The sequence below is a fragment of the Vibrio sp. YYF0003 genome (assembly GCF_036350715.1).
Classification (GTDB): Bacteria; Pseudomonadota; Gammaproteobacteria; order Enterobacterales; family Vibrionaceae; genus Vibrio; species Vibrio natriegens.
The window spans coordinates 1-57671 of record NZ_JAZDWA010000011.1 but is presented as its reverse complement, the minus strand read 5'-3'; the positions used below and the strand labels follow the sequence as shown (position 1 = coordinate 57671).

The window sequence follows — 57671 nt, the reverse complement described above, 5'->3', positions numbered from 1 at the left end:
CTTGCCAATCCAGAAGTTTACGCAGCCAGGTAATCTTTTCATCGTACCCGCTACGTGCGCTCGCGCCTTCTTTGTACTTCCAGTGTGCGGCAACACCGAGCTCCGATTCCTCATGCATTTGCTTGGTTCGGATCTGGATCTCGATGGTCTTCCCTTCAGGGCCAAGAATCACGGTATGGATGGACTGATACCCGTTTGGTTTTGGGTTCGCGACGTAGTCATCAAACTCACTTGGCAAATGCTTATATTTGGTGTGCACAACCCCTAACGCGGCATAACAATCTTGCAGTTTATCGGCGATAATACGCACCGCTCTGACGTCAAATAACTCATCAAACGCCAGACTCTTCTTCTGCATTTTTCGCCAGATACTGTAAATGTGCTTTGGTCGCCCACTCACTTCAGCATTAATGCCACAAGCTTTCATCTCTTCTGTGAGGTCTTCAACAAAGTCTTTGATGTACTGCTCACGAACAATACGACGCTCAGATAACTGCTTCGCGATTTGTTTGTAAGTTTCTGGCTGCTGGTAGCGGAATGCGTAATCTTCGATTTCCCACTTGAGCTGACCGATACCAAGACGGTTCGCTAATGGCGCATAAATGTTGGCACACTCTTTTGCCGCAGCACGACGGACTTCGTCAGGCGCTTTCTTAACTTCAATCAGGTTACAAATGCGTTCTGCCAGCTTGATAACAACGCAGCGGAAATCATCCACCATGGCAAGCAGCATGCGACGCACGTTATCTACCTGAGACGACGCAGCGCCCCCTTCCATGGTGACATTAAGTTGACCGATGGCGGCCATCTCTTCAACGCCATCTATCAGCTTTATGATTTCTTTACTGTATTTTTCTTCCAGCAGTTCTCTCTTGAAAGCACCACTTGAAACCAATGGGAACAGTTGTGCTGCCACTAAGGTAGCTTTATCCATAGACAAGGTGATCAGAATCTCGATCATTTCTCGTCCACGCCACAGCAATAATTCCGCTTGCTCGTGATCTGCCAAAATATTTTGGCAATCTCTGTACACTTCAATTAAGCGGGATGCTGTGTTTTTCTCTTGCCCCAGGCTAGCCACCCAATGCTCGAGTTCAAACTGTTCGTTTTGATTTAAATGCGCGCTTCTTACCGCAACCATCTCATCGTCCTAATTATTATATTCGTGTGGTTTGACTAACACCGTCCAGATTAGTTCTTTCGCCAGCATAGAGTGCTGACTTTTTGACCCCACCACAAGTAAAGGGCCAACGCCCTATTGCTAGGACTTTTCAAACAAGGCCATGGATTCTAAATGGCTGGTATGCGGGAACATATCGAGCATACCTAGTTTGGTTAATTTGTAGCCTTGTTCAATTAAGCTCTGACTGTCCCTTGCAAGGGTAGCAGGATTACAAGAAACATAAACCACGCGCTGAGCCCCAAGAGCGGAAACTTGATCGATGATCCCGCTCGCTCCGGCACGCGCTGGATCAAGCAGTACTTTATCAAACTTCTCTGCCGCCCAAACCTGACCGTCAAAATCCTGCTCTAGGTTAGCGTGATAAAATTGTGCGTTGTTGATTTGGTTCAAGGATGCATTATTTGTCGCTTTTTCTACCATTTCGGCGACCCCCTCTATACCCACAACGTGTTTCGCCAACTTAGCGATTGGCAAGCTAAAGTTACCCAGCCCACAGAACAAATCTAACACTCGATCGCTGTCTTGCGGGTCTAACCACTGGATGGCCTGAGCCACCATTTTTTGGTTTACCGCTTGGTTGACCTGAATAAAGTTATTTGGCGTGAAAGGTACCTTCACACCATTTTCCTGATAAAACGGTATCTCGCCTGAAATTAAATCAAGCTGATCAGTTTGCGGCATCAGGTACAGCGTGGCGTTAAGACGCTCAGCAAGCTTAACCAAAGCCTCAACTTCCTGTTGAGTCAGATTACTCATGTGGCGCAGCGTAATACAAGGTCCGTTATCGCCTAAGACCAGCTCAACATGACCAAGTTGATCGGGCTTTTTAAATTGTTTTAGCTCTGCGTAAATTTCCGGAAGCAAAACGTTCAGCTGTGGAGCTAACACTGGACAATCGGTCACCTGAGCAATCTGTTTACTTTGCTTTTTTCGAAAACCAAAGTGCAGTTGGCGCGTTTTTTTATCCACAAACAGACTTACGCGTGCTCGACGTCGATAGCCAAGCTGCTCGCCTAATACTGGCGCATCAAGTTCGATATCACTGCCTGCAAATTTTCGCATTAGCTGACGCAGTGTCTGCTGTTTGTGCGTCAATTGTTGGTCATATTCCAAGTGCTGTAAATCACAGCCCCCACACTCATGGTAATGCGGACAGAATGGTTCAGCACGAGTGTCACTTGGCTGCAAAATTTTGATCAGCTTACCGCGGGCAAACTTACTTTTCTCTTCCACCAGCTGTGTCACCACTTCCTCACCTGGCAGCGCTCCATCAATAAATAGAGGCTTTTTCTTTAGGTAAGCGATACCCGCGCCATGATGATCCAAACGTTCAACGTGCACCTGCTGGTGACGAGTGTTGAGTTGGGTTTTCTTTTTCGGTTGAAAGATGCGTGCCATGCTCTGTGCCTGATTTGTGTCTAATTGCCCTACGGCTTCACTATTCTTGATTGCAGCCGTTGTGTGATTCGAGTGACTTGATTATGCTTACCGTTTATTCGGTGACGTCACTTCTTTACTCAAGGCATTATCGTGCGCTTGAGAAATAATGCGTTATTTTCCCATATCCAGACTCCGATGTAATTAGATAACATGACCAGATATGGCTTACGAGCACGTGTAATTACACTGACTCTCGCTCCCACTCTCATTATTGGCTTATTACTGAGCGGCTTTTTCTCATTTAACCGCTATCAGGATCTTGAGAAACAAGTTATCACCACAGGTAATAGCATCATCGAACCGCTAGCGATTGCCAGTGAATCTCACCTACTGACAGAAAGCCGTGAAGCAGTCCGACGCCTTATCAGCTACGCTCACCGCAAAAACTCGAAACTGGTTCGAAGCATTGCCGTCTTCGATGCCCATCATGAACTGTTTGTAACCTCAAACTTCCACCCTAATTTCGAAGCGTTGATGTTTCCGAAAGATAAGCCTATCCCACAGTTGGGAAATTCGGAAATCTACGATAATTATCTGATTTTGCGTGTGCCTATTTTATCTGAAGGACATTACCTGACGGATCTTTCTAATAAAAGCCAAGCGACCAAAGCCATCGGCTATATTGCTGTGGAGCTGGATCTCTCATCTCTGCGTCTTCAGCAATATCAGGAAGTCTTCTCAGCCTTTTTGGTACTGATTTTAGGCCTCGGTCTTGCCAGCGTATTCGCCTCTCGTTTAATGCATGATGTGACTCAGCCGATCACACACATGAAAAACGTTGTGGACCGTATTCGACGCGGTCACCTGGATGTTCGTATCGAAGGAAAAATGCACGGTGAGCTTGATCAGCTAAAAAATGGTATCAACGCCATGGCCGTCTCACTTTCGGAATACCACGTCGAGATGCAACACAGTATCGATCAGGCTACCTCTGATCTGCGTGAAACATTAGAACAGCTGGAAATCCAGAACGTTGAGTTAGACATCGCGAAGAAACGTGCTCAAGAAGCCGCACGTGTGAAATCAGAGTTCCTGGCCAATATGTCGCACGAACTGCGTACCCCGCTGAACGGCGTGATTGGCTTTACGCGTCAGATGCTCAAAACGCAACTTTCGAATAGTCAGACGGATTACCTGCAAACGATCGAAAAATCGGCAAACAACCTGCTGAACATTATTAACGATATCCTAGACTTTTCTAAACTGGAAGCGGGTAAGCTGGCTCTGGAAAACATCCCGTTTGATTTCCGTGAAAGTCTGGAAGAAGTCGTCAACCTTCAAGCTACTAGTGCGCATGAGAAAGGGCTGGAAATCACGCTCAAAGTCGATCCTAAAATTCCACCAGGCTTGGTTGGTGACCCTCTGCGTATTCAGCAAATTCTTACTAACCTAGTTGGTAACTCGATCAAGTTTACTGAGCGCGGCAACATTGATATCAGTGTGGAAATGCGTTCCCAGTCTGGCGATTCGGTCGAATTGCAATTTATGGTTCGTGATACCGGTATCGGTATTTCAGAACGTCAACAAGCGCAGCTCTTCCAGGCATTTAGCCAAGCCGATGCCAGCATCTCACGCCGTTATGGTGGTACAGGTCTTGGTCTGGTCATTACCCAGAAACTGGTTAGCCAGATGGGGGGAGAAATCAGCCTGACCAGCCGCTTGCACCAAGGCTCTACGTTCTGGTTTACCCTGCGCCTCAACTCGACAGAAATGCCTATGAGCGATCTGATCGAGATTGAACTGCTTACTGGCAAACAGCTGTTATTGGTGGAACCAAACATGCAGGCAGCATCAGTAACGCAACAGATCCTAAGCCAGGAAGGCATCTTAGTCACTTATCGCTCCTCGTTGCCTGAAGCAAATGAGCACTACGATTACGTGTTACTCAATTTGGCTGCAAACCAGACTTACGATGAGCAATCGGTTGAAGCCTGGATAGAACAAGCGAAGCAAATGGCACCAAGCGTGATCATGGGGACGCCAAGTACTGAGCTTGCGCTGGCAGACCAGATTATGAAGGAACATCAAATCCAGTGTTTGACCAAGCCTTTGTCCCGACGTCGATTACTCCAAAGTCTGATCAGCGAACATGTTGAATCGCCTCAGCCACTGAAAGCGCCGATTAAGACGGTAGAAGAAGAACGTTTACCACTGCACGTTCTCGCTGTTGACGATAACCCCGCCAACCTGAAGCTTATATCGGCTTTGCTGAAAGAGCGCGTTGAAACGGTAACCGCATGCAGTAACGGTCAACAAGCCGTGAATCTGGCGACCGAGAAAAAGTACGACATGATATTCATGGACATCCAAATGCCACATATGGATGGGGTGACCGCCTGTAAACATATCAAGCAGATTGAGCTCAACAAAGATACGCCAGTCATTGCGGTAACCGCACATGCGATGGCAGGTGAGCGTGACCGTCTACTCGCCGCGGGTATGGATGATTACCTCACCAAACCAATAGAAGAGCATGTGCTGCAACAGGTTTTGGTTCACTGGAACCCAAATGCTTGTGCGGAAAGCTTCAGAAAAGTCACACCTTCGTATGTTGATGAACAAGAAGGTGAAGCACTAAATGCAACAGAAAAGGCTCACCAAGATGTCATTATCGATTGGCAAGCCGCGTTGAAACAGAGTGCGAATAAAGAAGACTTAGCCAAAGATATGCTGCGCATGTTAATCGACTTTATCCCAGAAGTGGATGATGTGGTTGCTCAAGCTCTAGAAGAAGAAAACTTTGCCCGTGAAGAGCTTATTCATGTCATTCACAAGCTGCACGGCAGTAGCTCGTATTGCGGCGTGCCAAGGTTAAAATCATTGTGTGCGACGCTGGAGCAAGCACTTCGCTCAGGCGCTGAACTTGACGACATTGAGCCGGAAATGTTTGAGCTACAGGATGAAATGATTAAGGTCACGACGACGGCTAAGCTCTATCTAGAGCAGTAAATGTCCGCTGACTAAAACGACAAAGCCAGAGCAGATGCTCTGGCTTTTTGCTATTTGGTTTCTTTACAAGAAATTCAGACGATTCAGGACTCTAAAATCACGGTCGCAACAGCGTAGTGTCTCTCGTCAGAGATCGAAAGGTGAACATGGTTCACCCCCAATTTTTGAGCTATTTGCTGCGCCGTACCAGACAAGGAAATTACCGGTTTCCCCAGTTCATCGTTAGTCACGCAAAAGTCGTGAAAGGTCACTCCTTTTGCAATGCCGGTTCCCAGCGCTTTCGATGCCGCTTCTTTGGCTGCAAAACGTTTGGCAAGATAACGCCCTTTTTGCTTTAGCTGTGAAAACTTAAGAATCTCTTCTTCACAAAGAATGCGCTGAGCAAATGACTCGCCAGTGCGATCCAGCGCTTTTTCAATGCGCTCAATTTCCGCGATGTCGGTACCTAAACCTAAAATAGCCATTCGTATGCCTGATTACTTACGAGCTTCGATCATCACAGCTTTCATATCAGCAACCGCTTTCTCTAAGCCATCGAAGACAGCACGGCCAATGATCGAGTGACCAATGTTCAGTTCGTAGATTTCTGGCAACGCTGCAATAGGGGCAACGTTATGGTAAGTCAATCCATGGCCCGCATTAACGATGATACCCAAATCGTCAGCATAGCTTGCACCAGCTGCAATTTTTTTCAGTTCCGCTTGCTGCTCTTCCTCAGTTGTCGCATCAGCATAGTGACCAGTGTGAAGTTCAATATAAGGCGCGCCACATTGCTTTGCTGCATCAATCTGTTGACGGTCTGCATCGATAAACAGAGAAACTTTAATACCCGCTTCGGTTAGTTTCTCCGTTGCCGCCTTCACTTTAGCCAGTTGACCAACCACATCCAGGCCACCTTCTGTCGTCAGCTCTTCACGTTTTTCCGGTACTAGACAAACGAACTCAGGTTTGGTTTTCAGAGCAATCTCAACCATTTCATCGGTTACAGCCATCTCTAGGTTCATGCGCGTCTGGATAGTTTCACGCAGAATACGTACATCACGGTCCAAAATATGTCGGCGGTCTTCACGCAAGTGAATCGTGATACCATCAGCACCCGCTCGTTCTGCAATTTCAGCAGCATGAACAGGATCCGGATATTTTGTACCACGTGCATTACGTAAAGTAGCAATATGATCGATATTAACGCCTAAATAGATTGAGCTCATTTTCCATTACTCCGTGCTCTGGGTGTGTGAATAAACAATTCACGACTTTTTAAAGGTTTGCCGCCAAGATACGGCTTTAAGGCTATACGTGTAAAGCGTTTTGCCGCTTTTAACTGCTCTTTAGTGACAAAGCGCCGCTCACTGATTGCAATCAATTCATTACCTAAAAATGTCAGGTTGTCTCGCCTCACTGAAGCAATAAATCCCTTCTGCTCACGATAACGGTAAGTCATGTTCGCTTCGACAGGTTCACCTGTCCCTGCACAGTGCATAAAGTCGACGCCATACCCCATCGTAGAAAGCAAGGCCAGTTCAAATCGTCGCAGTGCTGGCTCAGGATTATCGCACTGAGCAAGTTCGGTTAATGCATGCAGATAATCGTGAAACAAGGCTGGCATTGGCACTTCTGCCATCAATACACGTCCAATCAATTCATTAACGTACATAGCAGAGTAAAGGTTAATACCTGTTAAGGGTAAGCCAAGGCTGATAGGTTCGGCCTGTCTTAAGGTTTTCATTGACCCTTTGCCTGACCATTTTAGTAACAGTGGAGTGAATGGCTGTAGCGCCCCTTTTAGGTTCGAACGTTTACTACGCGCGCCTTTGGCCATCAATGTGATGCGGCCATACTCCTCACTGAACACATCAAGTATCAAGCTCGATTCACTGTAAGGTCTTCGGTGCAAAACAAAGCAGCGTTGTAAGCCTTCAGAGGACTGGTTACTCATCTATATCGGTGTGCCTAATCGTCTAATTACTGAGTAATAAAAAATAAGGAGCCAAGCGGCTCCTTATTCTAATCGATGTTGGAGCGAAGTGGCTTCGCTTCAAGTTTATATATCGTCGATGTAACCCAGTGAGCGCAGCGCACGTTCGTCGTCAGCCCAACCAGATTTCACTTTAACCCAAGTTTCGAGATAAACCTTACGACCAAACAACTCTTCCATATCCAGGCGAGCTTCACGGCCGATGGTTTTGATCTTCTCGCCACCTTTACCGATCACCATTTTCTTCTGGCCGCTACGTTCAACCAGAATCAGTGCATTGATATGGAAGCCATCGGTTTCCGGGTTGTAGTCAAAACGTTCAATTTCAACCGTCACTGAGTAAGGAAGTTCCTCACCAGTGAAACGCATCAGCTTCTCACGAACAATTTCAGATGCCATAAAGCGCTGTGAACGGTCTGTCACGTACTCTTCTGGGAAGTGATGCGTCGCTACTGGTAAGTGGTCGCGTACATGTTTACGCAGTACATCGATGTTCTTGCCTTGCTTCGCTGAGATTGGCACAACGTCGACAAAGTCCATTTTCTTAGACATGTCCGCCATGTGCATCATCACTTCATTGCGATCTTGTACGTTGTCGACTTTATTGACACACAGCACAACAGGGAAGTTCGATTTCTGCAACTTCGTCAGTACCATCTCGTCGTCTTTAGTCCAATGGGTACCATCGACTAAGAAGAACACCAAGTTCACATCACTCAACGAAGAGTTTGCCGCGCGGTTCATCAAACGGTTGATTGCACGCTTTTCTTCAATATGAAGTCCAGGTGTATCGACGTAAATCGCCTGATAGTCACCGTCAGTGTCCACACCCATAATACGGTGACGTGTGGTTTGCGGCTTGCGAGAGGTAATCGAAATCTTCTGACCCAAGATTTTGTTTAAAAGGGTCGATTTACCTACATTTGGACGACCAACAATGGCGATAAAGCCGCAGTGCTGGTTTTCTGGTGAACTCGTTTCACCATGTGATGCAAAGTATGCATCGATATCGAATTCGTTATCAGCCATTAGTTAATTGCTCAAGTGCTGTTTCCGCTGCCGCCTGTTCTGCCTTGCGGCGGCTGGTGCCTTTACCGATTACAGGTTTATCCACACCTGCGACTTCACACTCAACCGTAAATTCTTGGTTGTGCGCTTCACCTTTAATATTAGTCACTGTGTAAACAGGCAGTGGTTTTCTTCTGCCTTGCAGGAACTCTTGGAGGCGAGTTTTTGGGTCTTTTTGTGATACACCAGGCTTAATGGCTTCAAGGCGAGACTTGTACCAGCTCAGTACAATGCCACGCACTGCTTCAATATCACTATCTAGGTAAATTGCACCAATAATGGCTTCCACCGCATCGGCTAGAATAGAGTCACGGCGAAAGCCACCACTCTTCAATTCACCTGGACCTAATTTTAAATAATCTCCTAGATCGAATTCACGACCCAGTTCCGCCAATGTGTGTCCGCGAACCAAAGTAGCACGCATACGGCTCATGTCACCTTCGTTCACTTTTGGGAAACGATGGTACAGATCATCAGCGATGACAAAACTTAAAATTGAATCGCCCAGAAACTCAAGACGTTCGTTATGCTTACTGTTGGCGCTGCGGTGAGTCAGCGCCAAGTTGATAAGCTCGGCATCTTTAAACTGGTAGCCGAGCTTACGCTCTAGTTTATCAATTGGAGAATTCATACTCTCTCGACATTAATGTTTATTTCTCTATATAGTTGAAGTTGCAGCTAGGCGACAAATAAATTCAGCCCTATGAGCATAGATGTACTATGTAACTAGGGGGGATTTATGCAGTCAACAACGCTGCGACTTCAAATATGACGAGAAGTTAGTGAATACCACCGATGCGGTTAAAACGCACACCAGTTGGAATCCATGAAGGTAGAACGCTATCTGCGCCACGCTCAAACTCGAAGCTGATCCAAATGGCAACAGCTTTGCCGACTAGGTTTGCTTCAGGAACAAAGCCCCAGTAACGGCTGTCTGCACTGTTGTCACGGTTATCACCCATCACAAAGTACTGACCTTGTGGTACAACCCATTCTGTTGTTCCGCTACGTGGGAAGTACTGCTCCACATGATTGCGAACAATTGGGTTAACCAAAATATTGTGCTCAACGTTACCCAGTTTTTCATCCAACTGGATCATCGGGATACCATTTGAGCTAAATTGACTCTCTTCGACATTACTCAGTTTAACTGGCTTACAGCTCGATTCACCTTTGCTTTGAATACAAATCTGCTTGTCGTTTGAGTAACGTACGATATCCCCCGGTAGACCAACCACACGCTTGATGTAATCAATGCTAGGGTGAGGAGGATATTTAAACACGACGATATCGCCACGTTCTGGTTTGCCTGTTTCTACCAGCTCAGTGCGCCATACGGGATCTTTCAGACCGTAGGCATACTTTTCTACCAGGATGAAATCCCCAACCAGCAAAGTAGGCATCATTGAGCCAGACGGGATTTGAAACGGTTCATAGATAAAAGAACGTAATACGAGTACAAACGCGATCACAGGGAAAATAGAGACGCTGTTTTCAACCCACCAAGGCTGGCGTTCTACTTTTTGCAGGGTGACTGCATCTAAGCCGTTAGCTGTTTGCGCTTCGATCTCCGCGACTTTTGCCTGACGTTTCTTTGCAAACACCAGTTTTTCCAAAAGCCAAACTACACCAGTTACCAAGGTCACGATAACCAGAATCAGTGAGAATGTATTCGCCATTAAATTCCCTTATCTAAAAATGCGAAAGTGAAAGAGCGCTAACTCTTTCACTTGATTTAAGTTCTAACGTCTTATGACCAACAAGAATGGAACAAAGTTCAATTCTAGTCTTTACCTACGTGAAGAATCGCCAGGAACGCTTCTTGAGGCAGTTCGACGTTACCGATCTGCTTCATACGCTTCTTACCTTCTTTCTGTTTCTTCAGAAGTTTCTTCTTACGGCTCACGTCACCACCGTAACATTTCGCGATAACGTTCTTACGTAGCTGTTTAACCGTCGAACGCGCGATGATGTGGTTACCGATAGCCGCCTGAATCGCGATATCAAACATCTGACGAGGGATGAACTCTTTCATCTTTTCAACCAACTGACGACCACGAGTCTGAGACTGATCTTTGTGTGTGATCATCGCTAGAGCGTCAACCGTGTCACCGTTCAGAAGTACGTCTACGCGAACCATGTTCGACGCTTCAAAGCGCTGGAAGTTGTAATCCAGAGAAGCATAACCGCGAGAAGTCGATTTCAGACGGTCGAAGAAGTCGAGAACCACTTCTGCCATTGGAATATCGTAAGTCACGGCTACTTGGTTACCGTGATAAACCATATCCACCTGAGCACCACGTTTTTCAACACACAGTGTGATAACGTTACCTAGGTATTCAGACGGTACTAGGATATTACAACGTGCGATTGGCTCGCGGATTTCTTCGATGTCGTTTACCGCAGGCAGTTTCGCTGGGCTATCGACATACAGCAAATCACCATCGGTTTTCTCTACTTCGTAGACTACCGTAGGCGCAGTTGTAATTAGGTCTAGATCGTATTCACGCTCTAAACGTTCTTGGATGATTTCCATGTGCAGCATGCCAAGGAAACCACAACGGAAACCAAAGCCCAAAGCTGCAGAGTTTTCTGGCTCGTAGAATAGTGACGCATCATTCAGGCTTAATTTACCTAACGCATCACGGAAGTTTTCGTAATCATCCGATGATACAGGGAACAAACCAGCGTATACCTGAGGTTTTACTTTCTTAAAGCCTGGTAGTGGTTTGTCACTGCCGTTTTTCGCCAGTGTCAGCGTATCACCTACTGGCGCGCCAAGGATGTCTTTAATACCACAAACAACCCAGCCTACTTCGCCAGTATTTAGAACCTCAGTGTCCACTTGCTTAGGTGTGAAGATACCCAAACGGTCTACACCCCAAGATTGACCTGTGCTCATTACTTTGATCTTGTCGTTCTTCTTCAGTGAACCATTTTTGATTCGCACTAAAGATACTACGCCAAGGTAGTTATCAAACCATGAGTCGATGATCAGCGCTTGTAGCGGTGCGTCTGGATCACCTTCTGGTGCTGGAATCGCTGATACGATGTTTTCTAGTACGTCTTCAACACCCAAGCCTGTTTTCGCAGAACAGCGGGTCGCTTCCATCGCATCGATACCAACGATTTCTTCAATTTCTTCTGCTACACGTTCAGGATCTGCAGCTGGAAGATCGATCTTGTTTAGGATTGGCACAACTTCCAGATCCATTTCGATCGCGGTGTAACAGTTCGCTAGCGTTTGCGCTTCTACACCCTGGCCAGCATCAACCACCAATAGCGCACCTTCACAAGCGGCTAGAGAGCGTGATACTTCGTATGCAAAGTCTACGTGTCCCGGAGTATCGATGAAGTTTAGCTGGTATGTTTCACCGTCTTTAGCGGTGTAGTTTAGCGTCACACTCTGAGATTTAATGGTGATACCACGCTCACGTTCAAGATCCATTGAATCCAGAACCTGTGCGGCCATTTCACGATCGCTCAATCCTCCACAAACTTGGATTAAACGGTCTGATAGGGTCGACTTACCATGGTCGATGTGGGCGATAATCGAAAAGTTACGAATGTGCTTCATAGATTTAGGCTGACTAACTCTTTACAAAATAGGGACAGTAAGAAAGCCATCATCTGATGGCATTTCAATCAAGTTGGCAGATTCTACCGAATTTCGTTAGCGGGCGCACGTAATTTAAAGTACATAAACCCAAGTGACTGAAAGGGGGCGGGGTCAGAGCTTACTGGATCGGCTCTCCAAGCACTCGAACTAACGTAACTTGGCGCTGCGATTCATCTTCAAGTGGCTTGGATACACGCTTCGCTAACCAAACGCCACCAGCAGCAAATAGTGCTGAAGAGAGAATAATTACGCCTTCACCACCTGCGATGAGAGGAGCAAACAGTAGATGGCCGAAAAGTGCACCGAGTATCAGACCAAACAGTGGCAGCAGGTACACCGCCATCGCCGATTTAATTAAACTGGATTCAGGGAAACCAATTTCGACGACTTGTCCGACTTGCACGGCTTTTTCTGTGCGTAAATGCCAGGAAAGGCTTTTGTTACCAATGGCTTTCGTGACCACACCAGTGCCACAACTTTTTTGAGACGAGCAGCTGCTGCAACTGGTTTGCTGCTCGCAGCTCAGGTCAATTTCATATCGCTTACCGTGACGCTCAACCCCTGTCACAGTCGCTAGCGCAGTCATCATCGCACGTTACTCATGTTTACTGATTATTGGTTACTTTAAATGTAACAGATTGAGCTATACGTTGCGCGGTTGCAGGAGGAATATCGCCTACGACGGAGATTTCATAATCGCCATTTACGTAGCTGTGCAGCGTTCTGCGACCTTGGCGTACAAGCTGACCTTTCAATGAGTGCTCATCTTTACTCGCTACATAAACCGAGAAATTAAATAACCCATCGGAATACATTTGGCTTTCTACCATTTGATCACTGACCGCCATACGGTAGCGATTGAGCTCATTAGCCTCAAAACCATCTGGTATCCAACCGACAACCCAGTCGCTGGTGCTTACCTCACCTTTAGGCATGGTAAGAACAGCAGGTAACTGAACATCTTCTAAGCCACTCATTAGCTCAGCAATTTTAGTATTCACTGTGTATGAAATCGTACGGTATTGCTCTAGTACTTCGCCATCGCGATCAACAAGATCAGCTCGCAGTGGAAGCTTGCTCTTTTCATCAACCCAAAGGATATATGAATAGCGTAAGCCATCTTTCGGTACGATACGCAACACCTGAGTAGCAACACCGGCTTCACGAGCTCGACCAACCTGAACATAGTCATAATAGCGATTCAGTTCATCAATGTTGGTATTTAGCATTGGGATGGTCGGTGCAACCATTTTTCCAGATTCTATCGTGAAAGGCTCTGCACCTGTTTCGATGTAGCTGACTTCACTACCACGGAGAATGACTTCACGCACAGGGCCGCTGAGATAAATAAGGTGGGCGTATTGCTCTTCACCGTGAGTCGCGTGGCGGTACAGTAAAGGTTCAATACTGTTCTTTTTGATGAGGATATAAGAGAGCTCGTAGCTTAAATTCTTACTTGCCTCGCTCATTTGATGCAATAAAGCCTCCGCTGGTTTGTCACCAGCAAAGGCTTGTGAAGACATCATACTGAACAGAGCGCAAGCGCTGATCAGGAATTTATTCATTCAACATCCGGAGTCAGAGTCGCATCTTGCTGAGATGCATCACTGTTAATTCTTAACTGTAATTCGTAGTCTCGCAGCATAGCATGAACACGTTTACGTTGCTCCTGCATATTTGCTTCACCCATAGAACGCTCTACGGATTCACGAGTTAAACTCACAGGTTCTGCGCTACCCGCGAATGGAACGGTTTGCAATACAGGCAACTGTTCAGCTTGAGGTACCGTAGAATCACTTCCACCGTACTGCTGTACACCTAAGATGACGACTAGCGATACACACGCAGCAACGGCAACTTGTCCAAATTGAGTCAACCAACTTGGTAGCTGACGTTTGGCTTTTTGCGGTTCTGGTTGCGACTCTTTAGGTGCATCCGTAATTGAAATCACGTTGGCACTATGTGAATCGACAGCACGATGCACTGGTTCATCTTCTAACGCTAACGCCACGCTTTCAGCAATATTCCACTCTGGTTTTGCTGGCGCTTCGCCTCGCATCACATCACCAATCAGGTGATAATTCTGCCAAGCTTTACGGCTCTCTTGATCTTGCCCTAATTCTTGAATTAAAGCCTTATCGATCAATTCTCCATCCATGAGAGCTGAAAGTTTTTCTTTGTCAGCCATTGTTTTCACCATAGTTATTACTTGTACTAGCGTTGCAAAAGAGGTTTGATTTTCTTTTCCACCGCTTCACGAGCACGGAAGATACGTGAGCGTACCGTTCCTACCGGGCAATCCATTACTTCAGCAATTTCCTCATAGCTCAAGCCGTCAAGCTCTCGCAACGTCATTGCTGTTTTTAAATCTTCAGGTAAGGCTTCGATTGCACTGAACACTACCCGTTGCAGTTCTTTGGACAACGTTAAGTTCTCAGGGTTCGAAATTTCTTTAAGTGCACTACCTGTTTCGTAAAATTCAGCATCTTCAGCATCAACATCTGTCGCTGGGGGTCTTCGCCCTTGGGCCACAATGTGATTTTTCGCAGTATTCACTGCAATGCGATACAGCCACGTATAAAACGCACTTTCCCCTCGAAAACTGGGGATAGCTCGGTAAGCCTTGATAAACGCTTCTTGTGCTACATCTGGAACATCGCCAGGATTACTTACGTATCTGGAGATAAGATTACATACCTTGTTCTGATACTTCGTTACCAGCAGGTTGAATGCTTGCTTATCGCCATTCTGAACTCGCTCAATCAATACTTGATCGGTCAGCTGCTCGTTCATTCGAGCGGATACTCCTATTTGTTATGCCCCTACTCTTCTCAGATATGGGTACTATTTCTGCAAAACGTAGTATTGACACCACTGCTTACTTGAGCACTATTGTGACTGCAATGTGAATGAGAAAGTTCCGGGACTTCCCAAATTTTTATCATTGTTTTTTCACAGTGTGATGTCATGCGCCAAATCCCTACTCTTCTTAAACTTAAATCTAAGTTTGTCAGGCGAGCAAATTAAGGGGAAATGGGTATAATAATCGCCCTCTGTCCAAATTGTGCTGGGTAGAGCATGGAAAAGCAATGATATTGATAAACTATTACTTATCATTTGCATGGCTGTTGGCTGTCTGAATAACGCGTTGTTAAATAAAGCTCAAAAAACATTCGTATGTAATTTAAGGTCTCCGACCTGGGCATACTTAAAAAGAAGAGTGGCTCAAGTCACCAGAGTAACTGTAATTTAGATGAAACTCCCAACTTAGCCCTTAGTGACGGATGTCACGCTAATGGAAGTGCACATGGTGTGCAAATAATATACAAGATAACGTTGTTGTCTTAGCTTGGGATTATGAAAGTTATATGAACACAAATCGTGAACATGAATGTGATGTGTTAGTGGTAGGGAGTGGAGCCGCAGGTTTGTCGTTGGCTTTGCGTGTCGCAAATCACTGTAAAGTAATGGTACTTAGTAAAGGGCCACGTAGCGAAGGGGCGACCTATTACGCTCAGGGTGGTATCGCCGCCGTGTTTGATGAGTCTGATACGATTGAATCACACGTTGAAGACACCCAAATCGCAGGCGATGGTATCTGTGATGAAGAGACCGTGAGATTTATCGCTGAGCATTCAAAAGAATGTGTACAGTGGCTCATTGATGGCGGTGTTCCATTCGATCGTGAAGAAGACGACTCCGACGAAGAACCTCGTTACCACCTAACCCGAGAAGGCGGACACAGTTGTCGCCGTATTCTGCACGCTGCGGATGCAACGGGTATGGCGATGCAAACTTCCCTGCAAGATAACGCACACAATCATCCAAACATTCACGTTCTTGAACGACACAATGCGCTTGACCTGATCACGGAAGATAAAATTGGTGGTGACAAAAATAAAGTCATCGGCGCTTATATCTGGAACCGCAACGAAGAGCATGTAGAAACCGTACGTGCAAAATTTGTGGTTCTTGCGACAGGTGGCTCTTCAAAAGTGTACCAATATACATCCAACCCAGACGTTTCATCTGGTGATGGTATTGCCATTGCGTGGCGTGCTGGCTGCCGCGTAGCAAACTTGGAGTTCAACCAATTCCACCCAACCTGCTTGTACCACCCAGAAGCACGTAACTTCCTGCTTACAGAAGCGCTGCGTGGTGAAGGCGCCTACTTACGCCGCCCTGATGGCTCTCGTTTCATGCCGGATTTTGATGAACGTAAAGAGTTAGCCCCGCGTGATGTTGTTGCTCGTGCGATCGACTTTGAAATGAAGCGTCTGGGTGCTGATTGCATGTATCTCGATATTAGCCATAAGCCAGCGGATTTCATTACCAAGCACTTCCCGACGATCTACTCTCGCTTGATGGATCTGGGTATTGATATGACCAAAGAGCCGATTCCGATTGTTCCGGCAGCCCACTACACCTGTGGTGGTGTCATCGTAGACAGAAACGGAAGTACCGATCTTAAAAACTTATATGCGATCGGTGAAGTGAGCTACACCGGCCTTCACGGTGCAAACCGCATGGCGTCTAACTCGCTATTAGAGTGTGTGGTTTACGCATGGTCTGCGGCAAAAGACATTCTGAAACACCGCTCTGAAGTCGAACTGGCTCCTCAAGTGCCTTGCTGGGACGAAAGCCAGGTAACCAACAGTGATGAAGAAGTCATTATCCAGCATAACTGGCACGAATTGCGTCTGTTTATGTGGGACTACATGGGCATTGTGCGTACGGATAAGCGTTTGGAACGTGCACTACGACGCATTCAGATGCTGCAGCAAGAAACGCACGAGTACTACAGTAATTTCCGCGTATCCAATAACTTGCTTGAGCTGCGAAACCTACTTCAAGTTGCTGAACTGATGGTACGCTGTGCAATGCAACGTAAAGAGAGCCGTGGCTTGCACTACACACTGGATTACCCAAACCAGTTGGAAAACAGTGGACCAACAATTCTAACTCCAGCGAAGCAACTGTCTGATAAATAATATTGGTGACAGTTCTTAATCCAGCATATCAACAGGGAGCATCGGCTCCCTGTTTCATTTCCCACTGACGCAATACCAGACTTAACTGACGGTACTGTGTATCGGCGCAGCTATCGCGCCATACTGTCACACTATCTCCAGATTGCAGCGTAATAGCGATCTTAAAAGGCAGAGTCGACAAGTCGATCCGCTTAATCTGAGTCTGCTTTGATTCAGTTCTTACCGTACCGTTACAATGAAAAGACCAGATACCTTGGCTGGCAGACGCAACCAAAAGTTGGCCAAAGTGCAGCTTAGCGATCATTAATAACAGATAAATAGATAATACAATTGGGGTATCGGAAAGGGTGACCGCCCAAGTCATAGAGAAAAGAAGAACAAAGCTAATAACTCGGGCAGTATTTGAGGCGGTAAGTGTGAGATTAACGAACTTTACTGAGGTTGTGGGCGACAATTTTATCAACCATTGAAGCGTGGCTCAGGTTCTCACTACGTCCATGTCCCATAATCCAAGTAAACAGATCAGGGTCATCACACTCAAGCAAAGAAACAAAGTCATGCTGTTCCTGCTCACTCAGCGCATCAAAGCACTCTTCAAAGAACGGCATAATCACCACATCCAGCTCAAGCATACCTCTGCGGCAAGCCCATTTAATACGCGCCTTTTCTTCAGGAGTGTACATTCATTATTCCTTCATAGATGTCTTGTTATAAGTGCGGAGTGTAACAAGGGATATGCTACGCAACTAGTGTACGGGTCACAATACGCGAACCAAACCCCTTGAGAGTACTTGCTTATAATGAAAGCTGACAAATAACGATTCTCGAATTAACATAGCTGAAAAACATCTTCAAAAGGCATTGTAATCATGGAATGGCAAACTCGCTTTTCAGCTCTACCCCTATCAACTCAAGATACTTTACCTGAGCTCTCTATCTCACTGTTGGATAACTTAGGCGTGATCACCATGGTGGGTGATGACAAAAAATCATACTTACAAGGCCAGGTCACCTGCGATGTTGTCTCTCTTGAGAAAGACCAATCAACACTTGGGGCACATTGTGATGCCAAAGGCAAAGTGTGGAGTGTTTTCCGTTTATTCCATCACCAAGATGGCTACGGACTGATCCAACCAAAGTCAGCACTTGAAGTCGAATTAAAAGAAATTAAAAAATACGCTGTATTTTCCAAAGTTACGATCGAAGAATCCAACGACATTATTCTTGGCGTTGCAGGCTCTCAAGCCAATTCGTTTATCGATAGCATCAGCGAAGAGACTGGCGATGTACGTGCGATTAGCGGCGGCACTGCCGTCAAAGTGGCAGACAACCGCTGGCTGCTGCTATTGACCAGCGATGCAGCTCAATCGATGATTGAAAACAATGACGCCACACTGACGACACATGAACTTTGGAACCGTTTTGAGATTGAGGCGGCACTACCATTTGTACCAGCAGCGGCGCAAAATGAACACATTCCACAAGCACTCAACCTGCAAGCACTTGGTGGTATCAGCTTCACTAAAGGTTGTTACACTGGGCAAGAAACCGTAGCACGTGCCAAATACCGCGGTACGAATAAACGTGCGATGTACATCGTGAAAGGCGCAACAGCGACAAACCTCAATGATGAACCAGTCCAACTAGAACGTAGTGTTGGTGAGAACTGGCGCTCAGTAGGCGCTCTGCTGACTCATTACCAGTTTGCAGATAACCAAGCAATTGGCTTGATCGTCTTACCCAATAACTTAGATGACGACACGCGTTTGCGTTTAGTCTCTCAGCCAGAATGTGAATGGACCATCGCCGAACTGCCTTACAGCCTTGATGATGAGTAAACTCATTGAAACCCCTTTAATGCAGTTTTTGGCAGAGCAAAACATCACGTTTCGCTTGCTACCGCACCAAAGACCTTCTACCACCATTGAAGATGCCGCGCAGCAGCGTGGCATTCGCCCTTCTCAAATGGTTAAAGCTATCCTGCTGAGAGATATGGGGAATCTTTATGCACTTGCCTGTGCTCCAGGTGACCGAAGTATTGACCCTAAAAAGGTTCGCTCACTCCTTCAGTGTCGACGCATGACTTGTGTCGACCAAGCGGATGTTGAAAGCATTACCGGATACAAAATTGGCACCGTGACTCCGCTGTTACTTAAACGTCATATGCCAATCGTTTTTGACCCAAGCCTCTTAAACGAAGGGGAAGTCACGATCAGCAGTGGTGATCGAATGGCAGGCATCGCTTTATCAATCGATGACCTAGTCAAGCTATGTCAGCCTGTCATCGCGGATATTTGTCGTTGATTTAGACCACGAGCGTAATCGATTACAACACCAGCCCAAACACGTGACACAGATCACATCACGCGCAAATTGCCTGGGAATTTTTAATCATTTTTAAAACATAAATAGTCACTAAGAGAAAACTCGTATATGATGCTTGTGTTGGTTGAGTTTTCAACAGGACTCAGCCGACATAAAGTGAATCCGCTGATTTCGATAACAGTCTTTGTTAAGTCAGCAATCCACTTTTGTGTAATGCATCTGTGACTATTCGCCCGCTAAAGCGGGCTTTTTTTTGTATGAACTTTTTCTTAGCCTTATTACTCTAAGAATAAGTAAACAAGAGAAAATGGAATGAGCGTTAAAAAAGAAACATTTAGCAAACATTCAATTTCCTTCTATTCTTAATCCTGTAACAAAACTATTGCTTAATGCACCACGTATAAAAGAATAAAGAACGAATAACGTTTCTTATTAGGTGAATTTTGGGGTAATCCTCACGCAATTTGAGACATAAAGCCGTCAATTTGCTGAAGACAGCACAAATCTCTAAGTTGTTACATCTCACCTGCACTTAGTAGTATTGCTATCACAATAATTTCGCGTGAAAAACGTAGAATAACCTGAGCTAGGTAAGAAAAAAGGAAAGTAAATATGAGACTGTTTAAGCGCTATACACCAGGTATGATTGCTAAACATATAAGTCGTCTTTTTAAGGGAAGAATTTATATTTACGGGGTCGGTAAATTCGAGTTTGATAACGGAAAACTAATGCTGCCTGAGAAAGCGGAGCAACGTCACTTCAGAGCAGTAAAAGAGATCAACAAAGAAATAATGAAACTCCGATGCGCATATGCTTAGCTAACACTCACTGAATAAAAGGCTGAATGATTCAGCCTTTTTTTGTTCTCAGATAAACATCTATTGACGTGCTAACTCTGGCAGATCACCTTTCAAGCCGAGCGCTCGTTTCATGATCTCATCTTTCGCTCCAGGTAATTGCTCAGCCAGGCTCAAACCAATACCACGTATCAGCTTCTTAGCCGGATTCTCACCAGAGAATAAGTCTCGGAAACCTTGCATAGCAGCAATCATCTTAGCCGATTCCGCCTTACGCCAGCGCTCGTAACTGCGAAGGTTGCGCTTACTACCAATATCCTGCCCTTGATTCCATAAAGCCAGAACTTCCTGAGCCAAACTTGCTGCATCCAGAAGCCCCAAGTTCACACCTTGGCCAGCAAGTGGATGAATGGTATGCGCAGCGTCACCCACTAATGCTACTCGTTCGACGACAAAGTCTCGTGCATAACGCATTTTAAGCGGAAATGCGGCGCGTGCGCCTACAACCTCACACAAGCCAAGACGTGCATCAAACTCACTGGTTAACGCTTTATTGAATTCATGTTCATCCATAGCAAGTAAATGCTCAGCTCTGTCTGGCTCTGTCGACCAAACAATGGAGCACATATTAGGTTGAGACATTGGTAATAGTGCCAATGGGCCATGTGGAGTAAAAATCTGACGCGCGATATGGTTATGCGGTTCGGCAGTTTTTACATTTGCGACCAACGCGCTATGGCCGTAATCCCAATGAGTAAGAGGAATGTCCATCTGACGACGCAGCCAAGAATTTGCACCATCCGCACCAACCACTAGTTTGGCCGTCATCGCTTGTCCATTATCCAGTGTTAGCCAGCTTTCTTGCTCACCAACGGCCAATGTAGCGCAACGGGCAGGCATAAACAGCGTCACGTTGTCTTGCTTCTCAACTTGCTCGAGCAGTGCCAGTTGAATCACTCTGTTTTCAACAATATGGCCCAGATCAGGCTGCGCCATGCTTTGGGCATCAAACTCTATTTTGGCAAAGCTGTCCTGTTCCCAAACTTCCATACCATAGTATGGCGACGCTCTGCGCTGTTCAATGCCCTGCCAGGCTCCCAGCTTACGTAATATGGTTTCACTAGAGCGACTCAATGCAGACACGCGCACATCGGGCAGTTCATTCAGTTTATCGTCAGGTACGCTACCTTCAATGACAGCGATTCGCAGGTCACTGTCTTTGAATGCGGCGGCAAGCGCCAACCCAACCATTCCTCCGCCGATGATGGCGATATCTACACTTTGCATCATTGCTTTTACTTACCTAGTTTTTAGCTAATTCGTTGCAACCGATCATCGTTTTACTAAGCCAAGAGTGTGGCGTAGAAGTGGCTGCTTAAAAATAGAAAGGTTATCCATCGCGGCTAAAGCGGCATTGCGCCCGATTCGCATCGCGGGTAAATCATTTGAAAAAACATGCACGAGCGAGCTCGTTAACCAAATGGTTTCGCTACGGTCTGCTTCACGACGCTGGCTAAAACGCATCAAGCCTTGATAACGCCCAACATCTTCACTCTGCTTAATAACTTCTTCAGCCAGAGACACCACATCACGAATACCCAGATTGAAGCCTTGCCCGGCGATCGGGTGCAGTGTTTGAGCGGCATTACCCACAATTGCAAAACGGTGTGAAATATTCTGCTTACGATGGCGCAGCAATAGCGGGTAACTTGCACGTAGCCCTACTTTCTTAAGAGCACCTAAACGCCAGCCAAAATCATGCTGTAAGCGTGCAAGAAATGCACTCTCAGAGAGTGCCAAAACGGATTCAGCTTCATCCGGGTGCAAACACCACACCAGCGACATACGGTTGTCACTCATCGGCAGCAAAGCAACGGGGCCGTTTTCAGTAAAACGTTCAAACGCACGCCCTTGATGCGGCTCCTGAGTTACGATGTTAGCAATTATAGCCACTTGCTCAAAGTCATGTTCAGACAACTCTAATCCGATTTGCTGGCAGCACTGTGAAACGGCACCATCAGCCGCAACTAACAGTTTGGCTTCTAACTTTTCTCCGCTGCTCAATTCAACCTGAGTATGATCTTGCTCTCGCTCTATGTAGGTAACAGAGTCGGGACAGAAGAAATCTATCGAGACACTACTTGTAAGTAGCTCTTGGTAAACACGCCCGACATCAGCAAGCTCAACCACATATCCCAGCGCTTCAACCCCAACCTCTTGCTTGGTGATATCAGTCATCCCTGCATGAGAACGATCAGAAACATGGATATGTTCAATTGGCGTAGCAAAAGGCTCGATGACTGACCAAAGCTGTAAGTGGCGCAGAAGATTAACGGTTCCGTATGATAAGGCGATAGAGCGCGAGTCAAACCCGGGGTGGGAATCCGACTGAGCTTTAAATGGCTCGACGACAGCAATGCGCAGAGCCGCCTTGGATAAGTGTTCGATCGCCAGTGCCAACGTCGCACCAGCCATAGCACCACCAGCAATGACTACATCATATTGCCTCATGCTTACTTACCTCTGAACAATCTGTAATTAGTGGATCGTTGGTTTGCTGTCACTGCTATCAGGTCGTGCACCAAACTCGGCATGGATAGTCAGAACACACGCTTTAACATGTTCGATAACTTGCTCAAGCAGTTGCGCTTGCTCGCCGAGATCGTCGTCTTCATCAATCCCCAGTTTGGCAATTTCTTCTAAATCGGCCAACGCTTCCTTTACATCGTCAGAAGCTTTGCCAATCGCAATGCCAGCCAAGCCTAAGCCAGAGATAAAGTGATTCACAAAATCAGACAAACCGTCGGCTAAAGCAAACAAACCTTCTTCACCAGCTTCATCTGGCAGTAATAACGACAGCTCCATTGAAGAGCCGGTAAGCTCACTGACAGAAACTTTGAATACGCTCTGTGCGAACGCTAATGCCGTTGCAGGCCAGCCCATTCCGTCGTTAGTGTAATCAAACAGGATTGGTTGCCAGGTTTGATCGTTAATCGCCAATCCACCACTTAGCATGCCGACAAGCAACCCGTGTAACTCTGCCGGGGTAACCGCCAGACTTGCAGATTTTAACTCAGCAGCAATAGATTGGTATTCAGGAAGGGTGATTTCACTCATAGCTTGGCTCATTCTTGCATAAATTTGTTTCGATATATCCTACCATCAAGCCTAGTCGTCCGAAACGACTATCAAATTCATTTTGAACACCATTTGCTCAATTTGCCGAATTCCTGTGTGATCACGTCATCATTTCTCTTTCTGTGATGGGAAATGCTTGAATCTTAATAGCGGTTTTCCTATAGTTTCCTCCTCGGTAGTTGCATAGAGCAACACCTTAGATAGCGCGAATATAGAGTTTATTCATCATGAGCAATCAAGCGATCGACGTTCAAATACTAGGCAAAGTAACTCGAGTGAATTGTCCTGCGGGCCAAGAAGAGTCTCTCGTTGCAGCAGCAAAAGATCTCGATCGACGATTGAAAGAGATGAGCGAACGTACTAAGGTAACCAATGAAATTCAGCTGCTGACTTTTGCCGCGTTGAACATTTGTTATGAATTACAGACCAAGTCATACGAATCGAGCGGGCAACAGCAAGAAATTACTGAGCGAATGGAACAGCTCACTGCGTCTCTAGAGAGCGCATTAAGTAAAGTTACGCAAGGACAGCAGTAAATACAAAATTTACCCTGGGGTGTGCGTCAGCAGGATGTAAGTCCCTGAGCCGATAAGCAATACCTAAGGGTTAGTATTTGGTAACTATTGAGCAAGCTTGGCATGTACCGAGAAGCCTACGGTTATCAGTGCTGATCCGCCTTGAACCAGCTGGTTCAAGGGCCACAATCCTCAACGGCACCCTGGGGTATTCCTCTATGTCAGAACTTTCTCGACAAGACTTTCGTAAATTGATCCGTGAAAAACGTAACGCTCTATGCAGTGACACACAGTTTCAAGCGGCGCTCGACCTAGTCAGTCAATTTTCCCAACTTCCTGAAATCCAGCATTCTCAGCACATTGCTATTTATCTTTCTGCGGATGGTGAACTGGATACCAAGCCCCTTATCGAGTGGCTATGGCAACAAGGGAAATCAATATATCTACCAGTCATCCATCCTTTTTCAAAAGGTCAGTTACTGTTTCTTCAGTACCTGAGTGATGATCAACTCATCTACAACAAATATGGCATTCTTGAGCCAAAGCTCGATATTCGCCACCTTATGCCTGTTCGTCAGCTCGATCTTATCTGCACGCCTTTAGTAGGTTTCGACAGTATTGGACACCGGTTAGGTATGGGCGGAGGATATTACGATCGCACCCTTTCACATTGGTTTGCCACTGGTGAAGGTGCCAAGCCTGTAGGTATCGCTCATGACTGCCAGCATGTTGAACGCCTGCCAATTGAAAGCTGGGACATTCCACTGCCTAAGATCGTGACTCCAAGCCGAATCTGGCAATGGGAAAACTAACACTTACCCGTTATAATCACGCCGCAAATGTTAACGAACATCTATTCAGGAGATTGGCATGACTCAAGATGAAATGAAAAAAGCGGCTGGTTGGGCAGCATTAAAATATGTTGAAAAAGGCAGCATTGTCGGTGTAGGCACTGGCTCTACCGTGAATCACTTCATCGATGCACTAGGGACTATCAAAGACGATATCAAAGGTGCAGTCTCTAGCTCTGTAGCTTCGACTGAGCGTCTAAAAGAGCTTGGTATTGAAGTATTTGAGTGTAACGACGTAATTAAGCTAGATGTTTATGTTGATGGCGCGGATGAAATCAACCCAACGCGTGACATGATCAAAGGTGGTGGTGCCGCGTTAACACGTGAAAAAATCGTCGCAGCAATCTCAGAAAAGTTCGTGTGCATTGTGGACGATACAAAAGCAGTAGATGTTCTAGGTCAGTTCCCATTACCTGTAGAAGTTATCCCAATGGCTCGCTCATACGTAGCACGTGAATTGGTTAAACTTGGTGGTGACCCTGCTTACCGCGAAGGCGTAGTGACTGATAACGGCAACGTGATTCTGGATGTACACAACATGCAGATCACTAACCCGAAAGAAATGGAAGATAAGATCAACAGCATCGCGGGCGTTGTCACTAATGGTCTGTTTGCTCATCGTGGTGCGGATGTGGTTATCACAGGCACGCCTCAAGGTGCAAAAATCGAAGAGTAAAAAACCTAGAAAATTCACCTATCAGGTTCATTTTTCGGTTATTTCATTACATACGGTGCTGCAAAGCACCGTTTTTCATTCTTTCACCAAATAAAATTATTCCTTATTCCGTAATTTTCTTACCCAAAGCTATTTTTTTTTGTTACTTTATTGAACAGAAGACGCACAAGGAAACGTTTGTCCTCCTACAAAACTATTAATTATCCCCTTTTTAATGGTTTTGCCCAATGTGCGCCATATTAGCCCACCTTTCCATTTTAAGGACGAGAAAAAATGGCCAAAGTTTCGCTGGAAAAAGACAAGATTAAGATCCTCTTACTTGAGGGACTTCACCCTTCTTCAGTTGAAGTTCTTCAAGCTGCTGGTTACACCAACATTGAATACCACAAAGGTTCACTTCCTGAAGAGGAACTGATTGAAGCGGTTAAAGATGTTCACTTCATCGGCATTCGCTCCCGCACTAATCTATCGGAAGAAGTGATCAATGCAGCAAACAAACTGGTTGCTATTGGCTGTTTTTGTATCGGTACTAACCAAGTCGATCTCGACGCGGCTGCAAAACGTGGCGTTCCTGTATTTAACGCACCTTTCTCAAACACTCGAAGCGTAGCCGAGCTGGTTCTTGGTCAGATTCTATTGCTTCTACGAGGCATTCCTGAAAAGAACGCACTTGCACATCGCGGCATTTGGAAGAAGAGCGCAGATAACTCTTACGAAGCTCGTGGTAAGCGTCTTGGTATTATCGGTTACGGCCACATCGGTACTCAGCTGGGTATTATCGCTGAAAACCTTGGTATGCGCGTTTACTACTACGACATCGAAAACAAGTTGTCTCTTGGTAATGCCACGCAAGTTCATACTATGAGCGAACTACTGAATAAATGTGATGTTATCTCACTGCATGTTCCAGAAACACCTGAAACGAAGAACATGATGGGTGAAGAAGAGTTTGCTCGCATGAAACCAGGCGCAATCTTTATCAACGCTGCTCGTGGTACCGTTGTTGATATTCCAGCTCTTTGCAGCACGTTAGAAGCAGGTCATCTGGCTGGTGCCGCTATTGATGTATTCCCTGTTGAACCAAAAACAAACGCAGACCCGTTCGAATCTCCACTACAGAAGTTCGACAATGTTATTCTGACTCCACACGTCGGTGGTTCTACGCAAGAAGCGCAAGAAAACATCGGTGTAGAAGTGGCTGGCAAACTAGCGAAATACTCTGACAACGGTTCAACGCTTTCAAGCGTAAACTTCCCTGAAGTATCTCTACCTGAGCACGGTGGTGAAGTTTCTCGCTTGCTACACATCCACAAAAACCGCCCAGGTATCCTGACTCAGATAAACACTATCTTTGCTGAAGAAGGCATCAACATCGCCGCACAGTACCTGCAAACTGCAGCTGAAATCGGCTACGTGGTTATCGATGTGGAAACTGAACGTTCAGAAGAAGCACTTATCAAGCTGAAAAGTATCGAAGGCACGATTCGTTCTCGTATTCTTCACTAAGAAGCACAGAAACAACAAAGGCAGGGAATTTCCCTGCCTTTTTTATATCTGAAAATAGGATTCGCCTTATTTCAGCTTGTAGATAACCTCTACCTGATCTCGGATCACCATCGTAGAGTCCTGATAGCTATTGGCATTCTGCTTGCCTTCCATCGCCATAGAGCGCATTAAAACTGGTGTTGGGTAAGTGTTGTTGTAGTTTACCCGCCAGATATCCCCAAGAGTCTTATCAAAGCCAGAAGCTAAAGAGGCAGCACTTTCTCTGGCATCTTTGATCGCAGCCAAGCGAGCTTTCTGTTGATACTCAGCCTGATTACTCACCTTAAGCTGAATATTATCAACCTGGTTAATACCCGCTTGTATTGCCATATCAAGGTACTGATTAAGGTTGGCTAAATCCTTAACCGTCACGTTAATACTGCGAGAGGCGCGATAACCCACCAGCTCAGCTTTGCCCGATTTTGGATAATGGTATTGAGGAGCCAGGTACAGATTCGAACTGGTAATACTGTCTTTAGATAATCCTGCATCTGACAGTTTTTGCAAAAACTCATCGACAGTCGTATCCACCGACAGCTTCGCTTGCTCGGCAGTCATCGTCGTATCCACCACTTTGACCGAAAAAGTCGCCATATCTGGCGTTGCAATTACCTCGCCATAACCTGTTGTCGTTACGTGTGCAAATTCAGGTGTAGTAGCTAGGGCTGAAACACTGGTAAGGCTGAGCAAAGTAGCCAGCAAACACGAATACAGTTTCATTCGACAGATCCATCCATATATAAAAGACATGTCCCAGAGCAAAAATACAGTAGCGAAAACCACTGAAGCCGTCTGGGGTAATACCCAAAAACTAAGAAAGCTTTGAGCATATAATGCTTGATAATAGGAACTTTCGACGATTATCCAACCACCCTCGCCCACTTCTAACACAACTTTGACTGTGTAACTTTAGTGTAATTTTTAACCAAATCAATGCAAGAGGTACACGTTAACGTCATTGTTATTGCATTCTACTGCGGTAAATGACGTTGAGCATAACCGACGATTGCCTGCGAAATTTCTTGTAATACGCCGGTTTCCAATTGCCAGTGATGCCAGTAAATTCGATAGGTCATCAGGAATCCCGGAGTGATATCAATCAGTGAACCTTGCTCCAATTCATTCGAGATCTGTAAACGGGGAATCAGGCAATATGCGACACCCGCCATAGCCATTTTCAGAAACGCTTCAGAGCTGCTTATATTGTGATGAATCACGCTATCGGGGCGCACATTAAAATGCTTGGTCAGAAAGGCTTTATGTAGATCATCATATTTATCGTACGATACTGCTGGGGCTTTAGAGAGTGTTTTATTGTTTACACCCTCAGAAAAATAACGTTGATAGAATTCAGGGCTAGCAACACAGACATAATCAATACGTCCTAAATAATCCGCTCTACAGCCAGGAATGGCCTGAGATTCCAGACTGATGGCTCCTGCAACTTCCCCACTTCTTAGCTTTTCAATAGAGCGCGATTCACCATAAATAGCGAGTTTTAACTCAACTTGACGAGTTTTCATCACATCTTGCAATGCAGGTAACAGCCACGTAGCCAAGCTGTCCGCATTCGTCGCCAACGACAACTGAACCGGGCGTGTAGTGGTGTCATTTTTTAGTTCGGGTAGGATTTCATGTTCCAGCATGCGAACCCGACGATACAACCCTAGCAGCTTCTTGCCTATTGGCGTCGGCTTAGGTGGCTGCTCTCGAATCAGTACCGGTTGAGCAAGAAATTTTTCTAACTGTTTGATTCTCTGAGAAATAGCAGATTGAGAGACATACAGACTCTCAGCGGCTCGCTCAAAGCTTCCTTGATAGACGACGGCATCAAGCGCTTCTATCCACTTATAATCCAGCCCTCTCATGAAAATTTCCCTCTTCATCCATCTTGATAAGTTTTACTAATAATATATTAAAATCATTAATTATACTTATTTCATCAAAGCCTTTATCTTGCTCCTCTTCGTTAATTTAATTGCTATTTTTTGAGGTGAATTGTGAGTTTTTGGGTTGTATTGCAAGGGTTTGGATTAGGGGCATCGATGATCATTCCGATTGGCGCGCAAAATGCTTATGTCTTGAATCAAGGCATAAAACGCAACCACCATCTCACCACAGCCACCATCTGCAGCATTCTGGATATGCTGTTTATTTCCCTAGGTATATTCGGTGGTGGCGCGGTTTTATCGCAAAATGAAATGCTTCTGACCGCTGTAACGCTAGGTGGTATTGCGTTCCTAAGTGTCTATGGTTACCTATCAATGAGAAGTGCATTCAAGCCAGAAAATGAATCGGAAACCAAAGGGGAAGTAATAGCACGTGGTCGTCGCACCGTGATTTTAGGCGCACTTGCAGTTACGGTATTGAACCCACATTTGTACTTAGACACTGTCGTGATTCTTGGTTCTATTGGTGGCCAGTTTGAGGGACATGATCGCATCGCATTTGCACTGGGCACCATGATGGCCTCGTTTGTGTGGTTCTTTACGCTATCTCTGGGCGCAGCAAAACTGGGGCCGACTCTGTCTAAGCCTAAAGTGAAAAAAGGCATAGATATTGGTGTGGCATTGATGATGTTTGCTATCGCCTATGTTCTAGCGAACGAGTTGCTTGCCAAATACTGGTGATAACTCTCGTTATGCAGAAATTTAATGTAGATAACCTTCTCTACTATGCATAAAAAATATGCATAAAAAAAGCGAGGCAAATTTGCCTCGCTCTCTAAATAGAAATTCGCTTTGATTACGCTTCTACTTTGTTCAGGTGAATATCCATTTGTGGGAATGGAATCTCGATGCCATTTGCATCCAAAGCTTCTTTGATGCCTTGCATTGAGTCAAAGTAAACGCCCCAGTAATCTGCCGTTTTAACCCAAGGGCGAACAACAAAGTTAACTGAAGAATCCGCTAGAGCCAGTACACCGATTGTCATATCTGGATCTTTAAGGATGCGTGGATCTTTTTCTAGTGTTTCACGGATAACTTTCTTAGTTAGTTTCAGATCCGCTTTATAAGAAACACCAATAACCAAATCAACACGGCGAGTCGCGTGACGAGAGTAGTTAGTGATTGCACCGCCAATAACTGAAGAGTTAGGAACTACAACCATTTTGTTATCAGGCGTTTTTAGAATCGTTTGGAAAATTTGAATTGCTTCAACACTACCCGCTACACCACCGATTTCTACATAATCGCCAGACTTAAATGGACGGAATGCAACGATAAGCACGCCTGCCGCAAAGTTTGATAGTGAACCTTGCAGAGCAAGACCAACAGCAAGACCAGCCGCACCGATTACCGCAACTACAGAGGCAGTTTGAACACCTACACGACCAAGAGCGGCGATAAGAACGATAACGAATAGTAAGTAACGAACAAGACCGTGAATAAATTCAACGACAGCCTTATCCATGTTTTTCTTTTCAAGTACTTTAGCTACACTTCCAGCGACTGCTTTAACGATAATATTACCGATAAATAGAATAATCAGTGCTGAAATAATGTTTACACCATATTGAACAAGAAGGTCTGAGTTGTTTGAAAGCCAAGTCTCAGCTTTAGTCAGCCCATCTGTTAATGTGTTATCGATACCCACCGATTCACCTGCCATAATGCTTATCCTCAAATCAAGATATAAAACCAATTGCCGCTTATTTATGAACCTTATTTTTTATAGGTTCTTATCTGTAACAATATCACTATTATAAAACTGAACAGTGTCAGAATTTTGGCACGATATATCAACTTTGACGTTTTGCAAAGTCAGAATTTCGCAAAGAGAAGCAAAACAAGACGTTATCAGAGTTTTCCTATATCTGCCTGTTACAGGTTACGCAATGCTAACCCATTTCGCTACTTTTATTACCTAAATCCAAACATGCAGTATACAAAAAGCAACCTGTTGTATACCAACCATACACAACCAATGCTGCTAGTAAATTATTCAATAATGATCGTAGGGTTTAAAGAGCGCCAATCAGATAAACAGCAGATTGAAGACATAAAAAAACCCGCTCAATGAGCGGGTTTTTAACAACTTTAATTCAATCGAATTATAGTACGTCAACTGCGTTAAGGTCAGCAAATGCTTGCTCAAGACGAGTAACCATTGAAGCTTGACCAGCACGTAGCCATACGCGTGGATCGTAGTACTTCTTGTTTGGCGCGTCTTCGCCAGTTGGGTTACCGATTTGACCTTGTAGGTAATCGTGGTTTTCAGCTTCGTACTTACGGATACCATCCCAAGTTGCCCACTGTGTATCTGTATCGATGTTCATTTTGATAACACCGTAACCGATTGACTCTTGGATTTCTGCTTGAGAAGAACCAGAACCACCGTGGAATACGAAGTTTAGAGAGTTAGCTGGTAGGCCGAACTTCTCAGAAACGTACGCTTGAGAATCACGTAGGATAGTTGGAGTAAGAACAACGTTACCTGGCTTGTAAACGCCGTGTACGTTACCGAAAGATGCTGCGATAGTGAAACGGTGGCTAACTGCACTTAGTTTCTCGTATGCGTAAGCAACGTCTTCTGGAGAAGTGTAAAGCTCAGATGCGTCCATGTCAGAGTTATCTACGCCGTCTTCTTCACCACCAGTACAACCTAGTTCGATCTCTAGAGTCATGTTCATCTTAGCCATACGCTCTAGGTATTTAGCACAGATTTCGATGTTCTCTTCTAGAGACTCTTCAGAAAGGTCGATCATGTGAGAAGAGAATAGAGGCTTACCAGTTTGAGCGAAGTGCTCTTCACCAGCATCTAGTAGACCGTCGATCCAAGGTAGAAGTTTCTTAGCAGCGTGGTCAGTGTGTAGAATTACTGGTACACCGTAAGCTTCAGCTACAGCGTGAACGTATTTAGCACCAGCTACAGCACCAAGGATTTGAGCACCTTGACCTTCAAGTTTCACGCCTTTACCAGCGAAGAAAGCTGCGCCGCCGTTAGAGAACTGAACAACAACTGGAGCTTTAACTTTTGCTGCTGCTTCTAGTACTGCGTTTACAGAGTCAGTACCTACAACGTTTACAGCTGGAAGTGCGAAGTTGTTTTCTTTCGCTACTTCAAAAACTTTCTGAACGTCATCGCCAGAGATAACACCTGGTTTTACGAAGTCGAAGATCTTAGACATGGATTCAATCCTATTTATCTGTCGTTTTTAAACAAAACTTGTTAAGTTGAAAATCTTGCAAACGTTTGCTCACAACAGAGGCTATTCTAGCAGAGTTCCTCTCACGTTGCAGCAAACAACAAAGCGGGAGAATAACTCCCCCGCTTTGCTTTAATTACTTAGCGCGTGCTTCTAGCATTTCTACTGCAGGAAGAACTTTACCTTCTACAAACTCAAGGAAAGCGCCGCCACCAGTAGAGATGTAAGATACGTCAGCTTTGATACCGAACTTGTCGATAGCTGCTAGCGTGTCACCACCACCTGCAACAGAGAAGCCTTCAGAAGTTGCGATAGCTTCAGAGATACCTTTAGTACCAGCTTCGAAGTTCTTGAACTCGAATACACCTACTGGACCATTCCAAAGGATAGTTTTCGCGTTTTTAAGAATCTCAGCTAGTGCCGCTGTTGAGTCAGGGCCAAGGTCGAAGATCATGTCGTCGTCTTGAACTTCAGAAACGTCTTTGATTTCAGCTTCTGCGTTTTCATCGAATGCTTTCGCACATGCAACGTCAGTTGCTACTGGAATTGCACACTCATCCATTAGCTTCTTAGCTGTGTCTACTAGGTCTGCTTCGTATAGAGACTTACCAACGTTGTGGCCAGCAGCTGCGATGAATGTGTTTGCGATACCGCCACCAACAACAAGCTGGTCAGCGATTTTAGATAGAGACTCAAGAACAGTCAGTTTAGTAGAAACTTTTGAACCACCTACGATAGCAACCATTGGACGAGCAGGGTTGTCCATTGCTTTGCCTAGTGCGTCTAGTTCGTTTGCTAGTAGAGGACCAGCACAAGCTACAGGAGCGTGCATACCAACGCCGTGAGTTGACGCTTGAGCACGGTGAGCCGTACCGAATGCATCCATTACGAATACGTCACATAGTGCTGCGTATTTCTTAGATAGCTCTTCTTCGTTTTTCTTTTCGCCTTTGTTGAAGCGAACGTTTTCTAGAACAACAAGTTCACCAGCGTTTAGCTCTAGGCCATCTAGGTAGTCTTTTGCTAGCTTAACTTCGCAATCTAGTGCGTCGTTTAGGTAGTTAACAACAGGTTGTAGAGAGAACTCTTCAGCGTATTCACCTTCAGTTGGGCGACCTAGGTGAGAAGTAACCATTACTTTAGCGCCTGCTTCTAGGCAGTGCTTAATAGTTGGAAGAGATGCGATGATACGTGCATCAGAAGTTACTTTTCCGTCTTTTACTGGCACGTTTAGGTCAGCACGGATAAATACACGTTTACCTGCAAGATCCAGGTCAGTCATCTTGATTACAGACATGTTGTGTCCTCTCAAATATTTAAAAATTAAAGTTTTTGAAAACTCGGCAACCCTGCCAAGCCTGTTAATTCTTCAAACTGGTTATAGAATATGGAGACATTCAATATTTATTTCAAGGTTAAAAATAAATATTTTTCCACAGCTGCTTTACGGATTACTTCGCAGCTTGCATTGCTAAAGCGGTATCCAGCATCCGATTAGCAAAGCCCCATTCGTTATCGCACCATACGAGCATTTTTACTAGCTGCCCGTTACTCACTCTTGTTTGAGTTCCATCCACAATCGCACTATGGGGGTCGTGATTAAAATCGATGGAAACGAGTGGCGATTCAGTATAGTCAACAATGTCACGTAATGTACACTGAGATGCGTTAACAATGGTTTGATTTACGTCATTAACTTTCACATTTGTACTAATTGTGACACTTAAATCCATTGCAGTGACGTTAACTGTCGGAACGCGAACGGAAATAGCTTCAAATTTGTTAGAAAATTTCGGGAAGATTCTTTCAATCCCCTTATGCAACTTGGTGTCAACGGGAATGATAGATTGGCTTGCAGCACGGGTACGACGTAAATCGCTATGGTAAGCGTCGATGACCTGTTGATCGTTCATGGATGAATGGATAGTCGTAATGGTGCCAGACTCAATTCCGAATGCTTCATCTAAGACTTTGATGATAGGAACGATACAGTTTGTCGTGCAGGAACCATTAGAAACAACGACATGTTCATCTTTAAGGGTTTCGTGGTTTACACCGTAGATAATGGTGTTATCGATGTCGGCTGCCCCAGGGTGGGAAAACAGTACTTTTTTAGCACCCGCTTCTATATGCGCTAAGCCGTCAGCTTTACAGCCATAGACACCCGTACAATCTAATACGATGTCAACTTCGAGGTCACGCCAAGGAAGAAGTTCAATGTCGGCTAGGTGTAAGATCCGGATAGCATCATATTCGCCAGCATCTTGATGGCATGAGTTGTGGTGAACATATAAGTGCTCTTGGTCATGAGAGATCTTTTTGCCAAAACGGCCATGACTGGTGTCATATTGAAGTAAGTGCGCCATCGCTTCAGGCTGAGCCAGCTCATTTACCGCTACAACCTTAATCTGCTGATGTTTGCCGCTTTCGTACACAGCTCGCAGAACATTACGACCTATACGCCCAAATCCATTGATCGCAACCTTTAGCATTTATCCTTCGCCCTACCAATAATTCGTGTCACAGATAGTACCCGATGAGAAACAAAAACGCATTAAGTATGTGCCTTTTACCGACACTATGGGTATAAAAAAGCCGAGCATCGCTGCTCGGCTTTTCATTAACGTATTTAATTACGCTAATAGCTCTTTTGCAGTATTTACTACGTTTTCAGTAGTAAAGCCGAACATCTTGAACAGTTCGCCTGCTGGTGCAGATTCACCGAAGGTAGTCATACCGATGATCTTGCCACCGAAGCCTACGTACTTGTACCAGAAGTCTGCGATGCCCGCTTCGATAGCGATACGCGCTGTCACGTCTGATGGCAGTACTGCTTCACGGTAAGCGGCGTCTTGTTTGTCGAATGCATCTGTTGATGGCATTGAAACAACACGTACTTGCTTGCCTTCTGCAGTTAGTTGCGCTGCTGCTTCAACCGCTAGCTCAACTTCTGAACCTGTTGCGATAAGGATAAGCTCTGGCTTGCCTTCGCAATCTTTCAGGATGTAAGCACCTTTCGCGATGTCTGCAACTTGCTCTGCAGTACGCTCTTGTTGTGCTAGGTTCTGACGAGAGAAGATAAGCGCTGTCGGTGCATCTTTACGCTCGATAGCCAGTTTCCAAGCCACTGCTGACTCAACCTGGTCACATGGACGCCATGTGCTCATGTTTGGAGTCAGACGTAGAGAAGCCATTTGCTCAACTGGTTGGTGAGTTGGGCCATCTTCGCCAAGACCGATAGAATCGTGCGTGTAAACCTGGATGTTCTGAACTTTCATCAGAGCAGCCATACGCATTGCGTTACGCGCGTATTCCATGAACATTAGGAACGTTGCACCGTAAGGAACGAAACCGCCGTGCAGTGCGATACCGTTCATGATCGCTGTCATGCCAAACTCACGCACACCGTAGTGGATGTAGTTACCTGAGAAGTCATTCGCTTCAAGAGACTTAGAGCCAGACCACATAGTCAGGTTAGAAGGTGCTAGGTCAGCAGAGCCGCCCATGAATTCAGGAAGCATTTGACCAAACGCTTCTAGCGCATTTTGAGAGGCTTTACGTGAGGCAATGTTTGCTGGGTTTGATTGAAGATCAGCAATGATTTGGTTCGCTTTCTCTTCCCACTCTGCAGGTAGCTCGCCGTTTAGACGACGCTTCAGCTCAGCCGCTTCTGCTGGGTAAGCCGCAGCGTAAGCGTCAAATTTCTCGTTCCAAGCCGCTTCTTTTGCTGCGCCAGCTTCTTTTGCATCCCACTCTGCGTATACGTCTGCTGGGATTTCAAATGGACCGAATTCCCAACCAAGGTACTCGCGTGCCGCTTGAACTTCGTCTTGACCTAGAGGCGCACCGTGACAGTCGTGAGAACCAGACTTGTTAGGAGACCCGAAACCGATGATCGTCTTAGTACAGATTAATGTAGGACGAGGGTCTGCTTTAGCCGCTTCAATTGCAGCATTGATCGCTTCAGGATCGTGACCGTCTACTGCAGGGATTACGTGCCAGCCGTACGCTTCAAAACGCTTAGGTGTATCGTCAGAGAACCAACCTTCAACGTGACCATCGATAGAGATGCCGTTGTCATCCCAGAACGCGATCAGCTTGCCAAGGCCTAGTGTGCCCGCCAAAGAACATGCTTCGTGCGAGATACCTTCCATCAGACAGCCATCACCTAAGAATGCATAAGTGAAGTGGTCAACGATGTCGTGGCCTTCTTTGTTGAACTGTGCAGCAAGTGCTTTTTCAGCCATTGCCATACCAACTGCGTTAGTAATGCCTTGACCTAGAGGACCTGTTGTTGTCTCGATACCTGGTGCATAACCGTACTCTGGGTGACCCGGAGTTTTTGAATGAAGCTGACGGAAGTTTTTCAGATCGTCGATTGATAGCTCATAACCCGTTAGGTGTAGTAGAGAGTAAATCAACATTGAGCCATGGCCGTTTGAAAGTACAAAACGGTCACGATCAGCCCATTCTGGGTTCGATGGGTTGTGGTTTAGATGAGAGCGCCAAAGAACTTCAGCGATATCAGCCATACCCATAGGTGCACCTGGGTGACCTGAGTTAGCTTGTTGAACACCATCCATGCTTAGAGCACGGATTGCATTGGCAAGATGTTTACGAGACGACATGTCTGCTCCTGAGTACGTTAAGCGAAACGAAAAAATTGGTCATAATTCTCTCAAAGCCCCTCAGGGTGTGCAAACGATTTCCACCCCAAAACCTCACAAATATTGCATCTGTGAATTTAAATCCCCTGAAACTCCCAAAATAATAAATAACTCACGCAAACGTTTAGTTGTGACAAAAACCAAAAAAGAGCTTGTAATTCGAGCAATCAAACTTAGAATAGCCGTCTAGATGTAGATACACCTGCATATATTAGTATTATTTTGCGCTGGAGCGTTTATCATGCTCCAGTTTTAAACCAGATATAGTGGAGCTAACATGGCTAAGCACCTGTTTACTTCTGAGTCAGTATCAGAAGGTCATCCAGATAAAATTGCAGACCAGATTTCTGATGCGGTTCTTGACGCGATTCTAGAGCAAGATCCAAAGGCTCGTGTTGCATGTGAGACTTACGTTAAAACCGGTATGGTAATGGTGGGTGGTGAAATCACGACTTCAGCATGGGTTGACATTGAAGAGCTAACTCGTGAAACCGTTCGTGAAATCGGCTACGTACACTCAGATATGGGTTTTGATGCGAACTCTTGTGCAGTACTAAACACAATTGGTAAACAGTCACCAGATATCAACCAAGGTGTTGATAAAGCGGATCCAAAAGAGCAAGGCGCCGGTGACCAAGGCATCATGTTCGGTTACGCATGTAACGAAACTGAAGTTTTAATGCCAGCTCCAATTACTTACTCTCACCGTCTTGTTGAAAAACAAGCAGAAGTACGTAAGAACGGTACACTTCCTTGGTTACGTCCAGATGCGAAATCTCAGGTAACGTTCCAATACGACCAAGGTAAGATCGTAGGTATCGATGCTGTTGTTCTATCAACTCAGCACTGTGATTCAATCTCAACTCCTGAACTACGTGAAGCGGTAATGGAAGAGATCATCAAGCCAGTTCTACCTTCAGAGTGGATCAACAAAGAGACTAACTTCTTCATCAACCCAACTGGCCGTTTCGTAATCGGTGGTCCAATGGGTGACTGTGGTCTGACTGGTCGTAAGATTATCGTAGATACTTACGGCGGTGCGGCTCGTCACGGTGGTGGTGCGTTCTCAGGTAAAGATCCATCAAAAGTTGACCGTAGTGCAGCATACGCAGCGCGTTACGTAGCGAAAAACATCGTTGCAGCTGGTATGGCTGACCGTTGTGAAATCCAACTTTCTTACGCTATCGGTGTGGCGGATCCAACGTCAATCATGGTGGAAACGTTTGGTACTGAGAAAGTATCTCACGACATCATCATCGAAGCAGTACGTCAGTTCTTCGACCTACGTCCATACGGTCTACAAGAAATGCTTAACCTTCTGCAGCCAATCTACAAGAAGACAGCAGCATACGGCCACTTTGGTCGTGAAGAGTTCCCATGGGAAGCGACTGATAAAGCAGCACTTCTTCGCGAATTCGCTGGCATCAAGTAATCGAGCTTGCTCTGAATTTCCAAAGCCCTCGCCTTATGGTGGGGGCTTTTTGTTTCCCCCGACTTCCCTCCTTCTCTATTCATCAGCCCCACCTGCTAAGAACAAATTTTAAGCAAATAGTTGTAAATTCCCCCAACCCCGACAATAGTTAAAATATTGTTAAATTGCGTTTCCGTAACAACGTGGATGTAAGCTAGTGTGACGACAGCAACCTTGGGGAAAACGTTAGCTAAACATCCTTTATGCTTTTAAAACTTATAGGGGTTAGTACCAATCCAAGTAAGCAAACTGTCAGGAATAGCGTAGTCAAAACTTCTGAAATCAACGAGTAATGTCTTGATAAATAATTATTTTCCAGTCAAACATTGTCGCGGAATTATCGAGTATTTGAACGCGTTAGAATGAACAATTATTTACTCCGATGGGTACAAGTCATTTGACAGACAACTGTGTAGGAATAAGCCAAGGAGGAGTTATGCCTCGAACAGTCAATCCATCCGACTTCCATAGCAAACGAAAGGAAGTCCCTGACAACGAATACGCTAGAACCATTCCGTGCAACACGGTCAATCTTAGCGCGCCTTTCCACTGGCTCGCACTAGGGCTACATGATTTCGTGCGTATGCCGCTCATTAGTGCCTTTTATGGACTGTGCTTCATGGCAGCAGCGATTGGCATCGTATTGCTTGTGCAATGGCAAGGGACGCACCTTGTCGTGATGCCGAGTTTGATCGTCTACATGCTTATTGGGCCGTTTTTAGCTCTAGGATTGTATGACGCCAGTTGGGAACGAGAACGCGGACACAAAGCTCGCCTGTTCCACTCAATGAAAGCGATAGGTCGTAACTCAAGCTCTCAATGGGCATTTGCGGTTCTGCTTGCGGTTTGTATGATTTTCTGGATGCGAATCGCCGCACTTCTCCATGCATTGTACCCTTCCGTTCAAGGTGCACCGCTGACAGAGTTCTTGCCCTTCTTAGTGATTGGGTCACTCATTGGTTTTGTACTAGCCAGCGTGGTATTCAGCATTTCTGCCTTCTCTATTCCATTAATGATGGAGCGCAGAGTTGATATGATGACGGCGGTATTCACCAGCTTTAATGCGGTCAAATCCAACATTCCAGCAATGATTGTATGGGCCGCAATCATCTGTGGCGGCATCCTAATTGGTTTTGCCACTTACGGTATCGGTATGTTATTTACCATGCCAATTCTCGGCTACGGTACTTGGCATGCCTACCATGCAACGATTAAGAAAAAACACACACCTTAATTCAGTGATGCTATGATCCGGCCCTCGCAACTGCGGGGGCTTTTTATTGAACTTGAGAGGAACGAATGGACATTGAACTAAGCTACAAAGCAAAACAGGTGATGGCGCACTATATCGCATTAGCTGAACATGCTTTTAAGCGTTCATTCCCTATTCCCAGCCTGACCTTTAAAGTCCGAGGTAAAGCAGCAGGAAAAGCGTACCTTCAGCTCAATGAGATTCGCCTTAACCCGGTTTTATTTAAAGAAAACACCCAAGCGTTCTTGCAAGAAGTGATACCGCATGAGGTCGCCCACTTAATCACATATCAGGTTTACGGTCGCGTTCGCCCTCATGGCAAAGAGTGGCAAACCGTAATGGAATCCGTATTTAACGTTCCGGCCAAAACCACACATAGTTTCGCAGTCACTTCCGTTCAAGGCAAAACCTTCGAATACCGTTGTCACTGCACGAAATATCCCCTTTCTATTCGTCGCCACAACAAAGTGCTGCGCAAACAAGCCGTATATTCGTGCCAAAAGTGTCGTCAGCCTCTTAGCTTCACTGGCATTCAGCTTAGCTAGTACTTAAAAAAACAATAACCAACAAGTTCTATTTTTTTTCTTTTTTAATTATTAACTTGCTTATTACGAAAGCTAATATCTGAGTGATAGAATGGATAAAGTCATACTTTTTAAAGACTTTAACCATGAAATACCTGTTCTCTTTATTCATTCTTGCACTATCCAGTGCCGCCGTGGCCGCGCCACCAAGTTCATTTTCAGCCGCTAAGCGCGAAGCGGTAAAAATCTATCAAGATCATCCCACCAGCTTTTATTGCGGCTGTGATATTCAATGGCAAGGCAAGAAAGGCTTACCTGACCTTTCCTCTTGTGGTTACCAGGTTCGCAAACAAGAAAAGCGTGCTTCACGCATCGAGTGGGAACACGTCGTTCCAGCTTGGCAATTTGGACACCAACTCCAATGCTGGCAAAGCGGTGGTCGTAAAAACTGCTCGCGTAATGACAAAACATTCCGCTCAATGGAAGCCGATCTGCACAACCTGACTCCTGCGATTGGTGAGGTAAATGGTGATCGCTCTAACTACAATTTCAGTCAGTGGAATGGGATCGATGGCGCAACCTATGGTCGTTGTGAAGTCCAGGTAAACTTCAAGCAACGCAAAGTCATGCCACCCGATCGAGCACGCGGCTCCATCGCTCGCACCTATCTTTATATGAGCAAGGAGTACGGCTTCAAACTGTCCAAGCAACAAACTCAGTTAATGAGTGCATGGAACAAAACCTACCCAGCCGATAAATGGGAATGCGAACGCGATAAGCGCATTGCAAAAGTACAAGGCAACCATAATCCATTCGTTCAAGAGGCCTGTCGCGCACTGTAAACCTAACCAATCGCGATGATCGCTAATCTTTCTGTTTGAGGCGTTTCATTTACTCCAATTGAAACGCCTCTTGCCCCTTGTTTTTTCGATGGAAAGCATCCATGTTAGGAACTAAGTTTATTCTCTTGCTGGAAATCTCATGCGTATCCCTCGAATTTATCATCCAGAAACCATTCACCAACTTGGTACACTCGCTTTAAGTGACGACGCCGCAGGCCATATTGGTCGCGTACTTCGTATGAAGGAAGGTCAGGAAGTTCTCCTATTTGACGGTAGTGGTGCAGAGTTTCCCGCAGTTATCGCAGAAGTCAGCAAAAAGAATGTTCTCGTAGACATCTCTGAGCGCGTAGAGAACAGCATTGAATCCCCTTTGGATCTTCACCTAGGACAGGTGATTTCACGGGGCGATAAAATGGAATTCACCATTCAAAAGTCGGTAGAACTCGGGGTAAATACCATCACTCCCCTAATTTCTGAACGTTGTGGCGTGAAGCTCGATCAGAAACGATTTGAGAAGAAACTGGCCCAATGGCAGAAGATTGCTATCAGTGCTTGCGAGCAGTGTGGACGTAACATCGTTCCAGAAATTCGCCCAATCATGAGCTTGGAAGAGTGGAGCAAAGAAGAGTACGATGGACTTAAGCTCAACCTTCATCCTCGTGCCAAATACTCGATCAACACCCTGCCTACACCAGTTGAAAAAGTGCGCCTGCTGATTGGCCCAGAAGGCGGTTTGTCATCTGAAGAAATCGATATGACGCGCGAGTACCAATTTGAAGAGACGCTTCTCGGCCCGCGAGTACTTCGCACCGAAACCGCGGCTCTTACCGCAATTACAGCTTTACAAGTTCGTTTCGGCGATCTTGGTTAAAACGGAGAAAAATAATGATCAAACTCGGTATTGTAATGGACCCAATTTCGTCCATTAACATCAAGAAAGACTCTAGCTTTGCCATGATGCTTGAAGCGCAACGCCGCGGCTACGAAATCCACTACATGGAAATGAATGATCTTCACCTCGACCAAGGTGTGGCCATTGCCGACACCAAAGTGGTTGAGCTAAAAGAAGATCCAAACGGCTGGTACGAATTCAAATCAGAGCAAACTATCGAGCTATCTGAGTTAGACGCGGTTCTGATGCGTAAAGATCCTCCGTTTGACACTGAATACATCTACGCAACTTACATCCTTGAGCGTGCAGAAGAGCAAGGCACACTGATCGTCAACAAACCTCAGAGCCTTCGTGACTGCAATGAGAAGTTGTTTACAGCATGGTTCCCTGAATTGACTCCAACCACTATCGTTACGCGTAAAGCTGAAAAGATTAAAGCATTCCGAGAAGAGCACGGCGATGTGATCTTAAAGCCTCTTGACGGTATGGGCGGTGCGTCTATTTTCCGCGTAAAAGAGAACGATCCAAACGTATCAGTGATCATCGAAACGCTGACTAACCATGGTCAGAATTACGCGATGGCACAAACATTCGTGCCTGATATCAGCAATGGTGACAAGCGCATTCTCGTGGTTGATGGCGAGCCAATGCCTTACTGTCTGGCACGTATTCCGGCAAAAGGCGAAACGCGCGGTAACCTTGCGGCGGGCGGCACGGGTGAAGCTCGTCCTCTAAGTGAAACAGACATTAAAATTGCCCAAACCGTAGCACCAACTCTGAAAGAAAAAGGTCTCATTTTTGTGGGTCTTGATGTGATTGGCGATAAGCTGACAGAAATCAACGTAACCAGCCCGACCTGTATTCGTGAAATCGAAGCAGCATTTGATATCTCAATTACGGGCAAACTAATGGATGCCATTGAACGCCGAGTAAAAGGCGAATAAATAGGGTCTGTTTATCTTGCGTGGTTAATTTTTGTTCGAGATAAAAGCGTTTTAATCGCGGCGAGAGGTTTGTAGCCTAGTCATTCTAAGCAAAATACCTCTCAACAAAGAGTAAAGCGCTTTTAGCCGAACCCTTCGGGCAGCGTTTGTGGATACTTTCTACTGCGTTATCGGCTTATCAGGTAGGCCAACTACATTTCAAAGCCTCTGCCTTGTATAAAGAACCCACAAACAGCTGCAAAAATCAGCACGAAAGGTCAACAGACCCTAAATATATAGTAAAGTTATAGTAGAGAGCCAAATGCAAACTTAAGCAAATTCATGCATATATTGCCAATTTGCTTAAGTGCACTTCTGAGTCCTAAGGATCAGTATGAATATGAACCTCACAAACCATTTTTTAGTTGCCATGCCTGGAATGAAAGATCCCTATTTCCAGAATAGCGTGATCTACGTCTGCGAGCACAACGAAGAAGGCGCAATGGGGTTGATAATCAATGCGCCAGTCGATATCACCGTGGGTAACATGCTTAAGCAAGTCAAAGTACAACCTGTACACCCGCGTTTGTTCGAAGCAAGCCTTGACCGGCCTGTATATAACGGCGGCCCGATCTCAGAAGATCGTGGCTTTATTCTGCATAAACCGAAAGATTACTATGAATCCAGTATTCAGATGACTGATGAGCTTGCAGTGACAACCTCGCGAGACATTCTGACTGTGTTGGGGACCGAAGCTGAGCCAAGCGACTATTTGGTTGCTTTAGGCTACGCAGGCTGGAGCGCAGGGCAGCTGGAAAATGAGTTAGTTGAAAACTCCTGGCTGACCATTGAAGCTACGCCAGAAATCATCTTTGATACCCCAATTACAGACCGTTGGAAAAAAGCAGTAGAAAAACTGGGGATCGATCCGAGTCAGCTTTCTTCTGATGCAGGACATGCCTGATAAAGCAGACTGTTCCCCTAGATTGAGATTTGAGACACCTTATGTCACGTACAATTATGGCTTTTGATTTTGGAACCAAAAGCATCGGCAGCGCGATTGGCCAGGAAATTACCGGTACCGCCTCTCCGCTCAAGGCTTTTAAAGCCAATGATGGCATTCCAAACTGGGACGACATCGAAAAACAGATCAAAGAATGGCAACCGGATTTATTAGTGGTAGGTTTACCAACAGATCTACACGGTAAAGACTTGGAAACCATTACTCCACGCGCGAAGAAGTTTGCTAATCGTCTACAAGGTCGATATGGCTTACCAGTCGAGCTTCACGATGAACGTTTGTCCACGGCAGAAGCTCGTGCAGACCTATTCGAAATGGGAGGCTATAAAGCGCTGTCGAAAGGAAATATCGACTGTCAATCGGCAGTTGTCATTCTAGAAAGCTGGTTTGAAAACCTTTGGAATGAGTAAATTTTTCTGAAAAAGAAAAGGTTGGCTTGTGCCAACCTTTTTTATTGTCTGGAATATGGGAAATTCTAGTCCATATCAATCTTAACGTTCGCCAAGCTTCCTGTTGCCAGAGGCTCACCGCGCTGAGTTTTCAGCATGAGACGCAGGTCATTTGCCGAATCAGCACTGTGCAGTGCATCTTCTTCACTGATTTTGCCTTGCATCACTAACTTGTAAAGCGACTGGTCAAAAGTCAGCATACCAAACTCATTTGAACGAGCCATGGTCGACTTGAGCTCATGCAGATCGCCACGACGGATTAAATCCGAAACACGCGGGCTGTTCAGCAGGATCTCAAATACGCCATGACGCCCCTGCCCACTCTTATCGCGGATCAGCTGCTGGCCAACCACGCCTTTTAAGTTCATAGACAGATCAAACAAGAACTGCTCTTTTTGATCTTTGGGTACTAAATGAAGAATCCGCTCTAACGCCTGGTTGGCGTTATTCGCGTGGAGAGTCGCCATACACAAATGCCCGGTTTCAGCAAAGGTCATCGCATACTCCATGGTCTCTCTACTGCGGATTTCGCCGATCAGAATCATATCCGGAGCCTGTCGCAGGGAGTTTTTCAGTGCCACTTCATAGCTTTCTGTGTCTAAACCGACTTCACGCTGGGTTACGATACAACGCTGGTGTTCATGAACAAATTCGATCGGATCTTCTACCGTCAGGATATGCCCGGTCTTATTACTGTTTCGGTAGCCTGTCATCGCCGCCATTGTGGTCGACTTACCAGAGCCAGTCGCACCAACCACCAGCACCAGACCTCGCTTGGCGATCGCTAAATCTTGCAATACCAGAGGCAGTTTGAGCTGCTCAAAGGTAGGGATGTCGGTCTCAATACGGCGAATAACCGCGCCCGGCAATTCTCGCTGGAAAAAGGCACTGACACGGAATCGACCACAGTCTCTGACGATAGCAAAGTTAGACTCTCGACTTTTTCGAAACTCCTGACGACGCTCAGGATCCATTGCATTATCCAGCAACTGCGCCACATCATTTTCTGTCAGCTTGTCACCTTGCGGACGTAACTCGCCGTCGACACGAAACAAAATCGGCGCACCGACCGTGATATAAAGATCCGACGCTTGCAGCGCCAGCATACCTTCAAGAAATTTATTCAGATCCATTTTCCGTATTCACCATTAACTGTATGAGTGTTACGAGAACTGCTGTACATCAAGCCCGACTTTGCTGTCGGCCTCTTCGTGAGAAACAATACCTTGCGCCAATAGCTGACGAGCATTTTGCTCCATAGTCTGCATGCCGTGTGCCGCACCAGTTTGAATTATCGAGTACATCTGTGCGACTTTATCTTCACGAATCAAGTTACGGATTGCAGGTGTCGCCATCATGATTTCGTGGCAGGCGACTCGGCCACCACCATTGCGTTTAAGTAACTTCTGGGCAATGACTGAACTCAACGATTCTGACAACATTGAACGCACCATGTCTTTGTCGCTACCCGGGAATACATCGATAATACGGTCGATGGTTTTTGCGGCTGAGCTGGTGTGTAGCGTACCAAAAACCAAATGACCGGTTTCTGCAGCGGTCAATGCAAGGCTGATGGTTTCTTTATCACGCATCTCACCAACCAAGATGACATCCGGGTCTTCACGCAACGCACTGCGTAAGGCGTTTTGGAAGCTATGAGTGTCACGGTGAACTTCACGCTGGTTGATCAAACATTTGTTGTTGGTATGAACAAATTCAATTGGATCTTCAATTGTGAGAATGTGCTTATTGTGATTACGATTGATGTAGTCGACAATGGCAGCTAGAGTCGTCGATTTACCAGAGCCGGTTGGTCCGGTTACCAGAACCAAGCCTTTTTGCCCGCTGGCAATCTTGCTGAAGATTTCTGGAGCTTCGAGTTGATCAAGCGTTGGTATGCTGCTTGGAATGGTACGAAATACCGCCGCGCAGCCGCGGGACTGGTTAAATGCGTTGACACGAAAGCGACCAACGTTCTGTAGTTCAAAAGAAAAATCGACTTCGAGTTTTTCTTCGAACTCACTGCGTTGAGCGTCATTCATGATTTCGAATACCAAGCGATGAACCTCTTGGTGTGTAAACGCTGGAATCCCGAGCTTTCTCACATCGCCATCAATTCTGACCATAGGTGGTACACCTGCAGAAAGATGTAGATCTGAGGCATTATGTTTTACACTAAAATCCAGTAACTCAGTGATATCCATTTAAAATCCTTAAGTCTAAAGTACAGCTATGAGTAGTATTCAACAAAATATTGAACATATCACCTCTCAAATTCGCAACGACGAGCAAAAATGCGGTCGTGCTCCGGAGTCAGTGCAACTTCTAGCGGTAAGTAAAACCAAACCCGTTGAAGCCATTCTTGAAGCTTACCAAGCTGGTCAAACCGCATTTGGTGAAAACTATGTGCAAGAGGGCGTGGATAAAGTTCAGCACTTTGCACAGCATTATCCAGATAATTGCATAGAATGGCACTTCATAGGCCCAATTCAGTCCAATAAATCACGCCTTGTCGCTGAACATTTCGATTGGGTTCACACCATCGACCGCGCAAAGATCGCGCAACGTCTTAATGATCAACGCCCTAGCGAATTAGAACCCTTGCAGGTACTGATTCAAGTCAACACCAGTGGCGAAGACTCTAAGTCTGGTGTAACCGATGCAGAAATATTCGAACTGGCTGAGTTGATTTCTCGCCTTCCGAACCTCACCTTAAGAGGATTGATGTCTATTCCTGCTAACGTATCGGACTATGATGCACAACTTCATGAGTTCCAGAAACTGGCGGCATTGAAGCAAGCGCTTATGCAGCAGCATCCGGACATCGACACATTGTCCATGGGGATGAGTGGCGACATGACGGCGGCGATAGAAGCCGGTAGTACTATGGTTCGTATCGGAACAGCGATTTTTGGCGCACGTGACTATAACTCAAAAAGTGAATAGCCATTACCAGTAAGCGAAAAAAGCTCAATCTTCGCATCACAAAGTTAAGCGGTAAGACTTAATTGTCACTATGCACACCTGTGCATTATAAATAGTAAAGTATCACAATGGAAATCAGACAAATGGAACATAAAAAGATTGCCTTCATCGGTGCAGGTAACATGGTGCGAGCCATCATTTCTGGCTTAGTCTCAAATGGTTACCCGGCACAAAATATTGTGGCAACAGCACCTTCAGAAACACGCCGCTTGCCACTCGAGCAAGATTTTGGCATCCGTACGACCAGCGATAACATCCTCGCTGCATCAGAAGCGGATGTGGTGGTGTTGTCTGTGAAACCACAAATGATGGCGGAAGTATGTAAACCACTGCAATCTGTCGATTTCAGTAACAAGTTAGTGATTTCTATCGCTGCTGGCATTAATTGTTCACGTTTAGATGAGATGCTAGCGACCAAATTGAACTTGGTTCGTGTGATGCCAAATACGCCTTCCCAACTCGGTTTAGGCATGAGTGGTCTTTTCGCTCCAAAACACGTTACTGAGCAAGATAAAGACTTTGCCGCTCAATTAATGGAAGCGGTAGGTAAAGTGGCTTGGGTAGAAAAAGAGTCTGGCATCAACAACGTGATTGCGGCTGCAGGTAGCGCGCCGGCTTACTTCTTCTTGTTTATGGAAGCAATGCAAGCAGAAGCAATAGCACAAGGCTTTGATAAAGACACAGCTCGTCTGCTGGTTCAGCAAGCTGCATTAGGTGCAGCAAGCATGGTTGTGGCTAATCCAGAGACTGAGCTATCCACATTCCGTGAAAATGTCACCTCTAAAGGCGGCACAACAGCGGAAGCACTACGCACATTCAACGAACATCAACTTTCTGATATCGTAGCAAAAGCAATGCAGGCAGCGGTTGCTCGTGCGGAAGAAATGGAAAAACTATTTTAATTATCTGGATGCTTACAGAGAAAAGCCATCCACCACTTGTTAAGGGTACCTTATGAATTCAATGAGTTTTCTCATCTCAACCCTATTTGACCTGTATATCATGGTCGTTATATTGCGTATTTGGTTGCAAGCTGCGCGCGCAGACTTCTATAACCCTTTCTCGCAATTTATCGTTAAAGCTACTCAGCCTGTGATTGGCCCTCTGCGTCGTTTTATTCCGTCTGTAGGTAATATCGACCTGGCTACTGTTCTCTTTGCGTATCTATTGTGTGTACTTAAGTTCGTTGCACTGATCCTAATCGCATCTAGCGGTTCAGTGTCTTTCAGTATCGAGTTCCTATTCCTGGGCTTACTCTCTCTGATTAAAGCTGCTGGCGGCTTGTTATTCTGGGTATTGCTGATTCGTGCAATCCTCAGCTGGGTTAGCCAAGGCCGCAGCCCTATCGAATATGTATTCCACCAGCTGACAGAACCAATGTGCGCGCCAATCCGTCGCATTCTTCCTGCATTCGGTGGTCTGGATCTTAGCGTCCTGGTTCTGTTTATTGGTCTACAATTCGCCAACTTCCTGATGGGCGATATTATCGGCCCTATCTGGTTCCAACTGTAGTGTCAGCCGCAGTTTGGCGCGATGGCGAGGACATTGTCCTAAGACTCTATATTCAACCCAAAGCAAGCCGCGATAAAATCGTCGGCTTGCATGGAGAAGAGTTAAAAATCGCCATTACAGCGCCGCCTGTCGATGGTAAAGCCAATGCGCATCTCACCAAGTTCTTGGCTAAGCAGTTCAAAGTCGCTAAAGGTTTGGTTCACATTGAAAAAGGCGAACTGGGACGACACAAACAAATTCGGATAGAATCGCCTACCCAGATACCTACTGACATAGAAGCCATCTTATGATGGCTTTTTATTTAATCTTCGAATCGGTTATTTAAATTAAACTTAAATGGAAGTGTCTCCTTGAGGATTTCACAATGAACAAATGGATTACCGCGTTACTGATCAGCCTATTGTCTTTCCCAACTTTCGCTGAACAGTTCAAAAACATGAAAGACATCGAAGTGCATTACGTGGCGTTTAACTCTACCTTTTTGACGCCTAAAATAGCGCGAAGCTATGACATCAAACGTAATGGCTATCTCGCGATCATCAATATTAGTGTGCTGGACAGAGCTTCACTCGGAAAACCGGCGTTAGAAGCACAAGTTGCTGGGCAAGCTAAGAACCTGATTGGTCAAACTCAGCAGTTAACCTTCCGAGAAGTCAAAGAAGGTGACGCCATTTACTACCTAGCTGAGCTGCCAGTCACTCATGAAGAAACTTTTACCTTCGATATTGATGTAAAATCGGGAAACAAAGGCTCAGGAAAGCTTCAATTTACCCAGAAGTTTTATGTTGAAGAGTGATATGTCGAAAAGTAATTAGATCATGATGATCTAAATGCTTTTGGACACCTGCAGACCAAAAGCCATATAAAGTTAGAAATAAAACGATAAGGAGAACGACATGTTCTCCTTATCACCATGAAAAGAGAACCCCATGAAAAAGATTGTGTTAGCAACAGGCAACCAAGGCAAAGTACGTGAGATGGCTGATTTGCTATCCGATTTCGGATTCGAAGTATTAGCACAAAGCGAATTCAACGTCTCTGAAGTTGCAGAAACAGGCACCACGTTTATTGAAAACGCGATCATCAAAGCCCGCCACGCAGCACAAGAAACCGGCCTACCGGCAATCGCTGATGATTCTGGTTTAGAAGTCGACTACCTTAACGGTGCACCTGGCATCCATTCTGCGCGATACGCTGGCGAAGGCTCGACCGATCAAGAGAACTTAGAAAAGCTGTTAAAAGCGATGGAAGGTGTACCAAAGGCGGAGCGCACCGCACGTTTCCACTGCGTATTGGTTCTGATGCGTCATAAAGACGATCCAACGCCTGTCGTTTGTCATGGCAAATGGGAAGGCCGTATCCTGACAGAAGCTCATGGTGAGAATGGCTTTGGCTATGACCCTGTCTTTTTTGTACCAGAGGATGACTGCGCATCTGCGGAGCTAGAACCTGCGCGTAAAAAGCAGCTATCACACCGTGGTAAAGCGCTTAAGTCTCTGTTTGCTCAGTTGTCTGAACAAGCCGCTCAGTAAGGTAAACGAGTTTGACCATATTAACGCCCCCAGCACTCAGTCTCTATGTCCACATCCCATGGTGTGTGCAAAAGTGCCCATATTGTGATTTCAACTCGCATGAGCTCAAGGCAGAGATCCCAGAAGAGCAATACATCAACGCCCTGCTGGAAGATCTGGATACCGACATTGAGAAGTATCGCTTGAACGATGCGCCGCGTCCTCTGCACTCGATCTTTATCGGAGGCGGTACGCCTAGCCTGATTTCAGCACAAGGGATTGAGCGCCTGTTAAAAGGCATTGAAGAGCGTATTCCATTCAAAACTGACATCGAAATTACGATGGAAGCTAACCCGGGTACAATTGAAGCGGAACGTTTTGCCGGCTATCGAAAAGCAGGGGTGACGCGTATTTCCATTGGTGTGCAAAGTTTTGAGCAAGAGAAGCTAGAGCGTCTTGGTCGGATTCATGGCAAAGATGAGGCCGTCAATGCGGCTAACCTTGCTCACCAAATTGGCTTAAATAGCTTTAATCTGGATTTAATGCACGGCTTGCCAGATCAAAGTATTGAGCAGGCTCTGGCCGATTTGGACAAAGCGATTGAACTGGCACCGCCGCACCTGTCTTGGTATCAGCTCACCATTGAGCCGAATACTATGTTCTACTACAAGCCGCCGACGCTACCTGACGACGATGACTTATGGGACATCTTCGAGCTAGGACATAAAAAACTGGCGGCTGCTGGGTACGTACAATACGAGATTTCTGGTTACAGTAAGCCGGGATTCCAGTGCCAGCACAACCTCAACTACTGGCGCTTTGGGGATTACCTCGGCATTGGTTGTGGCTCACACGGTAAGCTGAGTTTTGCTGATGGGCGTATCATTCGTACCACAAAAGTAAAACACCCTCGTGGGTATCTTGCTGCATACCAAAATATGGTTAAGCCGTACCTGCATACTGAACAATTCGTCGAAGATGAAGACCGTCCGTTTGAGTTCTTTATGAACCGTTTTCGCTTAATGGAAGCGTGTCCAAAACAAGACTTTATCGACACTACAGGGTTACCACTGAGTAGCATTCAAGACACCATCGACTGGGCGTTAGAGCTGGGGTATTTGAGTGAGACAGAAACACATTGGCAAATCACTGAAAAAGGTAAGCTTTTCCTGAACGACTTGCTCGAAGCGTTTATGGCAGAAGAAGACGAATAAGCGTATCTGATATCAAGCGATAAAAAATGCCTCTCTATGTGAGAGGCATTTTATTTATTCTGAGAAAAATGGCCAGCTCTAGAAAATGGAACGACCGATTCGCTCAGAAAGCAATTCCAAAGCTTTAGTGCCAGCTAATGAGTTACCAGCGGGGTCGAGCTCCGGAGACCAGACTGCAATCGTCATATCCCCCGGTACGACGGCAATAATGCCGCCGCCCACGCCAGATTTGCCCGGCATACCGACTCGGTAGGCAAACTCACCTGCGCCGTCATAAAGCCCACACGTTGCGAGCAGCGCATTCAACTGCTTAGTTTGAGTCGGTGAGACAATCGGCTTACCTGTATGCACAGACGTACCTTTGTTGGCTAAATAGCTAAAGGTTTTGGCCAAATCAACACAGCTCATCTTCAATGCGCAGGCGTGGAAATAGTTTTGCAGCACTGGAATAACTTCATTCTCGAAGTTACCAAATGAGCGCATCAGATAAGCAATCGCAGCGTTGCGGTCACCATGCATCATTTCAGAAGCGGCCACCACTTTGTCGTACACAATGTGGGTATCGCCGGAAAGCTGACGAACAAATTCAAGCAAGCGCTGACGCGGTGCAGACAAACGGCTTTGCAGCAGATCAGCAACCACTATCGCACCAGCGTTGATGAACGGGTTACGTGGAATGCCCTGCTCCATCTCTAACTGGATTAAAGAGTTAAAAGCCTGGCCAGAAGGCTCTTTACCTACCCTTGCCCATATTTCTTCTTGTTTATATAAGCACATCGCCAGCGTCAGGCTCAGGGCTTTAGAAATAGACTGGATAGAAAAAGGCTCGTCGGCGTCTCCCGCCTTAATCACTTCGCCGTCATTGGTGTATACCGCAATACCTAACTTGTTGCTGGGCACTTTTGCCAGAGCTGGAATGTAGTCTGCTACTTTTCCCTGACCGATCAAAGGACGAACTTCGGTCAGAATATCTGTCAAAATTTCCACTGTAGGTTTCATTGTTCACCTTATTATCACTGATTTAATTCAGAGGTAAAAAAAGCCAACAGTGTGTTGGCTTTTCAAATATTCGTTATCGAACAATCAATTATGGTTTCACTGCCACAATAATGTTGCGGTTGATAGATTGATCCACGCGGTGAAGATAACCGATATAAGGGTCTTCTGAAAGCACCTTCCACCCCTGTTCTTCAAATAATGCCGCGACATCTTTCCATTTCAGTGTGAACTCGTTGAAAGACAACACCACAGAGCCTTGCTTTTTCAATACCACTTTCCATGCAGGCAGAGCTTCTTTTAATAGCTCTAATGGGCTGCGGTTCAGTTTGCTGTCTTTGGCATTTTTACTGCCGTGCTGCACGCCGTAAGGCAAGTCAGACACCATGACATCCACCGAGTTCTTCTTCACAACTTGGTCTGCGATACGAGTATCCGCCGAGTACAGCTTCATCGTCTGAAGGTTACCTTGGTTGTAATCTTCTTTGTTCGCTGCGGCTTCAACCACGAAACCATCGGCCACTTTTTTACCACCAGAAGTGCGCTTTTCTTTGCTCACTTTATGCTTAAAGCGACCGTTCTTCATAAACTTAACGACGAAAGTTTGGATCTCTTGAACCCATTTCTGGTTGATCTCAACACCCACCACGTTCAAGCCATGGATCAAACCTTCAAATAGTGTTGTACCCTTACCACACATCGGATCCATTAACGTCAGTTGCGCGCTATCTGTGTTAGCGGCACTCACGCCAAGGTTTACCATCAAACGCGTAAACTGTTCGTTTGTTTTTCCGGTATAACGCAGGATCTGACTCATGCTCTCAGGGAAAGTGTTGAACGCAGGCGCCTGAATTGGACGTAGCAAACCATCTTCACGCACTTCAAACAGCGCGTAATAAATCGAAGATGCCGCTATTTTACGAGCTTGTGCCTCGTTGAGAGCATCTGCACACGAGAACACCAATGCTGCAGGTAAGCCGACATCTTTACTGCCAATTTCAGTCACTTCAACACCTTCAGAAGCCAGCATTGCTTTTAGCTCTGAACATGCGATGGTCATTGCGCTATCAAAATAAATACGGTTGTGACCCGGATTCGCTAATATCGCATAGTGGTACATCACCTGGCTCCTTAAGCAGTACGCTTGAATTTGATGTCCCACACACCGTGACCAAGACGGTGGCCGCGAGCTTCAAACTTAGTCAATGGGCGCTCTTCAGGGCGAGGAACAAAGTCACCTTCTTCAGCAATATTTTCAAAGCCTGGTGCCTGGTTCATGATTTCAATCATGTGCTCAGCGTAGTTTTCCCAGTCCGTTGCCATATGGAAGATACCCTCATTAGGGATAAGCTTCTGACGAACCATTTCAGCAAACTCTAGCTGTACGATACGACGCTTGTGGTGACGTTTTTTGTGCCATGGGTCAGGGAAGAATAGTTGTAGAGTCGCCAAGCTATCATTTGGGATCATGTGCTCAAACACTTCAACTGCATCGTGACACATTACGCGCAGGTTAGTAAGACCCGCTTCACGTGCATCAGCAAGACAAGCGCCAACACCTGGGCTATGTACTTCAATACCGATGAAGTTTTTCTCAGGTGCGTTCTTTGCCATTTCAACCAGTGAAGCGCCCATACCAAAACCGATCTCAAGTACAACCGGGTTGTCGTTACCAAAGACTTCTTTCCAATCAAGAAGTTCTGCTTTGTAATCGATACCCATCGTTGGCCAGCACTCATTCATCGCACTCTCTTGGCCCTTAGTTAGGCGGCCTTCGCGACGAACGAAACTGCGGATTTTACGGATCAGTTTGCCGTCTTCGTTGTATTCGTTAGTGGTTACTTCACTCATTGATTTTGCCTGCACATTGATTAATCAAAGCGGGGATTATCCAAAGAATTTACTCGGGTGCAAGTTTTTGTTGAGCTCTCGGTCTATCATGACTCAAAAGCTATGATGATCCCTGTAATATCCCCACACTTTATCCGTTGTACTTATCACCCAATATGTGGTGCAATTTTGCCCCTAACCAATAATAGAATACAGAGCAAGTCGTGACCCCTTTCGCCAGTGCCATTTTAGAATGGTATGACGCATATGGAAGAAAAGATCTTCCGTGGCAACAGAACAAAACCGCATACAGTGTCTGGTTGTCTGAAATCATGCTTCAGCAAACTCAGGTCACTACGGTGATTCCTTATTACCAACGCTTTTTAGAGCGATTTCCGACCGTGGTCGATCTTGCTAATGCAGAGCAAGATGAAGTGCTGCACCTTTGGACGGGTCTCGGTTATTACGCCCGAGCACGCAACCTTCATAAAGCAGCAAAAGAGGTGGCCCAAACATATAACGGTGAATTCCCTCTAGATATCGAGCAAATGAATGCACTGCCAGGCATTGGCCGCTCAACTGCGGCTGCTGTACTGTCATCCGTACATAAACAGCCTCATGCGATCCTCGATGGTAACGTGAAGCGAACACTTTCTCGATGCTTTGCCGTTGATGGATGGCCGGGCCAGAAGAAAGTGGAAAACAAGTTGTGGGAAATTGCCGAGGCACATACCCCACAAACAGATGTCGACAAATATAACCAAGCCATGATGGACATGGGGGCGATGGTCTGCACACGCAGCAAACCCAAATGCACACTATGTCCTGTTGCTGATCTTTGTGTAGCGAAAAAACAAGGTAATATCCTCGACTACCCTGGTAAAAAGCCCAAGAAAGACAAACCGGTGAAGCAAACCCGCTTTGTCATGCTGCATCATAAAAATGCAAATGGGCACGAAGTATGGCTGGAACAAAGACCTCAAACTGGAATTTGGGGCGGGCTATTCTGCTTTCCACAAACCGAACATGTTGATGTCGAAAGCGATATTGATTTGCTGTTGGAACAACGCGGCATTCAAGCTAATGACATTAAAGAGCAGCAAACGCTGATCACTTTCCGCCATACCTTTAGTCATTACCATCTCGATATCACACCAATTTTGATTGACCTGTCAAAGCAACCCGATGTGATAATGGAAGGTAACAAAGGTCTTTGGTATAACTTATCTAAACCTGAAGAAGTAGGCTTAGCCGCGCCAGTTAAACTATTGCTGGAAACGCTACCCCACGAACTTCGTTAATTGAATGCAAGGAGTCATTATGAGCCGCACTGTGTTTTGTGCTCGACTAAAGAAAGAAGGCGAAGGTCTAGACTTTCAACTTTACCCAGGTGAGCTAGGTAAACGTATTTTTGATAATATCTCTAAAGAAGCTTGGGCTGAATGGCAACACAAACAAACCATGTTGATCAACGAAAAGAAGCTTAACATGATGGATCCAGAGCATCGTAAACTGATCGAAACTGAAATGGTGAACTTCCTGTTCGAAGGCAAAGACGTTCACATCGATGGTTACACTCCACCTAGCGAATAACTTATTCAAATAAAAATAAGTTTATTCAGAAACAATGACATCACATAGCACCTGTGGTGTCATTGCCACACCATCCCATCAAATAATTAGCCATGAAAAAAATTGTCTTTATCGTTGCAGCCCTTCTATTAACGGCAGGCTGTAGTCGCGAGGTCGTCGAAAAGTTTTATGATGTCGAGTACGAGCCAACCAATCGCTTCGCCAATAACTTAGCCGAGTTACCAGGACAATTTGAGAAAGACACCGCAGCTCTCGATTCGTTGATCAATAGCTTCTCCGGTAATATCCAAAAAAAATGGGGAAAACGAGAAGTTAAGCTCGCAGGTAAAAGCAATTACGTAAAATATATCGATAACTACCTAAGTAGAGCTGAAGTTGATTTCCAAAAAGGCGTGATCACTATAGAAACCGTTTCGCCAACCGAACCACAAAAGCACCTCAAAAACGCCATCATCACAACACTACTCACTCCTGATGACCCTGCGCATGTCGATCTGTTTTCTTCCAAAGATATCAAACTTGAAGGTCAGCCTTTTCTCTATAAACAAGTCGTCGACCAAGATAACAAGCCCATTCAGTGGTCATGGCGAGCTAACCGCTTTGCCGATTACCTGATTAACCACGAAATAAAAACCAAAGACGTCGACTTCAAAAAAGCGTACTACGTAGAAATTCCCATGGTGGAAGATCACTTCATCCAACGCAGCTATCAATATGCGAACATCGTGCGCCGAGCCGCAGAGAAATACGACATCCCCGAAGATTTAATTTACGCCATTATCAAAACAGAAAGCAGTTTTAATCCATATGCCGTCAGTTGGGCGAATGCCTATGGCTTGATGCAAGTCGTACCAAAAACAGCAGGCAGAGACGTTTTCGCGCTGGTAAAAAATCGCTCGGGCCAACCAAGCCCAGAGTATTTGTTTAACCCAGAAAACAATATCGATACCGGAACCGCTTACTTCTACATCTTGAAGAATCGTTATTTAAAAGATGTCAGTCACCCTACCTCGCTCGAATACAGTATGATATCCGCGTACAACGGCGGTACTGGCGGCGTTCTCAATACCTTTAACCGCAGTGACCGAAAACGTGCGATGCGGGATCTGAATTCTCTGCAACCTAACCAGGTTTATTGGGCACTAACTAAAAAACATCCCAATGCAGAAGCACGACGCTACCTAGAAAAAGTTACAAATTTCAAAAAGGAATTTAACTCTGTGCAAACTTTCTAGCACGAGTTGAACAAAAAGCGTTCGAACAACCACTTTTTTGAAATTATTTAAAAAAAGTGGTTGACGGAAAGCGGGAAAATCCGTTTAATAGCGCTCCGTTGCCCGGATAGCTCAGTCGGTAGAGCAGAGGATTGAAAATCCTCGTGTCGGTGGTTCGATTCCGCCTCCGGGCACCACAGTTTATTAATTGTTGGTGCTTAGCACGGACAATAGTTAAAAGAATAAAGTGTGCCGACTTAGCTCAGTAGGTAGAGCAACTGACTTGTAATCAGTAGGTCACCAGTTCGATTCCGGTAGTCGGCACCATTCTTTTGCCTCGATAGCTCAGTCGGTAGAGCAGAGGATTGAAAATCCTCGTGTCGGTGGTTCGATTCCGCCTCGAGGCACCATTATTTGGTGCACTTGCTTAATCTAAATTGATTTGCAAGACACAAACAACTTTTTGTTGTTAAAAGAATAATTCCTCCTTAGCTCAGTTGGTAGAGCGACGGACTGTTAATCCGCAGGTCGCTGGTTCGAGCCCAGCAGGAGG

59 protein-coding genes, 3 tRNA genes and 1 other RNA gene (1 of these 63 running past the window's edge) are annotated in these 57671 nt (G+C 45.6%); 33 read left to right on the top strand and 30 right to left on the bottom strand.

Annotation, left to right across the window (positions count from 1 at the left end; translation table 11 throughout):
* Positions 1-1141: the 5' portion of a GTP diphosphokinase gene (gene relA / locus V1U08_RS21365; protein ID WP_014232988.1), read on the bottom strand. It extends 1079 nt beyond the left edge of the window; the window shows 1141 of its 2220 coding nt (coding positions 1-1141); its start codon is at positions 1139-1141; its stop codon lies beyond the left edge, outside the window.
* Between the two features lie 120 nt (positions 1142-1261).
* Positions 1262-2581: a 23S rRNA (uracil(1939)-C(5))-methyltransferase RlmD gene (rlmD, locus tag V1U08_RS21360; protein ID WP_330471386.1), complete on the bottom strand. Its 1320-nt coding sequence runs from the start codon at positions 2579-2581 to the stop codon at positions 1262-1264.
* 192 nt (positions 2582-2773) lie between these two features.
* Here rlmD and barA point away from each other — a divergent pair, with 192 nt between their 5' ends.
* Complete coding sequence (gene barA / locus V1U08_RS21355) at positions 2774-5572, top strand: two-component sensor histidine kinase BarA (RefSeq protein WP_065300203.1); 2799 nt, start codon at positions 2774-2776, stop codon at positions 5570-5572.
* Between the two features lie 83 nt (positions 5573-5655).
* On the opposite strand, the gene acpS is transcribed toward barA, so the two are convergent.
* The 11 genes from acpS to rpoE form a co-directional block, all read right to left on the bottom strand.
* A complete protein-coding gene (gene acpS, locus V1U08_RS21350; RefSeq protein WP_330471385.1) occupies positions 5656-6036 on the bottom strand; it encodes a holo-ACP synthase in 381 nt (126 codons plus the stop codon).
* A gap of 12 nt (positions 6037-6048) precedes the next feature.
* Entirely contained in the window at positions 6049-6780 is a 732-nt protein-coding gene (gene pdxJ / locus V1U08_RS21345; RefSeq protein WP_014232992.1) for a pyridoxine 5'-phosphate synthase, read from the bottom strand.
* Positions 6777-7508 carry a DNA repair protein RecO gene (gene recO / locus V1U08_RS21340; protein ID WP_014232993.1) on the bottom strand — a complete coding sequence of 244 codons (732 nt, stop codon included), beginning with the start codon at positions 7506-7508 and terminating at the stop codon, positions 6777-6779. Before recO ends, pdxJ begins: the two co-directional genes overlap by 4 nt.
* 105 nt (positions 7509-7613) lie before the next feature.
* Positions 7614-8576, bottom strand: a complete 963-nt coding sequence (gene era, locus V1U08_RS21335; RefSeq protein ID WP_330471384.1) for a GTPase Era — start codon at positions 8574-8576, stop codon at positions 7614-7616.
* Entirely contained in the window at positions 8569-9246 is a 678-nt protein-coding gene (rnc, locus tag V1U08_RS21330; RefSeq protein ID WP_014232995.1) for a ribonuclease III, read from the bottom strand. The genes era and rnc overlap by 8 nt, the downstream gene beginning before the upstream one ends.
* A 148-nt stretch (positions 9247-9394) precedes the next feature.
* Complete coding sequence (gene lepB, locus V1U08_RS21325) at positions 9395-10294, bottom strand: signal peptidase I (RefSeq protein WP_014232996.1); 900 nt, start codon at positions 10292-10294, stop codon at positions 9395-9397.
* Between the two features lie 104 nt (positions 10295-10398).
* Positions 10399-12192 (bottom strand): translation elongation factor 4, encoded by a 1794-nt coding sequence (gene lepA / locus V1U08_RS21320; protein WP_014232997.1) that lies wholly within the window; start codon positions 12190-12192, stop codon positions 10399-10401.
* Positions 12193-12352: 160 nt separating this feature from the next.
* Positions 12353-12823 carry a SoxR reducing system RseC family protein gene (locus V1U08_RS21315; protein ID WP_014232998.1) on the bottom strand — a complete coding sequence of 157 codons (471 nt, stop codon included), beginning with the start codon at positions 12821-12823 and terminating at the stop codon, positions 12353-12355.
* Between the two features lie 16 nt (positions 12824-12839).
* Positions 12840-13799 carry a sigma-E factor regulatory protein RseB gene (gene rseB, locus V1U08_RS21310; RefSeq protein ID WP_014232999.1) on the bottom strand — a complete coding sequence of 320 codons (960 nt, stop codon included), beginning with the start codon at positions 13797-13799 and terminating at the stop codon, positions 12840-12842.
* Positions 13796-14422 (bottom strand): sigma-E factor negative regulatory protein, encoded by a 627-nt coding sequence (locus V1U08_RS21305; protein WP_014233000.1) that lies wholly within the window; start codon positions 14420-14422, stop codon positions 13796-13798. Before V1U08_RS21305 ends, rseB begins: the two co-directional genes overlap by 4 nt.
* A 26-nt stretch (positions 14423-14448) precedes the next feature.
* Complete coding sequence (gene rpoE / locus V1U08_RS21300) at positions 14449-15027, bottom strand: RNA polymerase sigma factor RpoE (RefSeq protein WP_014233001.1); 579 nt, start codon at positions 15025-15027, stop codon at positions 14449-14451.
* 575 nt (positions 15028-15602) lie between these two features.
* On the opposite strand from rpoE, the gene nadB reads away from it, so the two are divergent.
* Positions 15603-17225 (top strand): L-aspartate oxidase, encoded by a 1623-nt coding sequence (gene nadB, locus V1U08_RS21295; RefSeq protein ID WP_014233002.1) that lies wholly within the window; start codon positions 15603-15605, stop codon positions 17223-17225.
* 28 nt (positions 17226-17253) lie between these two features.
* Here nadB and V1U08_RS21290 read toward each other — a convergent pair whose 3' ends face one another.
* The gene (locus tag V1U08_RS21290; protein ID WP_330471383.1) at positions 17254-17679 is read right to left on the bottom strand and encodes a protein YgfX; all 426 of its coding nucleotides are present in this window, start codon (positions 17677-17679) and stop codon (positions 17254-17256) included.
* Positions 17648-17908 (bottom strand): FAD assembly factor SdhE, encoded by a 261-nt coding sequence (locus V1U08_RS21285; protein WP_014233003.1) that lies wholly within the window; start codon positions 17906-17908, stop codon positions 17648-17650. Before V1U08_RS21285 ends, V1U08_RS21290 begins: the two co-directional genes overlap by 32 nt.
* A 186-nt stretch (positions 17909-18094) precedes the next feature.
* Here V1U08_RS21285 and ygfZ point away from each other — a divergent pair, with 186 nt between their 5' ends.
* The 3 genes from ygfZ (at position 18095) to V1U08_RS21270 (ending at position 20369) form a co-directional block, all read left to right on the top strand.
* The gene (gene ygfZ / locus V1U08_RS21280; RefSeq protein ID WP_330471382.1) at positions 18095-19063 is read left to right on the top strand and encodes a tRNA-modifying protein YgfZ; all 969 of its coding nucleotides are present in this window, start codon (positions 18095-18097) and stop codon (positions 19061-19063) included.
* Positions 19056-19529, top strand: coding sequence for an aminoacyl-tRNA deacylase (locus tag V1U08_RS21275; RefSeq protein WP_330471394.1), 474 nt, complete (start codon positions 19056-19058; stop codon positions 19527-19529). The genes ygfZ and V1U08_RS21275 overlap by 8 nt, the downstream gene beginning before the upstream one ends.
* Positions 19530-20162: 633 nt before the next feature.
* The gene (locus tag V1U08_RS21270) at positions 20163-20369 is read left to right on the top strand and encodes a DUF1107 domain-containing protein (protein WP_014233006.1); all 207 of its coding nucleotides are present in this window, start codon (positions 20163-20165) and stop codon (positions 20367-20369) included.
* Between the two features lie 60 nt (positions 20370-20429).
* Here V1U08_RS21270 and V1U08_RS21265 read toward each other — a convergent pair whose 3' ends face one another.
* The 3 genes from V1U08_RS21265 to V1U08_RS21255 are packed head-to-tail and all read right to left on the bottom strand — an operon-like array spanning position 20430 to position 23465.
* Positions 20430-21638: an FAD-dependent 2-octaprenylphenol hydroxylase gene (locus V1U08_RS21265; protein ID WP_330471381.1), complete on the bottom strand. Its 1209-nt coding sequence runs from the start codon at positions 21636-21638 to the stop codon at positions 20430-20432.
* Positions 21639-21680: 42 nt separating this feature from the next.
* Complete coding sequence (gene ubiH / locus V1U08_RS21260) at positions 21681-22859, bottom strand: 2-octaprenyl-6-methoxyphenyl hydroxylase (protein ID WP_330471380.1); 1179 nt, start codon at positions 22857-22859, stop codon at positions 21681-21683.
* Positions 22860-22886: 27 nt separating this feature from the next.
* A complete protein-coding gene (locus tag V1U08_RS21255; RefSeq protein WP_176293496.1) occupies positions 22887-23465 on the bottom strand; it encodes a YecA/YgfB family protein in 579 nt (192 codons plus the stop codon).
* Positions 23466-23713: 248 nt separating this feature from the next.
* Here V1U08_RS21255 and V1U08_RS21250 point away from each other — a divergent pair, with 248 nt between their 5' ends.
* From V1U08_RS21250 to serA, 5 genes are all read left to right on the top strand, one after another.
* Positions 23714-24022, top strand: a complete 309-nt coding sequence (locus tag V1U08_RS21250) for a cell division protein ZapA (RefSeq protein WP_014233010.1) — start codon at positions 23714-23716, stop codon at positions 24020-24022.
* 8 nt (positions 24023-24030) lie between these two features.
* Positions 24031-24215, top strand: a non-coding RNA gene (ssrS, locus tag V1U08_RS21245) — 6S RNA.
* Between the two features lie 4 nt (positions 24216-24219).
* Positions 24220-24813, top strand: a complete 594-nt coding sequence (locus V1U08_RS21240) for a 5-formyltetrahydrofolate cyclo-ligase (protein ID WP_014233011.1) — start codon at positions 24220-24222, stop codon at positions 24811-24813.
* Positions 24814-24871: 58 nt separating this feature from the next.
* The gene (gene rpiA, locus V1U08_RS21235) at positions 24872-25528 is read left to right on the top strand and encodes a ribose-5-phosphate isomerase RpiA (RefSeq protein ID WP_118119387.1); all 657 of its coding nucleotides are present in this window, start codon (positions 24872-24874) and stop codon (positions 25526-25528) included.
* Positions 25529-25801: 273 nt separating this feature from the next.
* A complete protein-coding gene (gene serA / locus V1U08_RS21230) occupies positions 25802-27034 on the top strand; it encodes a phosphoglycerate dehydrogenase (RefSeq protein ID WP_014233013.1) in 1233 nt (410 codons plus the stop codon).
* Between the two features lie 66 nt (positions 27035-27100).
* On the opposite strand, the gene V1U08_RS21225 is transcribed toward serA, so the two are convergent.
* Together V1U08_RS21225 and V1U08_RS21220 are read right to left on the bottom strand one after the other, a co-directional pair.
* A complete protein-coding gene (locus V1U08_RS21225; RefSeq protein WP_014233014.1) occupies positions 27101-27793 on the bottom strand; it encodes an oxidative stress defense protein in 693 nt (230 codons plus the stop codon).
* 251 nt (positions 27794-28044) lie between these two features.
* On the bottom strand, positions 28045-28941 hold the full coding sequence (locus tag V1U08_RS21220) for a LysR family transcriptional regulator ArgP (RefSeq protein ID WP_330471379.1): 897 nt from the start codon (positions 28939-28941) through the stop codon (positions 28045-28047).
* Between the two features lie 132 nt (positions 28942-29073).
* Here V1U08_RS21220 and V1U08_RS21215 point away from each other — a divergent pair, with 132 nt between their 5' ends.
* Entirely contained in the window at positions 29074-29703 is a 630-nt protein-coding gene (locus V1U08_RS21215; RefSeq protein WP_065297388.1) for a LysE/ArgO family amino acid transporter, read from the top strand.
* Between the two features lie 115 nt (positions 29704-29818).
* On the opposite strand, the gene mscS is transcribed toward V1U08_RS21215, so the two are convergent.
* From mscS to tkt, 5 genes are all read right to left on the bottom strand, one after another.
* Complete coding sequence (mscS, locus tag V1U08_RS21210) at positions 29819-30685, bottom strand: small-conductance mechanosensitive channel MscS (protein WP_014233017.1); 867 nt, start codon at positions 30683-30685, stop codon at positions 29819-29821.
* Positions 30686-31127: 442 nt separating this feature from the next.
* On the bottom strand, positions 31128-32204 hold the full coding sequence (fbaA, locus tag V1U08_RS21205; protein WP_014233018.1) for a class II fructose-bisphosphate aldolase: 1077 nt from the start codon (positions 32202-32204) through the stop codon (positions 31128-31130).
* A gap of 154 nt (positions 32205-32358) precedes the next feature.
* Positions 32359-33519: a phosphoglycerate kinase gene (locus V1U08_RS21200; protein ID WP_014233019.1), complete on the bottom strand. Its 1161-nt coding sequence runs from the start codon at positions 33517-33519 to the stop codon at positions 32359-32361.
* A gap of 154 nt (positions 33520-33673) precedes the next feature.
* Positions 33674-34714, bottom strand: coding sequence for an erythrose-4-phosphate dehydrogenase (gene epd / locus V1U08_RS21195; protein WP_014233020.1), 1041 nt, complete (start codon positions 34712-34714; stop codon positions 33674-33676).
* Positions 34715-34855: 141 nt separating this feature from the next.
* On the bottom strand, positions 34856-36850 hold the full coding sequence (tkt, locus tag V1U08_RS21190; RefSeq protein WP_065297389.1) for a transketolase: 1995 nt from the start codon (positions 36848-36850) through the stop codon (positions 34856-34858).
* Here tkt and V1U08_RS21185 point away from each other — a divergent pair.
* From V1U08_RS21185 to ruvX, 9 genes are all read left to right on the top strand, one after another.
* Positions 36849-37079, top strand: a complete 231-nt coding sequence (locus V1U08_RS21185; protein WP_014233022.1) for a hypothetical protein — start codon at positions 36849-36851, stop codon at positions 37077-37079. The two genes, tkt and V1U08_RS21185, sit on opposite strands and share 2 nt — an antisense overlap.
* 87 nt (positions 37080-37166) lie before the next feature.
* Positions 37167-38321 carry a methionine adenosyltransferase gene (gene metK, locus V1U08_RS21180; protein WP_014233023.1) on the top strand — a complete coding sequence of 385 codons (1155 nt, stop codon included), beginning with the start codon at positions 37167-37169 and terminating at the stop codon, positions 38319-38321.
* A gap of 475 nt (positions 38322-38796) precedes the next feature.
* Positions 38797-39594, top strand: a complete 798-nt coding sequence (locus V1U08_RS21175) for a DUF2189 domain-containing protein (RefSeq protein ID WP_014233024.1) — start codon at positions 38797-38799, stop codon at positions 39592-39594.
* 65 nt (positions 39595-39659) lie between these two features.
* A complete protein-coding gene (locus tag V1U08_RS21170) occupies positions 39660-40157 on the top strand; it encodes a SprT family zinc-dependent metalloprotease (RefSeq protein ID WP_065300220.1) in 498 nt (165 codons plus the stop codon).
* Between the two features lie 125 nt (positions 40158-40282).
* The gene (endA, locus tag V1U08_RS21165; protein ID WP_020333995.1) at positions 40283-40978 is read left to right on the top strand and encodes a deoxyribonuclease I; all 696 of its coding nucleotides are present in this window, start codon (positions 40283-40285) and stop codon (positions 40976-40978) included.
* A gap of 139 nt (positions 40979-41117) precedes the next feature.
* Positions 41118-41849: a 16S rRNA (uracil(1498)-N(3))-methyltransferase gene (gene rsmE, locus V1U08_RS21160; protein ID WP_065302893.1), complete on the top strand. Its 732-nt coding sequence runs from the start codon at positions 41118-41120 to the stop codon at positions 41847-41849.
* Between the two features lie 14 nt (positions 41850-41863).
* A complete protein-coding gene (gshB, locus tag V1U08_RS21155) occupies positions 41864-42814 on the top strand; it encodes a glutathione synthase (protein WP_014233028.1) in 951 nt (316 codons plus the stop codon).
* Positions 42815-43193: 379 nt separating this feature from the next.
* Positions 43194-43757, top strand: coding sequence for a YqgE/AlgH family protein (locus V1U08_RS21150; protein WP_014233029.1), 564 nt, complete (start codon positions 43194-43196; stop codon positions 43755-43757).
* 41 nt (positions 43758-43798) lie between these two features.
* The gene (gene ruvX / locus V1U08_RS21145; RefSeq protein ID WP_014233030.1) at positions 43799-44224 is read left to right on the top strand and encodes a Holliday junction resolvase RuvX; all 426 of its coding nucleotides are present in this window, start codon (positions 43799-43801) and stop codon (positions 44222-44224) included.
* 65 nt (positions 44225-44289) lie between these two features.
* Here ruvX and V1U08_RS21140 read toward each other — a convergent pair whose 3' ends face one another.
* Complete coding sequence (locus tag V1U08_RS21140) at positions 44290-45396, bottom strand: PilT/PilU family type 4a pilus ATPase (protein ID WP_014233031.1); 1107 nt, start codon at positions 45394-45396, stop codon at positions 44290-44292.
* Between the two features lie 30 nt (positions 45397-45426).
* Complete coding sequence (locus tag V1U08_RS21135; protein WP_014233032.1) at positions 45427-46467, bottom strand: type IV pilus twitching motility protein PilT; 1041 nt, start codon at positions 46465-46467, stop codon at positions 45427-45429.
* A gap of 28 nt (positions 46468-46495) precedes the next feature.
* Between V1U08_RS21135 and V1U08_RS21130 the strand changes: the two genes are divergently transcribed.
* From V1U08_RS21130 to hemW, 7 genes are all read left to right on the top strand, one after another.
* Entirely contained in the window at positions 46496-47209 is a 714-nt protein-coding gene (locus tag V1U08_RS21130; RefSeq protein ID WP_330471378.1) for a YggS family pyridoxal phosphate-dependent enzyme, read from the top strand.
* A gap of 122 nt (positions 47210-47331) precedes the next feature.
* Entirely contained in the window at positions 47332-48150 is an 819-nt protein-coding gene (gene proC / locus V1U08_RS21125; RefSeq protein WP_065300223.1) for a pyrroline-5-carboxylate reductase, read from the top strand.
* 52 nt (positions 48151-48202) lie between these two features.
* Positions 48203-48760 (top strand): YggT family protein, encoded by a 558-nt coding sequence (locus V1U08_RS21120; protein ID WP_014233035.1) that lies wholly within the window; start codon positions 48203-48205, stop codon positions 48758-48760.
* On the top strand, positions 48760-49050 hold the full coding sequence (yggU, locus tag V1U08_RS21115) for a DUF167 family protein YggU (RefSeq protein ID WP_014233036.1): 291 nt from the start codon (positions 48760-48762) through the stop codon (positions 49048-49050). Before V1U08_RS21120 ends, yggU begins: the two co-directional genes overlap by 1 nt.
* A 74-nt stretch (positions 49051-49124) precedes the next feature.
* Complete coding sequence (locus V1U08_RS21110) at positions 49125-49556, top strand: DUF4426 domain-containing protein (protein ID WP_020334002.1); 432 nt, start codon at positions 49125-49127, stop codon at positions 49554-49556.
* A 133-nt stretch (positions 49557-49689) separates the two neighbouring features.
* Positions 49690-50292, top strand: coding sequence for an XTP/dITP diphosphatase (locus V1U08_RS21105; protein WP_330471377.1), 603 nt, complete (start codon positions 49690-49692; stop codon positions 50290-50292).
* 17 nt (positions 50293-50309) lie between these two features.
* A complete protein-coding gene (gene hemW, locus V1U08_RS21100; protein ID WP_024372823.1) occupies positions 50310-51485 on the top strand; it encodes a radical SAM family heme chaperone HemW in 1176 nt (391 codons plus the stop codon).
* A gap of 78 nt (positions 51486-51563) precedes the next feature.
* Here the strand turns inward: hemW and glsB are convergent, their stop codons facing one another.
* The 3 genes from glsB to trmB form a co-directional block, all read right to left on the bottom strand.
* A complete protein-coding gene (gene glsB / locus V1U08_RS21095; RefSeq protein ID WP_014233039.1) occupies positions 51564-52484 on the bottom strand; it encodes a glutaminase B in 921 nt (306 codons plus the stop codon).
* An 88-nt stretch (positions 52485-52572) separates the two neighbouring features.
* Complete coding sequence (locus V1U08_RS21090) at positions 52573-53601, bottom strand: TRM11 family SAM-dependent methyltransferase (protein ID WP_330471376.1); 1029 nt, start codon at positions 53599-53601, stop codon at positions 52573-52575.
* Positions 53602-53612: 11 nt separating this feature from the next.
* Complete coding sequence (gene trmB / locus V1U08_RS21085; RefSeq protein ID WP_014233041.1) at positions 53613-54332, bottom strand: tRNA (guanosine(46)-N7)-methyltransferase TrmB; 720 nt, start codon at positions 54330-54332, stop codon at positions 53613-53615.
* A 203-nt stretch (positions 54333-54535) separates the two neighbouring features.
* On the opposite strand from trmB, the gene mutY reads away from it, so the two are divergent.
* The 6 genes from mutY to V1U08_RS21055 all read left to right on the top strand — a co-directional run bounded on the left by mutY (position 54536) and on the right by V1U08_RS21055 (position 57528).
* Positions 54536-55612, top strand: a complete 1077-nt coding sequence (mutY, locus tag V1U08_RS21080; protein ID WP_065297399.1) for an A/G-specific adenine glycosylase — start codon at positions 54536-54538, stop codon at positions 55610-55612.
* A 19-nt stretch (positions 55613-55631) separates the two neighbouring features.
* Positions 55632-55904, top strand: a complete 273-nt coding sequence (locus V1U08_RS21075) for an oxidative damage protection protein (protein WP_014233043.1) — start codon at positions 55632-55634, stop codon at positions 55902-55904.
* A 92-nt stretch (positions 55905-55996) separates the two neighbouring features.
* On the top strand, positions 55997-57139 hold the full coding sequence (mltC, locus tag V1U08_RS21070; protein WP_330471375.1) for a membrane-bound lytic murein transglycosylase MltC: 1143 nt from the start codon (positions 55997-55999) through the stop codon (positions 57137-57139).
* 100 nt (positions 57140-57239) lie between these two features.
* Positions 57240-57315 (top strand) — tRNA-Phe (locus tag V1U08_RS21065).
* Positions 57316-57369: 54 nt separating this feature from the next.
* Positions 57370-57445 (top strand) — tRNA-Thr (locus V1U08_RS21060).
* 7 nt (positions 57446-57452) lie between these two features.
* Positions 57453-57528: transfer RNA gene (locus V1U08_RS21055), tRNA-Phe, on the top strand.
* Positions 57529-57671 lie beyond the last annotated feature (143 nt).

Bases quoted from the DNA above. Each gene is read 5' to 3' on its own strand.
- V1U08_RS21315 (WP_014232998.1), bottom strand. From the start codon at position 12,823: ATGATGACTGCGCTAGCGACTGTGACAGGGGTTGAGCGTCACGGTAAG.
- tkt (WP_065297389.1), bottom strand. From the start codon at position 36,850: ATGTCGTCTCGTAAACATCTTGCCAATGCAATCCGTGCTCTAAGCATG.
- lepB (WP_014232996.1), bottom strand. From the start codon at position 10,294: ATGGCGAATACATTCTCACTGATTCTGGTTATCGTGACCTTGGTAACT.
- glsB (WP_014233039.1), bottom strand. From the start codon at position 52,484: ATGAAACCTACAGTGGAAATTTTGACAGATATTCTGACCGAAGTTCGT.
- V1U08_RS21250 (WP_014233010.1), top strand. From the start codon at position 23,714: ATGAGCAATCAAGCGATCGACGTTCAAATACTAGGCAAAGTAACTCGA.
- nadB (WP_014233002.1), top strand. From the start codon at position 15,603: ATGAACACAAATCGTGAACATGAATGTGATGTGTTAGTGGTAGGGAGT.
- gshB (WP_014233028.1), top strand. From the start codon at position 41,864: ATGATCAAACTCGGTATTGTAATGGACCCAATTTCGTCCATTAACATC.
- V1U08_RS21140 (WP_014233031.1), bottom strand. From the start codon at position 45,396: ATGGATCTGAATAAATTTCTTGAAGGTATGCTGGCGCTGCAAGCGTCG.
- V1U08_RS21220 (WP_330471379.1), bottom strand. From the start codon at position 28,941: ATGAGAGGGCTGGATTATAAGTGGATAGAAGCGCTTGATGCCGTCGTC.
- mscS (WP_014233017.1), bottom strand. From the start codon at position 30,685: ATGGCAGGTGAATCGGTGGGTATCGATAACACATTAACAGATGGGCTG.
- V1U08_RS21110 (WP_020334002.1), top strand. From the start codon at position 49,125: ATGAACAAATGGATTACCGCGTTACTGATCAGCCTATTGTCTTTCCCA.
- ubiH (WP_330471380.1), bottom strand. From the start codon at position 22,859: ATGAGGCAATATGATGTAGTCATTGCTGGTGGTGCTATGGCTGGTGCG.
- V1U08_RS21275 (WP_330471394.1), top strand. From the start codon at position 19,056: ATGAGTAAACTCATTGAAACCCCTTTAATGCAGTTTTTGGCAGAGCAA.
- rlmD (WP_330471386.1), bottom strand. From the start codon at position 2,581: ATGGCACGCATCTTTCAACCGAAAAAGAAAACCCAACTCAACACTCGT.
- rsmE (WP_065302893.1), top strand. From the start codon at position 41,118: ATGCGTATCCCTCGAATTTATCATCCAGAAACCATTCACCAACTTGGT.
- fbaA (WP_014233018.1), bottom strand. From the start codon at position 32,204: ATGTCTAAGATCTTCGACTTCGTAAAACCAGGTGTTATCTCTGGCGAT.
- V1U08_RS21090 (WP_330471376.1), bottom strand. From the start codon at position 53,601: ATGTACCACTATGCGATATTAGCGAATCCGGGTCACAACCGTATTTAT.
- V1U08_RS21170 (WP_065300220.1), top strand. From the start codon at position 39,660: ATGGACATTGAACTAAGCTACAAAGCAAAACAGGTGATGGCGCACTAT.
- V1U08_RS21185 (WP_014233022.1), top strand. From the start codon at position 36,849: ATGTCTGCTCCTGAGTACGTTAAGCGAAACGAAAAAATTGGTCATAAT.
- V1U08_RS21285 (WP_014233003.1), bottom strand. From the start codon at position 17,908: ATGTACACTCCTGAAGAAAAGGCGCGTATTAAATGGGCTTGCCGCAGA.
- epd (WP_014233020.1), bottom strand. From the start codon at position 34,714: ATGCTAAAGGTTGCGATCAATGGATTTGGGCGTATAGGTCGTAATGTT.
- V1U08_RS21270 (WP_014233006.1), top strand. From the start codon at position 20,163: ATGAGACTGTTTAAGCGCTATACACCAGGTATGATTGCTAAACATATA.
- mltC (WP_330471375.1), top strand. From the start codon at position 55,997: ATGAAAAAAATTGTCTTTATCGTTGCAGCCCTTCTATTAACGGCAGGC.
- pdxJ (WP_014232992.1), bottom strand. From the start codon at position 6,780: ATGAGCTCAATCTATTTAGGCGTTAATATCGATCATATTGCTACTTTA.
- V1U08_RS21105 (WP_330471377.1), top strand. From the start codon at position 49,690: ATGAAAAAGATTGTGTTAGCAACAGGCAACCAAGGCAAAGTACGTGAG.
- V1U08_RS21240 (WP_014233011.1), top strand. From the start codon at position 24,220: ATGTCAGAACTTTCTCGACAAGACTTTCGTAAATTGATCCGTGAAAAA.
- endA (WP_020333995.1), top strand. From the start codon at position 40,283: ATGAAATACCTGTTCTCTTTATTCATTCTTGCACTATCCAGTGCCGCC.
- V1U08_RS21200 (WP_014233019.1), bottom strand. From the start codon at position 33,519: ATGTCTGTAATCAAGATGACTGACCTGGATCTTGCAGGTAAACGTGTA.
- lepA (WP_014232997.1), bottom strand. From the start codon at position 12,192: ATGAAGCACATTCGTAACTTTTCGATTATCGCCCACATCGACCATGGT.
- rpiA (WP_118119387.1), top strand. From the start codon at position 24,872: ATGACTCAAGATGAAATGAAAAAAGCGGCTGGTTGGGCAGCATTAAAA.
- rseB (WP_014232999.1), bottom strand. From the start codon at position 13,799: ATGAATAAATTCCTGATCAGCGCTTGCGCTCTGTTCAGTATGATGTCT.
- V1U08_RS21130 (WP_330471378.1), top strand. From the start codon at position 46,496: ATGAGTAGTATTCAACAAAATATTGAACATATCACCTCTCAAATTCGC.
- serA (WP_014233013.1), top strand. From the start codon at position 25,802: ATGGCCAAAGTTTCGCTGGAAAAAGACAAGATTAAGATCCTCTTACTT.
- V1U08_RS21225 (WP_014233014.1), bottom strand. From the start codon at position 27,793: ATGAAACTGTATTCGTGTTTGCTGGCTACTTTGCTCAGCCTTACCAGT.
- V1U08_RS21120 (WP_014233035.1), top strand. From the start codon at position 48,203: ATGAATTCAATGAGTTTTCTCATCTCAACCCTATTTGACCTGTATATC.
- V1U08_RS21075 (WP_014233043.1), top strand. From the start codon at position 55,632: ATGAGCCGCACTGTGTTTTGTGCTCGACTAAAGAAAGAAGGCGAAGGT.
- barA (WP_065300203.1), top strand. From the start codon at position 2,774: ATGACCAGATATGGCTTACGAGCACGTGTAATTACACTGACTCTCGCT.
- recO (WP_014232993.1), bottom strand. From the start codon at position 7,508: ATGAGTAACCAGTCCTCTGAAGGCTTACAACGCTGCTTTGTTTTGCAC.
- V1U08_RS21175 (WP_014233024.1), top strand. From the start codon at position 38,797: ATGCCTCGAACAGTCAATCCATCCGACTTCCATAGCAAACGAAAGGAA.
- ygfZ (WP_330471382.1), top strand. From the start codon at position 18,095: ATGGAATGGCAAACTCGCTTTTCAGCTCTACCCCTATCAACTCAAGAT.
- metK (WP_014233023.1), top strand. From the start codon at position 37,167: ATGGCTAAGCACCTGTTTACTTCTGAGTCAGTATCAGAAGGTCATCCA.
- V1U08_RS21255 (WP_176293496.1), bottom strand. From the start codon at position 23,465: ATGAGTGAAATCACCCTTCCTGAATACCAATCTATTGCTGCTGAGTTA.
- V1U08_RS21265 (WP_330471381.1), bottom strand. From the start codon at position 21,638: ATGATGCAAAGTGTAGATATCGCCATCATCGGCGGAGGAATGGTTGGG.
- era (WP_330471384.1), bottom strand. From the start codon at position 8,576: ATGGCTGATAACGAATTCGATATCGATGCATACTTTGCATCACATGGT.
- rnc (WP_014232995.1), bottom strand. From the start codon at position 9,246: ATGAATTCTCCAATTGATAAACTAGAGCGTAAGCTCGGCTACCAGTTT.
- rpoE (WP_014233001.1), bottom strand. From the start codon at position 15,027: ATGAACGAGCAGCTGACCGATCAAGTATTGATTGAGCGAGTTCAGAAT.
- proC (WP_065300223.1), top strand. From the start codon at position 47,332: ATGGAACATAAAAAGATTGCCTTCATCGGTGCAGGTAACATGGTGCGA.
- V1U08_RS21305 (WP_014233000.1), bottom strand. From the start codon at position 14,422: ATGGCTGACAAAGAAAAACTTTCAGCTCTCATGGATGGAGAATTGATC.
- V1U08_RS21135 (WP_014233032.1), bottom strand. From the start codon at position 46,467: ATGGATATCACTGAGTTACTGGATTTTAGTGTAAAACATAATGCCTCA.
- acpS (WP_330471385.1), bottom strand. From the start codon at position 6,036: ATGGCTATTTTAGGTTTAGGTACCGACATCGCGGAAATTGAGCGCATT.
- V1U08_RS21150 (WP_014233029.1), top strand. From the start codon at position 43,194: ATGAACCTCACAAACCATTTTTTAGTTGCCATGCCTGGAATGAAAGAT.
- trmB (WP_014233041.1), bottom strand. From the start codon at position 54,332: ATGAGTGAAGTAACCACTAACGAATACAACGAAGACGGCAAACTGATC.
- ruvX (WP_014233030.1), top strand. From the start codon at position 43,799: ATGTCACGTACAATTATGGCTTTTGATTTTGGAACCAAAAGCATCGGC.